The sequence below is a fragment of the Massilia norwichensis genome, from assembly GCF_024753245.1.
Lineage (GTDB): Bacteria > Pseudomonadota > Gammaproteobacteria > Burkholderiales > Burkholderiaceae_D > Telluria > Telluria norwichensis.
Genome location: NZ_JANUGX010000001.1, coordinates 1 through 56,056, shown reverse-complemented (window position 1 = coordinate 56,056; position 56,056 = coordinate 1). Strand labels below are relative to the sequence as shown.

Here is a 56,056-nt window from a genome sequence, read left to right as displayed (position 1 = left end):
AACAGCGCAGCAGCCTCAGGCACAACCAGCACAGATACTGCTCAGTTAACGAACATTTTCCCGGTTTCCCGACCGCCTCTGCCCTTCATGCACGCTGGGTACGCTTATTGCCTCTGTCAGGGATGCGTCGGCCATGTGTCGATCCCCACAACGACAAGAGGAGATGAGCGATGAAGAAAATACTCGTGCTGAGTCTGCTTACCGCCGGCGCCACCGCCACCGTGCCCGCCCACGCCGTCGAGATCAGGGCGGGCGACTGGACCGTCGACGTCGGCGGCAATATCAACGCCTACTACACGGTGGTCAAATGCAATGGCGCCTACGACGGCGGCCTGGCGCTGGCCGGCCGCACGCTCGGCTGCGGCGGCCGGGATCGCCGCACCACGATCGGCAATGGCCTGCTGCCGAGCGCGCTGGTCACGACCGCCACCATCAACCAGGGCGGCTGGGACGTCAAGGCGCTGATCGGCATCTACGTCCACACCGCCACCGACAGCGCGATCGCGCAGAACAACGATGTCGACGTGCGCCAGGCCTTCTTCAGCTTCGGCCGGCCGGACCTGGGCACGCTCAAGCTCGGGCGCGACTATGGCATCTTCGGCTCGCACGCGATCCTCGGCGACATGACGATCCAGGGCGTGGGCGCGCCGGTGCAGGCCACCCAGCGCGGCCGGGTGGCGCTCGGCCACATCGGCGCCGGCTACGCCTACCTGAACCACTACGGCCAGGTGGTGTACTCGGCGCCTGCCGTGCTCCCTTACGGGATCGGGGTCGACGTCGGCCTGATGAGCCCGGTGGCGGACACGCCCATCGTCGCGCCTTCGCGCTTTTCGGCGCGCTCGACGCCGCAGATCCAGGTACAGTTCACCGGCGCCTACGGACCGGTCAAGGGTTGGCTGGGCCTGAAGACCCAGGACTTCGAGGAAGCCGTGCCGGCCACCACCGGCAATCTGCGCATGAATGCCATCGAACTCGGCGCGACCATGGACTACGAGCAGTTTTCCTTCCTGGCCAACCTGCAGCGCGGCAAGGGCCTTGGCCTGCTGTCGGACGCCGATTCCGGCGACGTGAAGCAGACCCATTACTTCGTGCAGGCGATGGTCAAGAGCAACGAGCAGCTCAAGCTGGGCGTCAACTACGGGCAGAGCCGCAATAGCCGCAACGGTCCCGCCACCCTCGGCCTGAAGTCGAACGCCAACCTGACGCTCGGCGCCTACTACGCGCTGAACAAGGCGGTCACCCTGGTGGGCGAGCTCGGCCACACGCGCTCGGAATCCTTCGGCGGACCCTCTGCGCGCATGAACGGCGTTTCCGTGGGAGGCATCCTCAACTTCTGATGCCGATGCCTTAGAAGTCGACCGTCGCCGACACGGTGAACGTGCGCGGCGCACCCAGCACCAGGTAGCCGGCGCCCGGATAGCCGCCCGCCGAGGCCCAGTAATTGCGGTCGAAGGCGTTGTCGACGCGGGCGCGCAGGGTCACGTCACGCTCCATGATGCGCGTGAGGTAGTTCGCGCCCAGGTCGAAGCGGGCCCAGGACGGCAGACGCTGGGTGTTGGCGGCGTCCGCGTACTGCTTGGCGGTGTAGACGGCGCGTGCGTTCAGCGACAGGCCCGGCACCGCGGCGATGTCCCATTCGCCGCCGAGGTTCAGCTGGGTCTTCGGCACGCCGATGGCGTCCTTGCCCTGGTTGAGGCCGCCGGCGGTGCGGCGCTGTTCGGCGTCGAGCAGGGTCAAGCCGCCCAGCACGCGCAGGCCCTTGGCCGGCATGCCGAACACCGAGAGTTCCAGGCCGCGGTTGCGCTGCTCGCCGAAGATGCCGAACACGTTGTCCTGCACGTAGCCGAGCGGCTGGGACACCGTGAACAGGGCCGCGCTCATGCCCAGCTTGCCGCTGTCGTATTTGACGCCGACTTCCTTCTGGCGCGAGGTGTAGGGGGCGAACACCTGGCCCTGGTTGTCCAGCACCACGCCGAAGGCGGAGGCGGTCGGGCCCTGCTGCAGGGCCTCGGCATAGTTGGCGTACAGCGACAGGTTCTTCATCGGCTTGTAGACGATGCCGGCCAGCGGGGTGTTGGCGCTCTGGTCGTAGCCGGCGTTCTGTGCGCCGCTGGTGTAGTCGTAGCTGTAGTCCTTGATGCGCTGGCGGCGGATGCCGACGGTCAGCAGCAGGCGGTCGTCCAGCATCGACATCGCATCGGCCACGGCATAGCTGCCGAGGATGGATTTGTGGGTCAGCAGCGGGTTCGCCATCGAACCGCCGAGCAGGGCGGTGGGCGCGGGCGCAAGCACGTCGACTGGACGGTACAGATTGCTCGACCAGCCGGCGAAGTCGCTCATGGCGTAGGCGTTGAAGGACTTCAGCTCGAAGGCCGAGGCAGTGGCGCTGATCGTGTGCTTGACCGGTCCGGTCACCAGATCGCCGCGCACGCCGATCTCGCCGGTGCGGTTGCGGTCGTTGCGCTGGTTGTCGAAGCGGGTCATGTTGAGGCCGCCGGCGTTGTCGGTGGTGCTGGTGTTGGTCAGCGCGTTGAATTCGCTGCCGTTGCGGGCACCGAAAGCGGCCCAGGCGACGGCGTTCGGCGCGAGGTCGACTTCGCCGCGAAGGGTGCCGAAGGTGTCGCGCTCGAGCGAGCGGGTCCAGGGCTGGGCGAAGTTGTGGCTGGCGTCCGGCGCGCTCGGTACGCGCAGGCCGGCGCCGACCGTCACGCTGGGGCGGGCGTTGTCCAGCATGTGTTCCTGGAAGCCGACGTCGGCCGACAGGCGGTAGTTGCGGCCACGGTAGTCGAGGCCGACCGACAGCACGTTCAGTTCGCGCGATTCGCGGTCGACCGCGGTGTCGCCCTCGCGGTGCACGGCGTTCACGCGGATGCCGGCGCGGTCCTGTTCGCCGAAGCGGCGCGCGACGTCGAAGGCGCCGACCGCCTGGCCGCCGGACTCCACGCCCAGCGTCACCTGGTTCAGCGCATGGTTGGGGGCGCGTTTCGGCACCAGGTTGACGGCGCCGCCGATGCCGCCGCCGCCCGGCGCGGCACCGTTGACGAAGCTGTTCGCGCCGCGCAGGATCTCGACGCGCTCGAGCAGTTCGGAGGCCACGAACTGGCGCGGCAGCAGGCCGTACAGTCCGTTGTAGGCCATGTCGTCGGAGTTCACGGCGAAGCCGCGGATCACGTACAGCTCCTGGAAGTTGCCGAAGCCGCGCGCCACGCGCACCGAAGGATCGTTCTGGACCACGTCGGCCACGCTGCGCGCCTGCTGGTCCTGGATCAGCGCCTGGGTGTAGTTGGTGGCGTTGAAGGGCGTGTCCATGATGTCGGCGTTGCCGAGCAGGCCGAGACGGCCGCCGCGCGCGACCTGGCCGCCCGCATAGGCCGAGGACAGGCCCTGGGCCGAAGCGTCGGCCGAGGCGCTCACCACGACGGTGGCGATGCCGGGCTGGGTGGCGCCGTCCTGGGCATTCTGGGTATTCTGGGCGTTCTGGGCTTGGGCGGAGCTGGCAGCGAGGAGCAGGGCGCCGAGGGCGAGCGGGGTCAGTTTGCAGTGCGTCATGTTGTTCTTTTTGCGTGTGGTGATGAGAATGGTTCTCATTATATCGGGCAAACTTGATTCCGTAAATGAGAACCATTATTATCTAGCCCATGTCTCCCGTCTCCCTACGCCGCTGGTCCTGGATCCACAAATGGAGCAGCCTGGTCTGCACCGTCTTCATGCTGCTGCTCTGCCTGACCGGGCTGCCGCTCATCTACAGCCACCAGATCGGCGAGCTGCTGGGCAACGAAGTCGAGCCGCCGGCGCTGTCCGCCGCCCAGGCCGCCCAGGTCGCGGTGGCGCCGCGGGCCGACCTGGACCGCGTGATCGCCGCCGGCAAGGCGCGCTATCCGGACAAGGTCATGATGTACATGTCGCAGGACGCGGACCAGCCGGCCCTGTGGTTCCTGACCATGGGCGCGCATCCAAACGACGAGAAGTTCGTGTCGATCGCCGTCGACGCCCGCACCGCGCAATATGTGGCCGAACCGCCGATCGAGGGCGGGGCGGTGATGGCCTTCCTGTTCCACCTGCACGTCGACCTGTTCGCCGACGTGCCGGGCAAGCTCTTCCTCGGCTTCATGGGGCTGCTGCTGATCGTGGCGGTGGTCTCCGGGGTGGTGCTGTACGCGCCCTTCATGCGCAAGCTGGAATTCGGCGCCGTCCGCCACGGCCGCACGGCGCGCCTGAAATGGCTGGACCTGCACAACCTGCTCGGCATCGTGACCCTGGTGTGGACCCTGGTGGTCGGCGCGACCGGCGTGGTCAACACCCTGGCCGACGTGCTGCTGGAGTACTGGCAACGCACCGAGATCGCGGCCATGGTCAAGCCCTACGCCGGGCAAGCGGCGCCGGCAAAGCTGGCCTCGATAGAAGCGTCGGTGCAACAGGCGCGCGCGGTGCAGCCGGGCATGGCGGTGGCCTTCATCGCCTTCCCGGGCACGCCCTTCGCGAGCCCGCACCACTACGGCATCTACATGCGCGGCGACCAGGCGCTCACCGCGCGCCTGTACAAGCCGGTGCTGGTCGATGCCGGTACCGGGCAGGTGACCGACCAGCGCACGCTGCCCTGGTATCTGTCGGCGCTGCTGCTGTCGCAGCCGCTGCACTTCGGCGACTACGGCGGGGCCGGCATGCAGTTCCTGTGGGCGCTGCTCGACCTGGCGACCATCGTCGTGCTGGGCAGCGGTTTGTACCTGTGGTTCAAGCGCGGGCGGGCCGCGGCCAGGGCCAAGGCCGACAAGACGGCGGCGTCGAAACCGGTACCGCAGCCGCAGCCGGCCCTGGCGCGCGAAGGGGAGCCGCAGTGAGCCCTTTTCGCAGGCTGTGGGGCATGCCGATCCTGCTAGGCGTGCTGACCGCCGTCGGCCTGGTGGCGGGGCTGCTGGGCGATGGCTGGTGGGATGTGGTGGCGGTGATCGGGCTCGGCGCACCGGTCGCGATCGGCGCCTGGCACATGTTCAGACCCCGGTAAGGCAGGCGTCCGTGCGCGGACCGGACGTAAATCGCTAATAGTTGACGACAGCCAAGCCGTTACCCGCTTGCCGTCCCATGATTCCTCCTTTCAGACGAAGGAGGGATCATGGCAATTGACGTGTATTTGCAGATCGATGGCATCAAAGGTGAGTCGCAGGACGACGCGCACAAAGGGGGGATCGAATGTATCTCGGTTAACTGGGGACTGACGCAGCCGAAGAGTGCTACCAGTTCGACGGCGGGTGGCCATACGGCAGAGCGGGTGGAGTTCAGTGAAATCGGCATCAACAAAACAGCAGACCTCGCATCTCCGATACTGGCCCAATACTGCGCAATGGGCAAAACAATGCCCAAGGCCAGGTTCGAGTTCATGCGAGCAGATGGTGACGGCCAACCGGTCAAGTATTACGAGGTCGAGCTGGAGAACGTGCTGATCGCGAAGTGTCAGCAAGGTGTGACCGGCGGCGACGTCATGCAGGAACACATCGGCCTGAAGTTCAGCAAGGTCAAGTGGAAATACTGCCAGCAGCGAATCGCAGGCGGATCGGGAGGCAATACTGCCGGCGGTTGGGATCTGGCGGCAAACCGGGTGGCGGCATGAAGGCCCTGACACTGGCTTTGCTGCTGCTGGCACCGGAGGCCGGCGCGCAGGCAGCCTATCGCGCGCATATGACCGGTACACAGCTGGTCGGCGACATGCTGGCCGAGCCCGGCGAAGGGCTTAATTCGATCCGACGCGAGCGTGCGATGGGGTACATCGATGGCGTCGCGGACGCCTCGGCGGGTGTACGTTGGTGCCCGGCCGGCAAGCCGATCCCGCACGAGCTGCACTATGTCGTGGTCGAAGAAGTCGGGAAGATGGCGCAGCAGCTTGAAGGAGACGCATCCTCCCTCGTACTGGCGGCGCTGGCCAGGCTCTTTCCTTGCCGGCCGGGAGGCGCACGATGAAGCCCACCTTTCAGGGGCTGCGCCAGTTCTACCCGCGCAAGGACAGTCGTGAAGTCCTGTTCGCCGACATCGGGTGGGACGACTTGATCGGGAATCCGGCGTACTGGGACACTTGTGCAATCCGTATGAGCATTGGACTGCTGCGTGCCGGGGTGACTTTGCCGGGCGCACGCATGCGGGCGAAGGCGGGCACGATCGAGGGGAAGTGGATCGAGCCCGGTCAGGCCAAACTGTCGTCCATCCTTGATCGCTTATGGGGAGAGCCCGAAGTCTACACGAGTGAGCAAGCCGCGCGCGCCGGCATCGGCCAGCGGAACGGCGTCGTGTCGTTTTTCAAAATCGAGGGGGGCAACCAGGGGCACATTGATCTGATTGCGATGGGAGACCACGGCTTTCTGGATTGCGCACGCAGCTGTTTTTTCTCTGCACTTACCATCTGGTTCTGGCCATTGGCCTAGCCGACCTGTGGTGGACCTGGCGCGCTCATCGTGGCGCGCTTCAGTATGCATACGCCAGCTTTAATTTTCTATTAAGCATCAGCCCATCAATACAGCGTATAACTCCGGGTGACAACCAACAGCGGGAGGCGCCATGAAGAACTTCGTACGCAACAACAAAGGCTTTCTGGCCTTCCTGGTCCTGTTCGGCGTGTTCCGCACGGCGGTGGCGGACTGGAACCCGATCCCCTCGGCCTCGATGCACCCAAACCTGTTAGAGGGGGACGTGGTGCTGGTGAACCGCATGGCCTTCGATTTGAAGGTGCCGCTGACCGACATGGTGCTGGCGCGCATGGGCGAGCCGGCGCGCGGCGACATTGTCACCTTCCGCTCGCCGAAGGACGGCACGCTGCTGATCAAGCGCCTGGTGGCGCTGCCAGGCGACACCGTCGAGATGCGCAACGAGCGCCTCTACATCAACGGCCGCGGCGCCGATTACGCCGTGGTGGCGGATTCGCTGGACTCGATCCAGGGCGAGACCCTGCGCGCGCTGCAGCTGTCCGAATCGATCGACGGCGGCAAGGGCTGGCGCCGCCACATCCAGGTGCTGCCGGACGTGGCTGCGCCGCGCACCTTCGGCCCGCTGACGGTGCCGCAGGGCGAGTACCTGATGCTGGGCGATAACCGCGACAACAGCGCCGACTCGCGCGTGATCGGCCTGGTGCCGCGCAAGCTCCTGGTCGGCCGTGCCGAGCGGGTGCTGGTGTCGGCCGACTACCAGGGCAACTGGATGCCGCGCACCGAGCGTTTCGGCATGTCGTTGTATCGACACAACTGAAACCCCGTACAATCCCGCCTTTCGAATCATTCAAGCAAACGGAAGGCGATGTAGATGCAAAGACTGTTGACGGTGATCCTGGCCTGCCTGGGTATGGTGGGTGCGCTGGCGATCGATACCTATCTTCCTTCCATTCCCGCGATCGGGCGCGCCTTCGAGGTCGGTCCGGTCGCGGTGCAGCAGACCCTGAGCGTGTTCCTGTTCACGTTCGCCTTCATGATGCTGTTCCATGGGACCCTGTCCGATTCCTTCGGCCGCCGGCCCGTGATCCTGGTGGCGCTGGCGGTCTACACCCTCGGCTCGCTCGGCGCGGCGCTGGCGCCCAGCCTCGGCTGGCTGCTGGCCTTCCGCGCGATGCAGGGCCTGGCGGCGGGCGCCGGTTCCGTGATCGGCCAGGCCATCGTGCAGGACCGCTTCAGCGGCGCCCAGGCGCAGAAGATGATGTCCCACATCATGATGGTGTTCGGGCTGGCGCCGGCCATCGCGCCGGTGCTGGGCGGCTGGCTGCACGTCACCTTCGGCTGGCGCTCCACCTTCGTGTTCCTGGCCCTGTTCGGCGTGCTGATGCTGCTGGTCTGCTGGCGCCTGCTGCCGGAGAGCCTGCCGCCTGAGAAGCGCCACGCCTTCCACTTCGGCACCATCGCCGGCAATTACCTGAAGGTGCTGGGCCATCCGCAGTTCCTGTTGATGTCGCTGTCGGTGGGCCTGGCCTTCGGCGGCCTGTCGCTGTACATCGGCTCGGCCGCCAACTTCGTGATGGAGATCCTGCACCTGCCGGAGACCGCCTTCGGCTGGATGTTCATCCCCCTGATCAGCGGCATGGTGATCGGCTCGAACTGGGGCGGCAAGCGCGCCGCCACCCACACGCCGGGCCGCATGCGCGCGATCGGCTTCGGCACGATGTTCGTGGCCTGCGTGCTGAACGTGGGCTACACCGCTTGGGCCGGCGATGCGGTCGCGGTACCGTGGGCGGTGCTGCCGCTGATGGTCTACACCTTCGGCCTGGCGGTGGCGATGCCGGCGATCCAGGTGGCGGCCCTTGGCCTGTTCCCGCACAACCGCGGCCTGGCAGCCTCGATGCTGGCCTTCATCCAGATGATGTCCTTCGCGCTGGTGTCGGGCCTGGTCGCGCCGATGCTGTTCGGCAGCGCCTTCCGGCTGGCCTGCGGCGTCGGCGTGGGCCTGGCCGCCAGCTTCGCGGCGCTGCAGCTGGCCGGACTGGTGGCGAAGCCGGTGGCGGACGTGCATATCCAAAAGTGATTTGCAGGCGCGGGCGGCGGGGCTAGACTGGGGCATCGACATTCGGAGGCCGCCATGTCCAGGCTCGCCCGTCGCCTTGTTCTGATCGCAGCCCTGGCCGCCGCCGCTGCTGCCCACGCCCAGACCCCGGTCGGCGACTATCACCAGCACGTGTTCAGCCCTGAAGACATCCAGCTGGCCGGCCCGGATGCCGGGCTGGTGCCGCTGGATGCGAAGGACGTGATCGGGTTGCTGGACGCGGCCGGCATCCGCAAGGGGACCCTGCTGTCGATCGCCTACATGTTCGGCAAGCCTGGTCGCCAGGTCGAGGACGAGATCGGCCAGGTGCGCCGCGAAAACGACTGGACGATGCGCGAGGCCGCGCGCTATCCCGACCGCCTGGTGGCCTTCTGCAGCTTCAATCCGCTGAAGGACTACGCGCTGCGGGAACTCGAGCGCTGCGCCGGGACGGGCAGGGCACGCGGAATCAAGCTCCACTTCGGCAATTCCGGCATCCAGCTCGACGACCCGGAGCACGTGGCGCGCCTGCGCGAGGTGTTCGCCGCCGCCAACGCGGCGAACATGGCGATCGTGGTCCACCTGCGCGCCAGCATCGGCAAGCGCCGGCCCTACGGCGCGCGCCAGGCCCGCATCTTCCTCGGACGGCTGCTGCCGGCGGCGCCGGACGTGCCGGTGCAGGTCGCGCACCTGGCCGGCACCGGTCCGGGTTACGAGGATCCGCCGGCGCATGCCGCGATGGCAGTGCTGGCGCACGCCGCGGAAAAGGGCGATCCGCGCACGCGCAACTTGTGGGTCGACGTCGCGTCCATCGTCGACCCCGCCATCGGTGCGGACGACGCGCGGCTGGTGGTCGAGACCATCCGCCAGGTCGGCGTGCAGCGGGTGCTGTACGGGACCGACGCGGCCCAGGGCGCCAACCTGCGGCCGCGCGCAGCCTGGGCCGCGTTCCGGCTGCTGCCGCTGACGGACGCGGAATTCGCACAGATCGCTGCGAACGTGCCGCCTTACTTTACGGCGCCGGCGTCTGCTGCTGGGCGGAGCGCCGCAGCAGCCCCGGAATGATGTCCAGCAGGCGCTCGACCGACAGCGGCTTGCCGAGGTGGGCCGAGAAGCCGGCTTCGCGCGCCTTCGCGATGTCCTGCTCGCGCGCCAGGCCGGTCACCGCCACCGCCGGCAGCGCCGCATAACGCGGCATCCGGCGCACCTCGCGGAGCAGCGCGTAGCCGTCCATCTCGGGCATCGAGATATCCGAGATCAGCAGGTCGATGTTCTCGTGGCCGAGGATCTCCAGGGCTTGCCAGGCGCTGGTCGCCACCAGGGCGTCGGCGCCGTAGGTGTCGAGCAGGCTCTTCATCACCAGCACCGCATCCTCGACGTCGTCGACCAGCAGGATGCGCAGGCCGGCGATGTCGAACGGCTCTTCGGAAACCGCGCCATCGTCGGTCCGGCCTTGCTGCAGCAGCGGCAGCCAGACCGAGAAGCAGGCGCCCTTGCCGATGCCGTCGGAGTGCACGGCGATGCGCCCGCCGTGCAGATGCACCAGCTCGCGCACCAGCGCCAGGCCGATGCCGAGGCCGCCCTTGGCGCGCGTGGTGACCGAGTTCGGCTGGCCGAACATCTCGAACACCTTGCCCAGCGCGCTCGGGGCGATGCCCTGGCCGTTGTCGATCACGTCCAGGCGCAGGGCGCCGTCTTCCTGTCCGAGCCTGAGCTCGATCGTGCCGCCCTGGGGCGTGAACTTGATCGCATTGCTGAGCAGGTTCATGACGATCTGCTCGAAGCGCACCGCGTCGGCCATCACCGTCAGGCCTTCTTCGAGGCCATGGGCTTCGACCAGCAGGCCGCGGGTAGTCGGGTCGGCGCGGGCGACGTCGATGATGGCCCCGACCACCTTGCCGGCATCGACCGGCGCCACCGTCAGCGCCAGCTTCCCGGTGCGGATGCGCGACAGGTCGAGCAGGTCTTCGATGATCTTGGCCTGGCTGCCGACCGAGGCGCGGATCGCTTCGGCACAGCGCTGCGCGGTGCCGGACGTGCGCACCTCGGGAATGCGCGACAACAGCTCCGCGTTAATGCTGATCATGTTGAGCGGCTGGCGCAGTTCGTGCGACATGATGGCCAGGAACTGGTCCTTCATGGCCGAGGCATGCTCGGCGCCGGTACGTTCCTGATGCTCGTGGTGGAGCGCCTCGTCGCGTTCGCTGCTCTGGCGCAGGCGTTCGGTCTCGTCGCGCGCGATCTTGGCGTAGCCGTACTGTGCACCGGGGCCCAGCGGGGTGGTCACGCCGCTGGCGTAGAAGCGGCTGCCGTCCTTGCGCACATGCCAGCGTTCGTCCTCGAAGCGTCCTTCTTCGCGGGCGCGCCGCATTTCCTCCTCGCGCGCGCCGCCTTCGCGGTCTTCGGGGATGTACAGGCTCTCCAGCGTGTGGCCGAGCATCTCGGTTTCCGCGTAGCCGAAGATCCGCTCGGCGCCCTTGTTCCAGCTGGTGGTACGGCCCTCGGCATCCAGCGTGATGATGGCGTAGTCGTCGGTGCTCACGGCCACCATCCGCACCTCGTTGACGCGCGCCAGCTCCTCGGCCTGGCGGCGCGCCGTGATGTCGAAGAAGGTCATGATCGCGCCTTCGATCCTGTCCTCGGTGGTGCGGTAAGGCAGCAGGCGCACGATGTACCAGCGGCGGCCGTCGCTGCGCACTTCGCGCTCGACCGGGCGCAGGGTCGCGAAGGTGGTGCCGACGTCGTCGGCCAGCTGGTGGTAGTCCAGCCGGTGGGTCAGGTCCAGCAGCGAGCGGCCGACGTCGGAGGCGATGATGCTGAAGATGTCGGTGGCGCGCGGCGTGAAGCGCTTGATGCGCAGCGCGCTATCGACGAAGACGGTGGCGATGTCGGTCGAGGCGATCAGGTTGTTCAGGTCGTCGTTGGCCTTGCCGGTCTCCTCGACCTTGACCTTCAGCTCGTAGTTGACGGTGATGAGCTCCTCGTTCACCGACTGCAGCTCTTCCTTGCTGGTCTCGAGTTCCTCGGTGGCCGAGCGCAGCTCTTCGTTGATCGCCTGCAGTTCCTCGTTGGAGGCGCGCAGTTCTTCGGTCGAGATCTCGGAGTGCTCGATGGTCTCCTGCAGGTGCTCCTTGGTGCGCTGCAGTTCGGCCTCGAGCTGGGTCAGCACCATGTCGTCGCGCGTGGCGCCGCTCGGCACCAGCACGGTCTCGGGCGGGGATTCGTCGAACAGCACCAGGATGAAGTTTTCGGTGCTGTCCTCGTCGCGGAAGGGCCGCACCTTGACGCCGATGCTGGCGCTGCGCTCGTGCAGCTGGACCGTGATCGGACGGCAGTCGGCGCTGACGCCGCGGTGCTGGACCTGGTACAGCGCGCTGCGCAGCTCCAGGCGCAGCTCCGGCAGCACCAGCGCCAGGATGTTGCGCGAAGGCTCGCCGCCGCCCATGCGCAGGAACTGGCCCGCCGCCTGCGACATATGGACGATGTTGCCCTCCATGTCCAGCACGACCGAAGGCGGCACCGTCAGCGCCAGCGCGCGCTGGTGGACCTCGGCGTAGGAGAACTGGCGGCGCACCGGCGGCCGCTGGATCGATTCCGGCAGGCGGCTGGTCTGGCTCGGCAGCTGCGCTCCCGAACCCATCGTGCGCGCGGTGGCGCGGGCGCGATAGATGCGGTTCTTCTTGTCGACCGGGATGAAGAAATCCGCCAGCGATTCCGCCGATTCCGAGCCGCCCAGGAACAGGTAGCCGCCCGGCTTGAGCGCGAAGTAGAACATCTCCAGCACGCGCGCCTGCACATCGCGGTTCAGGTAGATCAGCAGGTTGCGGCAGGAGACCAGGTCGAGGCGCGAGAAGGGCGGGTCGCGCAGCACGTTGTGCGAAGCGAACAGGATGCGGTCGCGGATGCTCTTGCGGATGCGGTAGCGGTCGTCTTCCTTGCTGAAGTGATGGCGCAGGCGCGCCGGCGGGACGTCGGTGACGATCGAGGCCGGGTAGTCGCCGGTGCGGGCCTGGGCGATGGCGCCGTTGTCGATGTCGGAGGCGAACACCTGGTAGGGCGGCGGCTGCGCCATGTCGGCGGCGTGGTCGGCCAGCAGCATCGCCAGCGAGTAGGCTTCCTCGCCGGTGGAGCAGGCCGCGACCCAGACCCTGACTTCCTCGAGCGGGCCCTTGTCCTTGAACAGCTCGGGAATGATCTCGCGCTCCAGGGCTTCGAAGGCTTCGCGGTCGCGGAAAAAGTTGGTAACGCCGATCAGCATGTCGTCGAGCAGCGCATTGCATTCGCGCGGATCGGCTTCCAGCACGCTGCGGTAGGCCGGCAAGGTGTGCACGCCGCGCACCTGCATGCGGCGCTCGATGCGGCGCAGGACGGTGGCGCGCTTGTACTGCTTGAAGTCGTGGCCGGTGCGGTTGAGCAGCAGGGTGATCACGCGCTGCAGGGCTTCCTCGGCCAGTTCGACGGTTTCGGCCACGTGCGCCACCTGGGCCTCGCCGTCGCCGCTCGGCGGCATTTCGATGGTGCGCGCGTTCTCCCACAGCTCGATCAGCTTCTGCGGCATGTCGACCACCGGCAGCACGAAGTCGATGGTGCCGGTGCGGATCGCCGCGTCCGGCATGCCTTCGTGTTCGGCATCGGCCGGCAGCTGCGCCAGCGTGAGGCCGCCTTCTTCCTTGATCCGCGTGATGCCGACCGAACCGTCGCTGCCGGTGCCCGACAGGACGATCGCGACCGCGCGTTCGCGGTGCACCTCGGCCAGCGTGCGGAAGAAGATGTCGATCGCGACGTGGCTGCCGCGCGGCCGCTCGAGATCCATCAGGCCGAGGTAGCTGTCGACCATCTTCAGGTGGCGGTTGGGCGGGATCACGTACACGTGGTCCGGCAGGATCTCGACCGGGCCGGAGACCTGGACCACCGGCATGCGCGTGACGCGCTGCAGCACGTGGTCCGCCGAGCTCTTGTGTTTGGGCGAGAGGTGCAGGATCACCACGAAGGCCATGCCGGTGTGCGAGGCCATGTTCTCGAACAGACGCAGCAGGGCCGGCAGACCCCCGGCGGAAGCACCGATCCCGACCACCGGGAAGTCGATCGTGCTCGGCAGGATGCCGGGTTCGGTTGGGGGCGTGCTGGGCGAGTTGGCGGAATCGTGCATACGCGGCGTCGTCTAATGTGTTGGACCGCCAGTGTATTGCATGGACCCCGTCAGAGGCCAGGGATATTTGTCACAAATGCATTGCCGAGCCCGAATCAGCGCCGGTTGGTCTTCATCGCCTTTTCGACTTCGCGTTTGGCGTCGCGGTCGCGCTCGGTGTCGCGCTTGTCGTGCTGCTTCTTGCCCTTGGCCAGGCCGACTTCGCATTTCACGCGGCCGCCCTTGAAGTGCAGGTTGAGCGGCACCAGCGTGTAGCCGGAACGCTCGACCTTGCCGATCAGCTTGTCGATCTCGTTCTTGTGCAGCAGCAGCTTGCGGGTGCGCAGGGCTTCCGGATGGCTCCAGGCCGAAGTGGCGGTGAGGGCGCTGATGTGGGCGCCGAACAGGAACAGCTCGCCGTTGCGCACGACCACATAGGCTTCCTTGATCTGCACCCGTCCTTCGCGGATCGCCTTGATTTCCCAGCCCTGCAGGACCAGGCCGGCTTCGTAGCGGTCCTCGATGAAGTAGTCGAAGAAGGCTTTCTTATTATCAATAATACTCATGAAATAGCTAAAATGCGCGCGTCGGTTAAACTACTGTTAATCCAACATCATAACAAACGGCTGACAAATGGCAGTAGTGCACAAATCAGTTTTCCTAGGCTATAGCGCCGAGCAAATGTTCGACCTCGTTGCAAAGGTCGAGGATTATCCCAAATTCCTTCCGTGGTGCAGCGGTGTGAAGGTGATCGAGCGGACCGAAGACAATCTCACGGCTTCGCTGCAGATCAACTTCCACGGCGTGAAGCAGAGCTTCACCACCGCCAACCACAACCAGCGGCCGACGCAGATGAAAATGCATCTGGTCGACGGTCCCTTCAAGATGCTGGAAGCGGTGTGGAGCTTCAAATCCCTGCGCGCCGATGCCTGCAAGATCGACTTCGACATGCAGTACGAGTTCTCCAGCGTGATCCTGGAGCAGATCGTCGGGCCGGTGTTCGGCATGATCGCCAACACCATGGTCGACTCCTTCTGCAAGCGCGCCGAGCAGGTGTACGGTGTCTGAGCTGGTCGTCACTGAAGAGCTGCAGGTCTACGTGGTGTATGCCACGCCGCAGGACGAGTTCATCCTGCCGATGCGGGTGGCGCCCGGCACCACGATCGGCCAGGCGATCGAAGGCAGCGGCGTGCTGGCGCGCTATCCGGACATCAACCTGGTGACCCAGCCGGTCGGCATCTATGGCAAGAAGAAGACGCTCGACACCGTGCTGCGCGAGCGCGACCGGGTCGAGATCTACCGGTCGCTGGTGGCGGATCCGAAGGATTCGCGGCGCAGGCGGGCGGCCAAGAAAGGGTAGGCTGGGCACAGCGTGCCCACGTGCGACGGTCAGCCGCAGTTGGCCAGGATCTTCTGCACCCGCAACTGCTCGCCCGCACGCGCCTCGTCCGACATGTCTTCCTGCTGACCCTTCTTGTTCGTCCACGACAGCCGGCGCGCGGTCTCCAGTTTTTTCTGCGCGCCGCGCGCCCAGGTGCATTGCGCATCGCGTTCCTGCCTGCGCTTCGCTTCCGTCTCGCGCTCTTCCTTGTCGCGCTGCGCACTGCGCTCGCGGTATTCGGCTTCGCGCTTTTTCCAGTCCGGCGTGAGCGCTGCCGGGGCGCCCTGCGCGGCTGGTGCGGGCGCAGGCGCCAGTCCGCGTGGCGTCCTGAGAATGCGCGCGGCCGGCGTGCCGGGCGGTGGCGGCTGATCGGAAAAGACCCGCGTTCCCTTGTCGTCGATCCAGCTGTACTGGGCATGGGCGAGCAGGGAGCTCAGGGCCAGGGCGCCGGCGCAGAGTGCGCGCAGCCATCGCGTGTTCATGGTGTTTCCTCGTGTTATCACTATGCGGATTTCGCCATGTTTCCATGGCGCTGTCAACGAAGGTGGTTTTTCGCCAAATGGATGGGTTTCGAGCCAGTTTTGGCCTTTTTTTGGCCTCTTGAAGAAGTTTTATTGGAGTTTCTGTATAATTCGCTTTTGCGCCTATAGGAAATAAACTATGCGTCTTCTTCAGAAAGCACTCACCTTCGATGACGTGCTGCTCGTCCCGGCCTACTCCAACATCCTCCCGGCCAACACGTCCCTGCGCACCAAACTGACCCGGAATATCTCGCTGAACATTCCGCTGCTGTCGGCCGCCATGGACACCGTAACCGAAGCCCGCCTCGCGATCGCGATGGCACAGGAGGGTGGCATCGGCATCATCCACAAGAACCTGCGTCCCGCCGACCAGGCTCGCGAAGTGGCGCGCGTCAAGCGCTTCGAAGCCGGCGTGCTGCGCGACCCGATCACGGTGCCGCCGACGATGAAGATCCGCGACGTGATCGCCCTGCAGCACCAGCATGGCTTCAGCGGCTTCCCGGTGGTCGAGGGCACCCAGGTGGTCGGCATCATTACCAACCGCGACCTGCGCTTCGAGGAAGACCTGGAAGCCGAAGTGCGCACCAAGATGACCCCGCGCGAGAAGCTCGTGTACGTCACTGAAGAAGCGGACACCGACGAAGCCAAGCGCCTGATGAACAAGCACCGCCTGGAGCGCGTGCTGGTCGTGAACAGCGCCTTCGAGCTGCGCGGCCTGATCACCGTGAAGGACATCCTGAAGTCGCACGAACACCCGAACGCATCCAAGGATGCGCAGGGCAAGCTGATCGTGGGCGCGGCAGTGGGCGTGGGCGACAAGGACAAGGAACGCGTGGAACTGCTGGTGAAAGCCGGCGTGGACGTGCTGGTGGTCGACACCGCCCACGGCCACTCGCAGGGCATCCTCGACCGCGTGAAGTGGATCAAGGACACCTACCCGCAGGTTGACGTCATCGGCGGCAACATCGCCACCGCCGCCGCCGCGCGCGCGCTGGTCGAAGCAGGCGCCGATGCGGTCAAGGTCGGCATCGGCCCGGGCTCGATCTGCACCACCCGTATCGTCGCCGGTGTCGGCGTGCCGCAGATCACCGCGATCTCGAACGTCGCCGAAGCACTCGAAGGCACGGGCGTGCCCTGCATCGCCGACGGCGGCATCCGCTACTCGGGCGACATCTCCAAGGCGCTGGCCGCCGGTGCCCACACCGTGATGATGGGCTCGATGTTCGCCGGTACCGAAGAAGCGCCGGGCGAAGTCATCCTGTACCAGGGCCGCAGCTACAAGGGCTACCGCGGCATGGGTTCGCTGGGCGCGATGGCCGAAGGCTCGGCCGACCGCTACTTCCAGGAAGCCTCGAGCAAGGCCGAGAAGTTCGTTCCGGAAGGCATCGAAGGCCGCGTCGCCTACAAGGGCAGCGTGCTGGCCATCATCTACCAGCTGGTCGGCGGCGTGCGCCAGTCGATGGGCTACTGCGGCTGCGCGAGCATCGAGGAACTGCGCTCGAAAGCCGAGTTCGTCGAGATCACCTCGGCCGGCATGCGCGAATCGCACGTGCACGACGTGCAGATCACCAAAGAAGCGCCGAACTACCGTTCCGAATAAAGAAAAACTACATGCATTCCAAAATCCTCATTCTCGACTTCGGTTCCCAGGTCACCCAGCTGATCGCCCGCCGCGTGCGCGATTCCGGTGTGTTTTCGGAGGTTTATCCCTACGATATCGGAGACGACTTCGTCCGCAACTACGGCGCCTCCGGCGTGATCCTGTCCGGCAGCCATAACTCGACCCTCGAAGGCGATTCGCCGCGCGCACCGCAAGCCGTGTTCGAACTCGGCGTGCCGGTACTGGGCATCTGCTACGGCATGCAGACCATGGCGGCCCAGCTGGGCGGCAAGGTCGAAAACGGCAAGGTCCGCGAATTCGGCTACGCCGAGGTGCGCGCCCGCGGCCACACCAAACTCCTGAACGGCATCAACGACTTCGTCACCGATGAAGGCCACGGCATGCTGAAGGTCTGGATGAGCCACGGCGACAAGGTCCTGGACATGCCGGAAGGCTTCAAGCTGATGGGCTCGACCGACAGCTGCGCGATCGCCGCCATGGCCGACGAAGAACGCCGCTTCTACGCGCTGCAATTCCATCCGGAAGTCACGCACACCACCCAGGGCGAAGCCATCATCGGCCGCTTCGTGCACGAGATCTGCGGCTGCAAGAGCGACTGGAACATGCCGGACTACATCGGCGAAGCAGTCGAGAAGATCCGCGCCCAGGTCGGTACCGATGAAGTCATCCTCGGCCTGTCCGGCGGCGTGGATTCGTCCGTGGCCGCCGCCCTGATCCACCGCGCCATCGGCGACCAGCTGACCTGCGTCTTCGTCGACCACGGCCTGCTGCGCAAGGACGAGGGCAAGATGGTGATGGACATGTTCTCGAAGAACCTCGGCGTGAAGGTGCTGCGCATCGACGCTTCCGAGCAGTTCATGGGCCACCTGGCCGGCGTCACCGATCCTGAGCAGAAGCGCAAGATCATCGGCCGCGAGTTCGTCGAGGTGTTCCAGGTCGAAGCCGGCAAGCTGACCAACGCCAAGTGGCTGGCACAAGGCACGATCTATCCGGACGTGATCGAGTCGGCAGGCAAGGGCAAGAAGGGCCAGACCATCAAGAGCCACCACAACGTGGGCGGCCTGCCGGAAACCCTGAACCTGCAACTGCTGGAGCCGCTGCGCGAGCTGTTCAAGGACGAGGTCCGTAAACTCGGCGTCGCTCTGGGCCTGCCGCACGACATGGTCTACCGTCACCCGTTCCCGGGTCCGGGCCTGGGCGTGCGTATCCTGGGCGAAGTGAAGCGCGAGTACGCCGACATGCTGCGCGAAGCGGATGCGGTCTTCATCGAAGAGCTGCGCAATACGCCGTTCGTGGCGCCGATGGTGCCAGGCATCGATGCGGGCAAGGCGCCGGTGAACTGGTACGAGGCGACGTCGCAGGCGTTTGCGGTGTTCCTGCCGGTGAAATCGGTGGGCGTGATGGGCGATGGGCGCACCTACGAATACGTGGTGGCGCTGCGCGCGGTGCAGACGCTGGACTTCATGACGGCGCAGTGGGCGCATTTGCCGCACGATCTGCTGGGTCGGGTTTCTAACCGGATCATCAATGAGGTTCGTGGGTTGAACCGGGTTGTTTATGATATTTCGGGGAAGCCGCCGGCGACGATTGAGTGGGAGTGATTCATAGCTCGGCAGTGCCTGGCAAGCTCAGGCATCTGAATTAAGACAAGCCCCTGATTTCAGGGGCTTTTTTATGTGCAAGTAGTGCCAGGCCGACCGGGACGGCCTTTACGTCTACGTGCTCAAATCCGGCACGATCTCGTTCCGCTACAACTACGCGATCAACGGCAGGCAGGGGACGCTTGTGCTGGGCCGCTACCGACCCGACGGCATCAAGCTGAGCGAAGCGCGGAAACTGCTGGTGGAAGCCAAGAAGACGCTTGCGGCACGGCGTTCGCCGGCCCGCCAGAAGGCGGCCGCCGGAAGAAGGCCGAGAACGACTTCGGGGAGTCGACCGAGGAGTGGCTCGAGCGCTATCCGATGGCCGACTCGACGCGCGATATGCGCCCCTCGGTGTACGAGCGCAACCTGCAGCGCCCTTCGGAAAGCTGAAGCTGGAAGAGGCGACCAGCTACGGCGGTCCACGCGCGTGACATCGTGATGCTGGTTGCAAGCGTGGGCTGCCATGATCGACGGCTGGACTAGGCAGTCGGAACCCGAGAACAGCCTTTAACGATTGTTCAGCCGCGTGATCAACCTTTGATAGAAGGCGTCGTTACCTGGGGTGTAGGATGGTTGCTGCCCCATGATATTCTCGTTTCTGGCTATGCGCTTCAGGATGAAGTGCTCGCCGACCAGGCGGTCCAGTTTTCGCATGTTGCGCGCTCGATGCGCGAGCACGAGGTTCCAAATCCCGTCGTGCTGAAGTACTTGGCGTGGCAGGACGCGCGGCTCCTTGGCTGGGTCGGCGCAGTGCTGCTTGTGAAAGACGTTGTCGATCTCGCATCGCCTGGCTTGCGCGTAACGGTCCCTGCTTATCCCTGGTTGCCGCGCTGAAGCAGGTCGAATCCTCAAGCGGGACAAAGCCGAACAGTCGGCGGAAAAGCCGGAGCGAACTCAAGGTGGTGTCATCCAACCCTGCGCTGAGAACAGCGGGTTCGAAAGGACCGCGTCGGTGGCTGCGGCATTCCTGTGCGACGGCGCTTCCTGCCTGGCCGTCGGTCCCGATCATGGACAAACAGGGTCTCCAGGTCGATAGCCCAGCGTTTCGGCTGTCGCTAGCGTGGTCGAGACCGGGAGTTTTACTCCCCAGTCGAATAGCGGAATCAACATCTTATAGCTCACTGCCTCACAATCAGTGTCAGGGTTGCATATCCGTGCACGAACGATTCGAATACATACGGTGGATGCGCTCGCGCCGCTTCCGTAAGGATTCGTCAGGCAGTTGTGCTGGTTTCTTCCCGGGCAGCTGGGCATGGAGTTCGCCGGTTCGTATGTAGTCGTACTGCCCTGTTGCTTCAAATACATGTAGTCAATCCGGACGTGCTTGTCTGTCACTGGAAACCCGAACGCTAGTTCTCCAGGCGAATCGCGCAGAATGGCGTGCTGCTTTGCCTTATCGAGTTCAGCAGTGTTGCGCCAGTCAATATTTGCCGCAGCTCGTGCCGCAGTACGTGTCGCGTCCGCGAGCGTATTGTACATGTACATAACGCGAACGAATTCGATTATCGCGAACACGAGCATAAAGAACAGAAGCGAAACGAGCGAAAATTCGACCGCTGCAATCCCGCTCTGCGCGGACCGCCTTGGGGACCGGATCGACGGTGCTCTCACTTTAGTTGCCGACCCAGTCCGTCGCCATGACTGCCTCGATTTGAATTGGATTGCCATCGGTGAACTCCGCAGTGTAAGCATCGAGGAAAGGGTCGGTCACCTGGAGTTTTACGCGCGCCAGTATTTTTTGAGGAACCTTATCGCCGTAACACTTGCTGTCCCAGTAGGGAGGGGTGCCGACAAAGCACTGTATCGAGGGGACGAACACCAGGCCCCCGGGGTTCAGTTCCGCTATTTCATCCGATGCGATTTTGCTGGCCACGAGGGCGAGTGGGACGTCCGCGCCGTTGGCCGCCATCATGTCTCTGAGGGGGGCGGTCGCCAGAAATCTTGCCGCGTCATGTGCTGCTTTTTGTATAACAGTGTAGTGCCAGAACAATCGCCCAAAAAACAGCATGCCGCTCAGCATGAACAGGAAGATGGGGATGACGATTGCGCACTCGACGGCGACACTGCCCCGTTCGCGTGCCGGCAGCTTTCTGCGCAGTCTCTTCATTTGTATATCTCCACGGGACCGCCGAGCTGGGCATCACTTGTGATTCCGCCAAACTCCGCGTGAAGGGAAGCGGAGTCGGCCGGTACGGTCATGAAGAACTTCGCGACCGCAAGTACCTCTGCAGTCGAGCCGCTTACCGGACACGAAAGCAATGGCACGTTCAGCACGCGCCGGAATTTGACGCCGGGCTTGCGCGTAGCCGTTGTAGGCCCCTGTACATACGAACTTCCGCTTGCGGTCAAATAGGGGGTCGTCGCTGGATAGGTGCCGATATCCGAGTCGGGGGCGTACAATTTTTGCCAAACGGTATCCGTTGCAGCGAACGGGGTATAACCGGTTGGCGGTTCCGGTACGCCCTGTGTTTCGTAGGATGACCAGGGAATCGCGCGCGCGAAGGCCCATAGTGTTCCGTATTCCGCTGCGGTCGGATGATTCGGTGGTCCCTTATCGGCCACTGTTTGCAGCTTTTTATCGTCGGGTGCCGGTGGGGTATACGGCTTCGCGCTCTGCACCAGAGACTTCATGGTCATCCAGCTGACGGATGCGGCGGGGTACTGCTTCACGTTACTGTCGGGCGGCGACATGTTGACGTTGCATGTGCCCGCATATGGGTCGAAGCGGGAGTTGAGATGCGTATAATATGTTCCGATCGGAAAGGAGCGCTGTACGACAACGGTCGCGCCCGTGACTCTCGGCACGGCCATCGTTCCGCTGCAGATATACGGCTCATATATCCATGACTGGAAGTTGTTTACCGAGCTGCCGCTGCCAGCCAAAGAAACCGGATCGACCTGAAAACTGACGGGTAGTTTGTCATCCGGATTCAGCTGCATCAGGTCATAGCTGACACCGCGTCGAAAACCATATTCGACCAGTTCGTCATAGTCTGTTCCGGCCGGATTGACACGCTTTTCGTGTGCTGTCTTCGACATCGCGCAGATCGCCAGCGGGGTGACATACAGCCGGCCCTTCCCCGCGACCGTAACGTGGCTAGTATTCACGGAGCCGAAGGCAGGCGACATCATTGGCGCGAGAAACATCTCTACTTTGCCATAAGCCGGGTCAAGGGCTCCGGTGTCGACTCTTACAAACACAAGTCCAGCGGGGGAATTGAGCGCCTCCCCATCGGTTCTCCACCCCGTTCCGTCTGCTGAAGAGCCGAAGGTCATCGCCGCATCATCCCACTGGACTTTGGAGACATATTGGTATTTGGGGCCGTTCCCCGGGTCCTCCACGACAGCGCGTGCTGCCGCCAACGCTGCGCTGATTCCCTCTTTTGTTCCGTCCAGCTTTTTCGCCGCCGCGATTGCAGCTGCGTCTGCCAGAGTCTGCATTTCTGCCCTTCGGTTATACACGCGGGGAAGATCGATCGCGAGGGCGAACAATGCAAGGATCACGGGCAGCAAAATGGCTGCCATGATGGCGATGGCACCGCTTTCACGTCTTATACGACGCCGGAAGGGAAAGACCTGAGTGCGGAGAAAGCGGTTGTCCAGGCGAGAAGAATCTGCTGTTTTTCTCATCAAACTCTCCGTCATGTCACAGCTGTTTGCGATCAAACAATTGAACAACGTCAAGCCAAATTGTAGTTTGGCGCATTACCGCGACGTTGATTTTTAGCAAGCCGTGATTGCCACATGTTCGCTGAGTAAGCTGATCGGCATTAGACGAATCTATGAGGGAGGTTCAGAAGCTAACGGCCTGTGGTGACAGCAAGGATTCACAATGACCGGACTCTGAGTCGGATCAAGTATGAGCATGGGTTTTCTTGATGTAAATTTTTTACGCAAGCAAACTTGGTTTCTCGTGAAAAATACCTTCTCGACCGCTTCTTTCCAAAACTGGCCCGGAAATCATCATGACCATGTACATCAGGAGAATAGATCGCTTTACTGCCAACCAGGCATTTAACGCATTCGTCTTTATGGTGATTGGTTGGGTAATGCTTGAGGGACAACTTTTCAAAGTAGGCGCTGGAATCCGGCCGCAACTTATTGCCATGGGCATCGGTGGCATAATTTGTACGATTGCGCTACGTAGGTGCCGGGTATGGTGGCCGGATAGTGTCGGGGATCGATCCAGCGCTCCTCTTTTGCGGAATATTTTCAATAAGCGAAATTTATTCTCATGCGCGATGCTTGCCGGCATTGGTGTGCTTCTGGGATTGAATGCAAAGTCCGATTCCTGCTTCCTCTTTGCACTTCTGATTATGGCGCTGACGTTCGCACCATGGTCCAGAATTGAGTTTTGCAGAAAGCACGTGTTCATCTCGATCACGTCGCTTTTACTGGGTGCGGTCGCGAGCTACGTGTCTATGAAGGGAAGCTCCAATGTCTTGACCACGCTTTTTAATGCTTGGGTGCTTTGGACTAGTGGTATTGCGGCGGTGCTGAGCACTTATCGGAAACCGCATGAGATGCCGAAGGAAGTGACTGGAACGCCCGAGCTCGATCAACGGGCAGCGAAAGACGCCGCCGCGCACCGTTAGGGCTTTCGAACGAGCCCGTTCGAGTATTTCCATGAGTACTTCGACCTCATCAGACGCGCTTGATATCAGCCGAGTTTTTAGGCGCCTGACTGTCTCGCTATCGGAACTGCCGTCTTACTGCCACCACGGGTCGGTCCGGCATGGTATCGCTCGTGGTATCGCTGAGGTGGCTCAGGAGAATTCCCGAATATTCAATGGACTAGCCAAGTCATTGATAATCGAGTCCAAGTGAGTTCCCCTTGGAAGCTTAACTGGATGACTTTATAAACCCGCTTCGGCGGGTTTATTTTTTTCGCAAGTCGACATTCCCCTGCCGTCACCGGATTCCACAAGCGCACGCCGCGCAGAACGAAGGGCGCTGTGTTGCGCGGAAAATCTATTCACGCGCCCCAGCCGGCAGCACCTGCCCCAGCGCCAGCCCGGCAAGCCGGGCGCTGGAAAGCAGGCTGGCCTGACTCTGCCCCATCCTCGCCTTCGCGGACAAGCCATTCATCACGGTGCTCACGTAAGTCGCCAGCTCCCGCGCCTGCTCCGGGTGGCGCCTCGCGATGTAGTCATGGATCAGCTCTTCGGCCGCCAGGTGCGCGGCACGCGCCGCCGTGCGGGCTTCCGCATCGGTGCTGCGGCATCCTTCGAGAACGATGCATCCGGTCGCTTCCGGATCGGCCGAGTAGAGACGGGCGGCTGCCTCGAGCACGTCCTTGAGGCATTCGGCAACCGGACGGTCGTCGCGCAGGAGGGCGCCGAGCGGGACGGCGCCGTTCGTGCCGTAACGTTCGATGACGCGCTTGTACAAACCTGCCTTGCTGCCGAAGGCCGAATAGAAGCTGGGGGTGTTGATCCCCAGCGCCGCGGTCACCTCCGCGACGCTCACATCATCGTAGCCACGCGCGTGGAAGAGCTGCTGTGCGACGTCGGTCGCATGCTCGGGATCGAATTGCCGCGGGCGGCCGCGGGATCGGGTATCTTTTGTAGTGGTCACTATAAAACTCGCTTGACACGGTCCGTGGATGCTTTATTGTAGCGACTCCTAAATTAATTGCCTAGAGGTGTTCAATGTCTGCATTCAATGGAAAATCGGTATTGGTGCTGGGTGGAAGCCGCGGCATCGGGGCGGCGATCGTACGGCGCTTTGTAGCGGACGGCGCCCGCGTCACCTTTACCTACGCCGGATCGGAGGCGGCGGCCCTCGCGCTGGCGGCCGAGACGTGTAGCACTGCCGTCTACGCCGACAGCGCCGAGCGCGACGCGGTCATCGAGGTGGTGCGCAACAGCGGGCCTCTCGACGTGCTCGTCGTGAACGCCGGGATCGCCATTTTCGGCAACGCGCTCGATCTCGATCCGGACGCGGTCGACCGCCTGTTGCGGATCAATGTGCACGCACCGTACCACGCCTCGGTCGAGGCGGCGCGCAGCATGCCGCAGGGTGGACGCATCATCGTGATCGGTTCGGTCAACGGCGACCGCATGCCGGTACCGGGAATGGCGGCTTACGCAATGAGCAAATCCGCGCTCCAGGGCATGGCGCGTGGCCTGGCGCGCGATTTCGGGCCGCGCGAGATCACGGTGAATGTCGTGCAGCCAGGACCGATCGACACCGACGCCAATCCTGCCGATGGGCCGATGAAAGATATGTTGCATGGCTTCATGGCCCTCAAGCGCCATGGCCGGCCGGAAGACGTGGCTGCCATGGTCGCCTGGCTGGCGGGACCGGAAGCGGGCTTCGTCACCGGTGCGATGCACACGATCGACGGTGCGTTCGGCGCCTGACCCGAAGCCGCAATCAAACGCGCGGCAGCCCGGCCGCGCCGCATGCCGGAAACCCGACCCGCACCCGCAAGCCGCGCGTGCCATCCGGCTTGTCCAGCAGCGACATCCTCGCCCCGATCTGGTCCGCGATCGACGAGGTGATCGCCAGCCCAAGCCCGGAGCCGATCTCGCCGCTGCCCAGCACGCGGTAGAAGGGATCGAACACCCGCTCCCGTTCCGCGACGGGAATCCCGGGACCCGTATCGTCGATGTCGAGAATCACGCGCCCGCCGTCGACTGCCACGCTGATGTCGACGCGTCCGCCCTGCGGGGTGTAGCGGATCGCGTTGTCGATCAGGTTCTTGACCAGGATCCGGATCTCCACCGGGCGTCCAAGCACGGCCGGATCGGCGTCGCCGACCACGCCCAGGTCGATCGCCTTCGCTTCCGCCAGCGGCACCAGGTCCTCGAGGCATTCCTGGATCGCCTTTTTCAGCCCGACCCGGGTCAGCTGGTCGGCCCGCGATTCCTGCGTGCGCGCCAGGGTCAGCAACTGGTCGAGCAGCACGCGGGTGCGGGCCAGTCCATTGGAGAGCACTCCCAGCCGCTCGCGCGCCTCGTCCGGCATCTCGCTGCCGGCTAGCCTTTCGGCCTGCAGCGACATGGCCGTCATCGGCGAGCGCAGCTCGTGCGCGGCGTCGGCGATGAAGCGCCGCTGCTGGGTCAGGGCGCGCGCGGTACGGGCGATCAGCTTGTTGATCTCGCTGACGAAAGGCCAGACCTCGGAGGGCAGGGCGGCGCGCTCGAGTTGTCCGAGGTCGTGCTCGCGGCGCTCGCGCAGTTGCGCGGCAAGCCGCTGCAGGGGCTGGAACATGGCGCGTACCAGCAGCACCACCAGCAGCACCAGCACCGGGCCGAGCAGCAGGATCGGCATCACCGTCCACAGCGCGCTGGAACGCGCCGCGGCATCGCGCACCGCCGTCTGCTGGGCGACCGCCACCCGCACGCCGCGCTGGTTGGTGCGGACGAACACGCGCCAGGTCTCGCTGCCCAGGGTGACCGTTTGCAGGCCGTCGGGCAGGGAGGCGGAAAAGTAGGGCGGGCGCCGCGGCACGGGCACGCCGGCGCCGGGCGCATCGAGGAAGCGCACCACCAGCCGCGCATCGAAGTCGACGTCGCCGACCCGTTCGCGCGCCATCGGCGAGGTCGGCACCGCATCCAGCCTGCTGATCAGGTAACCGACCTGCCGCAATTGCGTGTCCTGGCCGCGGTGCGCGTCCTCGGTCGCGGCATGGTAGGCGTACACGCCGGTGATGGCGGCGCCGAGCAGGATGGCGGTCGAGATCCACAACGACAGCCTGAAACGCAGCGAGGCCGTCAGCGGCCCTTCGCGACCATCCATCCGACGCCCCGTACGTTCTTGATGATGTCGCTGCCCAGCTTCTTGCGCAGCGAGTGGATCAGGAATTCGATCGCATTGCTTTCGACTTCCTCGTTCCAGCCATAGACCCGGTGCTCCAGCTCCGCGCGCGAGAGGATGGCGCCGGGGCGCACCAGCAGCGCCTGCAGGACCGGGAATTCGCGCGCCGTCAGGCGCACCGCGGCCGGGCCGACGCGCGCTTCATGGGTGGCCGGGTCGAGTTCGACGATGCCGTTGCCCAGCACCGTGCTGGCCGTGCCGTCCTTGCGCCGGGTGAGCGCGCGCATCCGCGCCAGCAGCTCGCTCATCGCGAATGGCTTGACCAGGTAATCGTCGGCCCCGCCATCGAGGCCGGCCACGCGGTCTTCGGTGGCTTCGCGCGCGGTCAGCACCAGCACCGGCACGTCGTTGCGCGCGGCGCGGATCGTGCGCAGCACGGTCATGCCTTCGATCCGCGGCAGGTTCAGGTCGAGCAGCACCAGGCTGTATTCCAGGGTCTGGAGCGAGGTCAGTGCCGCCTCGCCGTCGCGAACCCAGTCCGCGGCGTAGCTGGCGTCGCGCAGCGCGTGCTGGACGACGCTGCCGATCATGGGATCGTCTTCTACCAGCAGGACTCTCATCGTTAAATCAATTTGTACAAATGAAAAATGCGCCCATATTAACAAGGGATGGGCGGGGAGGCCGCCATCCTAGGCATCCACACTTAGCAAAAACTTAGCGCTCACCGCCGTGCGGCAGGGCAAATGTATTGCCTGGCGCTAAGGGTTTGCTAAGTCGGCCTGCCTACCATGGTCGAGTTCGCATGCTGCCGATTCGACTCCATGAAACTATTTGCTTCGCTCCTCCTGGCACTGGGACTGCTGGCCGGCCCCGCCGCCGCGGCCCCGGCAAAGGGTGACCGCGCCAAGCCGGCGCCCACTGTGCGGCTGGCGGCGCTGAAGTCGAGCGCGGTCCTGATTCTCGATGCCAGGACGCGCAAGGTGCTGTACCAGAAAAATGCCGATGCCGTGATGCCGATCGCATCGATCACCAAGCTGATGACGGCGCTGGTCGTGCTGGAAGCGCGCCAGGACATGGCGGAAATGCTCACCGTGACCGGGGCCGACGTCGACCGCCTGAAGTTTTCCTCGTCCCGGTTGCGGGTCGGCACCCGCCTGTCGCGCGGCGCGATGCTGCACATTGCCCTGATGAGTTCGGAGAACCGCGCGGCCTCGGCGCTGGGCCGCAACTACCCCGGCGGGACCCGGCGCTTCGTCGCGGCGATGAATGCGAAGGCGCGCGCACTGGGCATGCGCAGCACCCGTTACGTGGAGCCGACCGGCCTGTCGAGCGCCAACGTCTCGACCCCGCAGGACCTGGCGAAACTGGTGATCGCCACCGAAAAGCATGCGCTGATCCGGCGCTATTCGACCGACCGCGAGTTCACGATCCGGCAGGGACGCGAGCGCACCGTCTACCACAGCACCAACCGGCTGACGGCCAACCGCAGCTGGAAGATCCGCCTGCAGAAGACCGGCTACATCTCGGAAGCAGGGCGCTGCATGGTCCTGCATGCGAGCGTGCGCGGCCGTCCGACGGTCATGGTGTTCCTGGATGCGCAAGGGACCTTGTCGCGGGCGGCGGACGCCAACCGCGTACGCAGCTGGCTGGCGACCTACAAGCCGGCACGACCAGGCTGAACGCGCCCTGATCGTGTCACAAATGAAACTACATTTGTGCACATGTAGAAAACTTGCTATCATGTAGGCCCTTCAGGGGAATCGTGCATTCCCCGCACGACGCGGCGAATCCGCTTGACCGCGTCCCATTCCTGGCAATCGACTATGCATGCGCAGCCGCGCTGTCCCGCTCCCGATTGTGTTCGCCCTCCGTATCGCTTTGAAAGGACGAAACGATGACCATTGCTTTTCCCCGACATCTGGCCGAGCGCCTGTCTCCCGATCATTTTGTACTGGCCACCGACCTCGACGGCACCCTGCTGGCCGGCGGCGTCGACGCCCGGCGCCGCGTGCGCGAACTGTTTGCCTCCGCCCGGCCGGGCGTGCGCCTGGTGTTCGTGACCGGGCGCGGGCTGGAATCGATCCTGCCGCTGCTGAGCGACCCCACGGTGCCGACGCCGGATTACATCATTGCCGATGTCGGCGCCACCATCGTGCACGGCGACCTGCGCCCGGTCGACGAACTGCAGCAGGAAATCGCCGCACGCTGGCCGGGCTCGCAGGCGGTGCTGAAGGCGCTCGCCGGCTTTCCCGGCCTGCAGCGCCAGAGCGTGCCGCAGGAACGGCGCTGCTCCTTCCTGGCCAGCGAGAGCGACATCACCCCCGAGCTGCGCGCGGCCGTCGATGCGCTCGGCTGCGACCTGCTGCTGTCGGCCGGCTGCTACCTCGACGTGCTGCCGCGCGGCGTGAGCAAGGGCGCGGCGGTGCTGGGCCTGGCCGCGGCGGTGGGCATCGATCCGACCACCATCGTGGTCGCCGGGGACACGCTCAACGACCTGTCCATGTTCGATACCGGCCTGCGCGGTATCGTGGTCGGCGGTGCCGAGCCGGCGCTGGTGGAAAGCGTGCGCAAACGCCCGCAGGTGCACGTCGCCGCCGGCGAGGGCTGCGACGGCATCCTGGAGGGGCTGGCGCACCATGGCGCGGACCGGCCGGCGCCGGAGCCGGCGGCGCAGGCCGCGTCCGGCGGGGCCGAGCTGGTGATGGTGTATCACCGCCTGCCTTACGACGAGGTGGTCGAGGACGGCGTGCTGCGCCATCGCCGCCCGCGCAGTCCGAACGGCATCATCCCGACCCTGCTGCGCTTCTTCGCCGGCGAGCGCGCCGGTTCCTGGGTCGCCTGGTCGCAGCAGGCCAGCCGCGAACCCGAAGGCTTCGTCACCCACGTCGACGTCGACCGCGAGCGCTATCCCAAGCTGCAGGCGGCGCGCATCGCCCTGACTGCGGACGACATCGACGTGTTCTACAAGAAGTTTTCGAAAGAAGCCTTCTGGCCCATCATCTTTTCCTTCCCCGACAAGGCCGAGTTCAATCAGGCCCACTGGGAGCGCTTCCTGGAGGTGAACCGCCTGTTCGCCGAGCAGACCGCGCGCGAGGCGGGAGAAGGGGCGGTGGTCTGGGTCCACGATTACAACCTGTGGATGGTACCGGCCTTCCTGCGCCCGCTGCGCCCGGATCTGAAGATCGCGTTCTTCCACCATACGGCCTTCCCGTCCAGCGACGTCTTCAACATCCTGCCGTGGCGGCGCGACATCATCGGCAGCCTGCTGCAGTGCGATTACGTCGGCTTCCATATCCCGCGCTATGTCGAGAACTTCGTCGATGCGGTGCGCTCCTTCGCGCCGGTCGACATCTGCGGCACGGTGCCGTGCGCGCCGCGCTTCCTGACCTATGGCTGCGCGCTCGGGGTCGATACCATGACGACCGCGATCGAAGCGGGCGGGCGCCGCGTGCACCTGGGCGCCCATCCGGTCGGCACCGACGTCGGCATGATCGAACGCGTGGTCCGGTCCGCCGAGGTGGCGCAGCAGACCGCCGCCATCCGCGATTACCTGGGCGGGGCTACCGGCATCGTGTCGATCGAGCGGCTGGACTACGTCAAGGGCACGCTCGAGAAGCTGCAAGCCTTCGAGCGCCTGCTGGAACGGCACCCGGAACACATCGGCAAGGTGACGCTGCTGAACGTCATCACGCCGGCCGCGCCGGGCATGGAGATCTACGAGAGCCTGCGCGTCGAGGTCGACCGCACCGTGGGGCGGATCAACGGCCGCTTCTCGACGCTGGACTGGGTGCCGGTGCGCTACTTCTACCGCTCGCTGCCCTTCGACGAGGTGGTCGCCCATTACGCGGCCTGCGACATCGCATGGATCACGCCGCTGCGCGACGGCCTGAACCTGGTGGCGAAGGAATTCATCGCCGCCAAAAAGGCGGCCGGCCGCTCCGGGGTCCTGATTCTGTCGGAATTCGCCGGCGCGGCGGTCGAGCTGCACGGGGCCTTGCTGACCAACCCCTACGACGGCAACGCGATGACGAATGCGCTGCACCAGGCCCTGACCATGGGCGAGGACGAGCGCGCCTATCGCACCGGGCGCATGGCGATGATCGCCGCCGAGCACGACGTGACGCGCTGGGGCGACGGCTTCCTCGCCGCGGTGCAGGCCGCCGGAGAGGCGGAATGAACTACGTGGTCCTGCATAGCGACCTGGGCGCGTGGGCGGTCGCGATCTGCATCGGCATTGCCGTGTGCGTGCTGCTGCATGCCGCGAACCGGATGCTGATCCGGCGCCTCGGCATGTTCGCGCAGTCGACCGCGACTTACCTGGACGACCTCGCGATCAGGATCCTGGGCGCGACCCACCCGGTCTTCATCCTGCTGCTGGGCGTCTGGGCCGCCGCCCAGTGGCTGGTCCTGCCGCCGGAGGCCGCGGCCCTGCTGGCGCGCCTGGCGATCGCGGTGCTGCTGCTGCAGGTCGCGCGCTGGGGCGACGTCGGCATTCGCGACTGGCTGCACCACTACCGCAGCCGGCGCAGCGCCGAGGACGCGGCCAGCACCACCTCCACCGCGGCGCTGGGCTTCGTCGCGCGCACCGTGCTGTGGCTGATCATCGTCCTGATGATCCTCGATAACTTCGGGGTCAACATCACGACCCTGGTCGCCAGCCTCGGCATCGGCGGCATCGCCGTCGCCCTGGCGCTGCAGAACATCCTGGGCGACCTGTTTTCCTCGCTGTCGATCGTGCTGGACAAGCCTTTCGTGGTCGGCGACTTCATCATCGTCGACGACATCGCGGGGACGGTGGCCTACGTGGGCCTGAAGACGACCCGCATCCGCAGCCTGGGCGGGGAGCAGGTGGTGTTCTCGAACAGCGACCTGCTCAAGAGCCGGATCCGCAACTACAAGCACATGGAAACGCGCCGCATCGTGTTCGGCATCCGCGTCGCCTACCAGACCGGCAAGCGCCAGCTGCTGGCGATTCCCGGCATCCTGCGCGAGGCCGTCGAGGCCCAGCCCCAGGCCAGCTTCGACCGCGCGCACTTCAAGGCCTACGGCGTGTCCGCGCTTGAGTTCGAGACGGTGTACTACGTAAAGACTGCCGACTACGGCGTGTACATGGACGTCCAGCAGGCGATCAACGTCGCCCTGTTCGAACGCTTTGCCGAGCAAGACATCGCATTTGCGTACCCGACCCAGACGGTGTATTTTGCGAATGCCGAAACCGATGCGAAGGTGCATGAGGAGGCCCATGCATAAACCGAAACACGCCTGCCTTGCCATTTTGGCACTGGCGGCGGCCGCCATATGCGGCCTTGCCCGTGCGGACAGCGAGGCGACGTCGCCGCTGACCGTGGGTGGGGCGATCCGCTTCAATTATGTCTACAAGAGCTGGCAGACCGATTACCCGAACGGTTTCGTGGGGCTGGACACCGCGCGCATCGACGTGAACTACGACGACGGCAGGCTGATCGGGTCGGCCCAGTACCGCTACAACCGCTTCCCGAAGGGGCAGGGCGGCTATTGGCAGCATTTCCTGCACCATGGCTGGGTCGGCATGCGCTTTGCCGACAAGAGCACCCTGCATGTCGGCCTGGACCAGAATCCGTTCGGCCTGTTTCCCCTGGCGTCGAACAATTTTTACGAATCGATCGCGTTCTACGCCGGCTTCGAGGACAAGTACGACCTCGGCCTCACCTATGCAAGCCGGCCCGGCCCGTTCGAGTGGCAGCTCGGCTTCTATCCGCGCGACGGCGGTTCCTATGGCGGCGGTAGCAATACCGCCGGCGCATCGAACCGCTATTCGTACAACATCGTTCCGGATGATGACGCGCAGGGCTTCGGCACCGGGCAAAATGACCGGGAACGCAACACCCTGATCGGACGCATGGCCTGGCACATCGGTTCCGCGCGGCAGCATGAGGTCGGCATCTCCGGACTCACGGGAACGATCCGCAACGGCGCCGGCGCCGATAGCAGGCGCAATGCGCTGGCCATCCACTACAGCGGCAGCTTCGGCCCGCTCAAGGCCATGCTCGAAGCCCTGCGTTACGACTACCGCACGCGTCATGGCGCGGCGCAGACTTATGATGGGCTGGACCCCAACAGCTTCGTCATGCTTGGCGCCTTCGGTTACCCGTTTCCGCTGGCTTCGAAAGGCGACATCGTCATTGCCAACCTCAGCTACGACCTGCCGGGCAAGCTCGGGCCGTTCGGCGGCTTCAAGGTCTACAACGACTACAGCGTGCTGCACAAGCGCGTCGGCAATTACAAGGACTCCGTGCAGAACGTGACCGGGCTGACTTTCTCCTCCGGAAAGTGGACCTTCTACATGGACTTCATGCTGGGCAAGCACCACCCTTATATTTCGCCGGACTTCGGCGGGCTGGCATCGACGTCCGCGGCGCATGACGGATTCAGCCGTCGAATCAATCTGCAAGCCGGGTACTATTTTTAAGCCGCATGACAATCGACCTGATGGTGGCGGCAGCCAGAAGCTTCCTGTTCGTGCTGGCAGCGATGCTGCCGATCCTGAATCCGGCCGCCACGGCACCGATTTTCTTGAGCCTGACCGAAGGCGCCGCGCCTTCGACCCGCACGCTGCTGGCACGCCGCATCGCGCGCAACATGTTCTGGCTGATGACGGGCTCGATGCTGATCGGCTCCTACGTGCTCGATTTTTTCGGCATCTCGCTGCCCATCGTGCGCGTGGGTGGGGGCCTGATCCTTGCTTCGGTCGCGTGGCGTCTGCTTGGCGCGACGCCCGCCACACCGGACAGCCGCGCAGCGCTCGCCGACACCTTCACGCCGGAGCACGCGCAGCGCCAGGCTTTTTATCCGCTCACCTTTCCGATCAGCTGCGGACCGGCCTCGATCTCGGTCGCCATCACGGTGGGGGTGGCGCTGCACGATGCAGAGCTGGTGATCTCGCTGGCGCGCATGGGCGGCGCATTGCTGGCGCTGGCGCTCATCGGCGTGCTGCTGTATCTCGCCTTTCGTTACGGCGAGCACCTGTTGCGCCTGATCGGCGAAGCGGGGACGGCGGTGTTCCTGCGTCTGACCGCCTTCATCCTGCTGTGCCTTGGCGTGCAGATCGTCTGGGATGGCTTGCGCGAACTGCTGCTCGAGGTGACGGCTGTGTCTTCGCGCCTGGCCGGCATCTAGGGCCTTTTCGGGCCATCCCGGCGATATCCCTGCGCGCGCTGGCGCCGATACCGTCGGCAAGCTTGCGCACCCGCACTTTCAAGACGCAGGCTGGCGCACCGGCGCCGGCGTTGGCGCCGGCGACGGTCTGGGGCCCGGCTGGGCGGCGTTCTGCCGCAGCACCTGGCCCACCGGCCGCGAAATCGTCGAGCGCCGCGCCCCGAGCGCGAAATCGCTGGGACGGTTCAGGCCCGTCGCCACCACCGTCACGCGCATGGCGTCGCCCAGCGTCTCGTCGAACACCGCGCCGAATTTGATGATCGCATCCTCGCTGGTCTGCGCGCAGATGGTGTTCATCACCTGCTTGGTTTCACGCAGTTTCAGGCTCTCTTCGGAAGCGGCGATGTTGACCAGCACCCCGCGCGCGGCGCGCAGGTTCGAGCCGTCCAGCAGCGGACACGAGATCGCCTCTTCGGCGGCCTTGATGGCGCGCTCCTCGCCGCTGTGCTGGGCCGAGCCCATCATCGCCATGCCGGTCTGGCGCATCACCGTGCGCACGTCCTCGAAATCGACGTTGATCATGCCCGGCACGGTGATGATTTCGGCGATGCCGGTGACCGCTTTACAGAGCACCTCGTCGGCGGCGGCAAAGGCCTGCTTCTGGGTGATGTCCTCGCCCAGGACTTCCTCCAGGCGGCTGTTGAGGACGATGACCAGCGAGTCGACACAGCGCGCCAGCGTCGCGATGCCTTCTTCGGCCACGCGCATGCGGCGCGGGCCTTCGAAGTCGAAGGGTTTGGACACCACGCCGACGGTCAGGATACCCATCTCGCGCGCCACTTCGGCGACCACCGGCGCGGCGCCGGTGCCGGTGCCGCCGCCCATGCCGGCGGTGAGGAACACCATGTCGGCGCCCTTGAGCGCGTCGGCGATGGCGCTGCGTTCGTGCATGGCGCTTTCGCGGCCGACGATCGGATCGCTGCCGGCACCGAGGCCGCTCTCGCCAAGCTGGATGCGCTTTTCAGTCTGGGTGCTGGCCAGCGCCTGCGCGTCCGTGTTCGCGCAAATGAATTCGAAGGCGGACAATCCCGAGGACGCCATGTGGCTGACGGCGTTGCCGCCGGCGCCGCCGACGCCGATGATTTTGATGACCGTTTGCGGTTGGGGGACTTTTGGTTCGGACAAGGAAGACTCCGTTGATTAGTGCGACCGGCCGGCCGTGACCATGCCACGGCGGGCGCTGGCAATTGCTGAGCCCACTAGACTACTTGCTGCGGCGCGCACGCGAAAGTTTGAAAACGTTTCAATCGAAAGCATTTGTAATAGCAGGTGCAATCGCGTGCGGAAATTGGCAGGGCTAAAGATTTTTCCTGGTCTTTTGCGCATATACCATTTCTCTGAAGAGGTCGGCGCACGCTTGAAGTCCGCATCTGAACAAAAAGCGCAAACGTCCTAAAATGGATCGCCTGTCACTGCCCACTGCGGCATGGAGAAGGCGCATGAACCTGCTCGATGCAATCGACGAACCGGCCGACCTGCGCAGGCTGCCGCGCGCGCAGCTGACTGTTCTGGCGCGGCAGCTGCGCCGCTTCCTGCTCGATGCCGTGTGCCGCACCGGCGGCCACCTGTCCTCGAATCTCGGCACCGTCGAACTGGCTATCGCACTGCACTATGTGTTCGACACGCCGCGCGACCGCATCGTGTGGGACGTCGGCCACCAGAGCTATGCCCACAAGGTGCTGACCGGACGGCGCACGCGCATGCACACGCTGCGCCAGCTCGGGGGCATTTCCGGCTTCCCGCGGCGCAGCGAAAGCATCCACGACTGCTTCGGCACCGCCCATTCCTCGACCTCGATCTCGGCGGCCCTGGGCATGGCCGAGGCCGCGAAGCTGCGCGGCGAGGACAGCCATGCGGTGGCGGTGTGCGGCGACGGCGCGATGAGTGCCGGCCTTGCCTACGAGGCCTTGAACAATGCCGGCGTTGCGCAGGACCTGCGGCTGCTGGTGGTCCTGAACGACAACGACATGTCGATCTCGCCCGCGGTCGGGGCCTTGACGCGGGCCTTGCAGCGTTATCGGGAACAGCCCTCGGCCACCCTGTTCGGCGAGCTCGGCCTGCAGTATGCCGGGCCGGTGGACGGTCACGATCTCGACGCCCTCATTCCGGCACTGGCAAGCCTGCGCCAGCGCAGGGGGCCGCAGCTGCTGCACGTGGTCACGCGCAAGGGCAAAGGCTACGAACGGGCGGAAGCCGAGCCGACCCGCTACCACGGCACCGGCAAGTTCGACCCGGCGCAGGGGCTGCCCGCTGCATCGAAGCTGGCCAGGCCGGCCTACACCGACATCTTCGGCGACTGGCTGTGCGACATGGCGGCGCAGGACCAGCGCCTGGTCGCCATCACCCCGGCGATGCGCGAAGGCTCGGGCATGGTGCGCTTTGCGCAGATGTTCCCGTCACGCTTCTTCGACGTCGGCATCGCCGAGCAGCATGCGGTCACCTTCGCCGGCGGCCTGGCGGCGGCGGGGATGAAGCCGGTGGTGGCGATCTATTCCACCTTCCTGCAGCGCGCCTACGACCAGCTGATCCATGACGTGGCGTTGCAGAACCTCGACGTGACCTTCGCGATCGACCGCGCCGGGCTGGTGGGGGCGGACGGCGCGACCCATGCCGGCAATTACGACATCGCCTTCCTGCGCTGCATCCCCAATATGCTGCTGATGGCGGCCGCCGACGAAAACGAGTGCCGGCGCATGCTCACCACCGCCTACCGGCATGCCGGTCCGGCGGCGGTGCGCTACCCACGCGGCAGCGGCAGCGGCAGCGGCGTGGCGGTGGAGCGGGCGCTGGAGCCGATTCCGCTCGGTCGCGGCGAGATCCTGCGGCGCGGGAGCGGGACCGCGATCCTGGCCTTCGGCTCGATGCTGGCGCCGAGCCTGGCGGCGGGCCTGGAGCTGGGCGCGACCGTCGCCAACATGCGCTTCATCAAGCCGCTCGACCTCGAACTCATTACCCTGCTGGCCCGCGAACACCGGCAGCTGGTGACGGTGGAAGAGGGCGCGGCGATGGGCGGCGCCGGGTCGGCGGTGGCGGAGGCGCTGCTGGCGGCAGGGATCGTCAAGCCGCTTTTGACCCTGGGCCTGCCCGACCTGTTCATCGAACATGGCGATCCCGCAGCCCTGCTCGGCGCCGTCGGACTCGACGCGGCCGGCATCGCCGCCGCCATCCGGCAGCGCTTCGGCATGAGCGAGGCGCGGCTCGCCGTGCACGCCGGCTGAACAGGCCCGAACCACGGCGAGGTGCCACATGCTCACGCAGCCGCAGACCCCGGGCTTGCCCCAGCAGCCATCCGGCAGTTCCTTCAGGATGGCGATGCAGATCCTGCCGGCCCGCCAGCGCGACGCGATGTTCGCGATCTACGCGTTCTGCCGCGCGGTCGACGATGTCGCCGACGGCACGGGCTCGGCGCCGGACAGGCGCGCCGCCCTCGAAGGCTGGCGCGACGCGGTCGACGCCTGTTACGTCGGCGCGGCGCCACCACAGCTTGATCCGCTGGCGCGGCATATCGCCGCCTTCGACCTGGCGCGCGCCGACTTCCACGCCGTCATCGACGGCATGCTGATGGATGCCCAGGACCGCCCGATCTGCGCCCCGCCGGCGGACACGCTCGACCTGTACTGCGACCGCGTGGCCGGCGCCGTCGGGCGGCTGTCGGTGCGGGTGTTCGGCATGCCGCCCGACGATGGCGTACTGCTGGCGCACCACCTGGGGCGCGCGCTGCAGCTGACCAACATCCTGCGCGACATCGACGAAGACGCCGCCATCGGCCGCGCCTACCTGCCGCGCGAGCTGCTGGACGCCGCCGGGCTCGAGCCGCAGGCCTGCGGGGAGGCCGGCGCGATCGCCGCGCATCCGGCCTTGCCGCTGGCCTGCACGCGTCTGGCGGACCAGGCGCAGCGTCACTATGCGAAAGCCGGCATCGTCCTGCGCCGCAACAGCCGACCCTGCACACGTGCGCCGCGCTTGATGGGCGCGGTGTACCAGGCGCTGCTGGCGCGACTGGCGGCGCGCGGCTGGCGCAGTCCGCGCGCGGCCGTCAAGCTGGGCCGCGCCGAACGCATCGGCATCCTGCTGCGGCATGTCGTCCTCTAGCCTTGAAAGGAGCTGGCAATGCGATATCGCGCGGAATGGCCGAGGATGGACCGGATGCGCCTGCCGCTCGGCGCCGGGCGGGATGTGGCCGTCGAGCCGCCGCTCGGGCAGGCGATCGAGGCGGCGCTGGACGCCGTGCTGTCCGAGCAGCGCGCGGACGGCCACTGGGTCTACGAACTGGAGGCCGACGCCACCATCCCGGCCGAGTACGTGCTGTTGCTGCATTACCTGGGCGAGCCCGCCGACGCCGAACTCGAAAGCAAGATCGCGCGCTACCTGCGCCGCACCCAGGGCGCGCATGGCGGCTGGCCGCTGTTCCACGACGGCGGCTACGACCCGAGCGCCAGCGTGAAAGCGTATTTTGCGCTGAAGATGATCGGCGACCCGCCGGATGCGCCGCACATGGCCAGGGCGCGCGCGGCGATCCTGGCGCATGGCGGGGCCGAACGCAGCAATGTGTTCACGCGCATGCTGCTGGCGCTGTACGGCGAGGTGCCGTGGGACGCGGTGCCGGCGATGCCGGTCGAAATCGCGCTGCTGCCCGGCTGGTTCCCCTTCCACATCGCCAAGGTCTCGTACTGGACGCGCACGGTGATGGTGCCGCTGCTGGTGCTGGGCAGCCTGCGCCCGCGCGCGCGCAACCCGCGTGCGGTCGGCGTGGCCGAGCTGTTCGTGGCGCCGCCCAGCCGGATGGGCCTGGCCCCGCGCGCGCCGCACCAGGGGCGCCTGTGGTTTGCTTTCTTCCGCGCGGTCGAGGCGCAACTGCGCCGGCTGGAGCCGCGGGTGCCGGCGCGGCTGCGCCGCCGCGCGATCGAGGAGGCCGCCGCCTTCGTGCGGGCGCGCCTGAACGGCGAGCATGGCCTGGGCGCGATCTTCCCGGCCATGGTCAACGCGGTGCAGATGCTCGACGTGCTGGGCGTGCCGCGCGACCATCCCGAGAACATCGCCGCCCGCCGCGCCATCGACAGGCTGCTGGTGGACCGCGGCGACGAAGCCTATTGCCAGCCGTGTTTTTCTCCGGTGTGGGACACGGCCCTGATGTGCCACGCGCTGATCGAGACCGGCCTGCCGGCGGCGCGCGACGCGGCGATGCGCGGCCTCGACTGGCTGCTGCCGCTGCAGATCCTCGAGCGCGACGGCGACTGGGGCCTGCGCCGTCCCGGCCTGCGCCCCGGCGGCTGGGCCTTCCAGTACGAGAACGCGTATTACCCGGACGTCGACGATACCGCCGTGGTGGCGATGGCCATGCACCGCGCCGACCCCGTCCGCTATGCCGCCGCGGTCGCCCGCGCGCAGGAGTGGGTGGTGGGGATGCAGTCGCGCGGCGGCGGCTGGGGCGCCTTCGAGGCCGACAACACCCAGCGCTACCTGAACAACATTCCCTTCGCCGATCACGGCGCGCTGCTCGACCCGCCCACCGCGGACGTGTCGGCGCGCTGCCTGTCCATGCTGGCGCAGCTGGCACCCGGCGCGCCGGCTGGCCGCGGCGCGCCGGCCGGGCGGGCGCTGAGCTGGCTGCTGCGCAACCAGGAAAAGGATGGCAGCTGGTATGGGCGCTGGGGCGTCAACTATATCTACGGCACCTGGAGCGCGCTGTGCGCGCTGGGCGTCTGCGGGCTCGAAACGCAGGCCAGGCCGGTGGCGCGCGCCGTCGCCTGGCTGACGGCGATCCAGAATCCGGATGGCGGCTGGGGCGAAGACGGCGACAGCTACCGGCTCGACTACGACGGCTGGCGACCGGCGCCCTCGACCCCTTCGCAGACCGCCTGGGCGCTGCTGGGCCTGATGGCGGTCGGCGCGGCGGACACGCCCGCGGTCCGGCGCGGCATCGCCTGGCTGATCGACGGCCAGCGCGGCGACGGCCTGTGGGACGAGCCGCAGCACACCGCCACCGGTTTCGAGCGTGTCTTCTATCTGCGCTACCACGGCTACGCGCGCTACTTTCCCTTGTGGGCGCTGGCGCGTTACCGCAATCTGCGTGGCGGCGGCGCTCACCGCCTGGCCGGGCTGGGGATGTGATGGGTGCGCCCGGCGCGCAGGCGGTGGTGGCGGCCGTGTGCGGCTTGCCCTTCGAAGCCGCGATCGCGGCGGGGCCGGGCGTTGCGCCCGTTTGCGGACCCGGCCCGGCGCGGGTCGCGGCCGGCCTGCAAGCGCTGCTGGCCGGCCAGCGCCCCGGCATCATCAGTGTAGGCATCGTCAGCTTCGGCTGCGCCGGCGGCCTGGACCCCGGACTGGCGCCGGGCAGCTGCGTGGTGGCGACCGCCGTACTGACCCGAACCGGCATTGTCGCCGCCGACCCGGCATGGGTGCAAGCCTTGCTGGCGCGCCTGCCGGATGCGCGGGCAGGGTTGCTGGCCGGGATGGATCTGCCGCTCGCCGCGGCGGCCGGCAAGGCGCAGCTCTGGCGCGACAGCGGCGCCTGCGCGGTGGACATGGAGTCGCATGTGGCCGCGCGCGAGGCCCAGCGCCTTGGTTTGCCCTTCGCCGCCTGCCGGGTCGTGCTCGATCCGGCTTGGCGCAGCCTCCCATCCTGCGCGCTGGCGGCGCTGCGCGATGACGGCGGCACCGTCTGGCTGCCGCTGCTGGGCGCGCTGGCGCGCTTGCCGCGCGAGCTGGCGCCGCTGTGCGGGTTGGCGCGCGAAGCCTGGCTGGCGCGGCGCGCACTGCGCCGCGTACGGGCACGGCTCGGGCCTCATTTCTCCTTGCCGTAGTCCGGCAGCGGCGCTTCCTTGCCTTCGTCCAGCTGGCTGCGGCGGCGCCCCAGGTAGGCGTCGCGCACGAACAGGTAGCGGTCCAGCGCCGCCTGCTCCAGCAGGTTGGTCGCGTTCAGGTAGCGTGCGCGGGTACTGACGAAGTTCAGGCCCCACAGGCTGTTGCGCCAGGCCGGATCGGTATAGCTGACCGGCTCGGCAAACTGGTCGACGCCGAAGCCGGCCGCATCGCGGAAGGTGCTGGGCCCGAACAGCGGCAGCACCAGGTAGGGCCCGCTCGGCACGCCGTAATGGCCCAGGGTCAGGCCGAAGTCCTGGTCGCGCTTCGGAATGCCGGCCGGCGTGGCGATGTCGAGTACCCCGAGCAAGCCGAAGCTGGTATTGACGGCGATCCGCATCAGGTCGTTCATGCCGTCCATGATGCGCAGTTGGGCGAAATCGTTGAACATGACCGGGAAGTCGCCGAGGTTCGAGAAGAAATTCTCGACCCCGGTACGGATCGGACGCGGTACCACGCGGGTGTAGCCCCGCGCGACCGGCCGTGCGAAGTTGCGGTCGATCGCTTCGTTGAAGCGCCAGGTGCTGCGGTTGAGCGGCTCCAGCGGGTCCGCCGTATTGCGGTTCGGACCGCTGGCGCAGCCGCCCAGCGTGACGAGTAAAGGCGCGAGCAGCGCGGGGAGCAAGACGCGGACGCCGGGCTTGCGGCCGATGGCCCGCGGCGGGGTCGATGGGTTGCGTGCTTTCATGGCGTTTTTTCTTCGGATCGGGGAGAGGGCGGCGACACGCGCGGCTTGCCCAGCAGGATGGGCTGGAAGAACACGGCGCCGATGAGGGTACAGACCAGCGACAGCGCCAGCAGCTTGCCCATGCTGGCGGTGCCGGCGTGATTCGACAGCCACAGGCTGCCGAAAGCGGTGCCGGTGGCGGCCGCGCTGAGGATGATGGCCTGGGTCAGCGGATGTTCGAGCTGGGCCGGATGGCCGGCGCGCCAGGCCATGATGTAATAAATCTTGAAAGCCACCCCGACCCCCAGCAGCAGCGGCAGCGCGATGATGTTGGCGAAATTGAGTTCGATGCCGAGCAGGACGCAGGCTTCCAGCGTCACCAGGCTGGAGACCAGCAGCGGGAGCATGGTCAGCATGACGTCGCCGAAGCGCCGGAAGCTGAGCCACAGCAGCAGCGTGATGGTGAGCACCGCCAGCAGCGCCGCCTGCACGAAAGCCTCGACGATCAGGTCGGCGGCGTGGCGCACCGAGATCGGACCGCCGCTGGCCTCGGGCGCGACCCGCAGCACGGCGTCGGTGAACCGCTGTAGCCGCTGGTCGCCATGGTCCTCGCTGTCTGCCTTACGCTGGCCGGTAGGGCCGGTGCCGGGCGCGCGCTTCGGACTCACGTCCACCAGCGCCCGGCCGTCGGCGGCGATCCAGCTGCCTTTCATCTCCGCCGGCAGGGTGGCCAGCGTGACCGGGCCGGGTTGCAGCGCCAGGCGCAGCGTGTCCAGGGCCAGCCTGAGCGGCCCGGCGAGCGCCCGTTCGGCACGCTCGCGCGCGGCGGCGTCCGCATTGGCCAGCGCAGTCAGCGCCCGCGACAGCCGCCTGGCCGGTGCCGCGCCGGGTCCCGGATGGTCGAGCGCCGCATTGCGCAGCGCTTGCGCCGCCGTGCGCAGTGCCGCCACGCGCTGCGGGTCGGTGGCCGGCGCCGCCGGTTGCTGCGCCAGCACCGGCAGCAGGCGCGCGGCGACGGCGGCGACGGCTTGCAGTTTCTCGGGCTGCGCTTCGGGGATCAAGCTGGCGGCGGTCATCGCGCCGCCCACCTCGGGCAGGCGTTCGAGGCGCGCCGCCATCGCCTGGGCATCCGCCAGCGATGCCGCCAGCACCTGCACGTTGTCGATGCCGATGTCGGTGCCGCGCGACAGCGAGGCCAGCGTCGCCATCGATTCGCTGCGCGGGTTCTTGAGGTGCAGCGGATTGAAGTCGAACTCGAGCCGCCATAGCAGCGGGATGCCTGCGATCACCAGCGCCAGGGTCGCCGCCAGCAAGGTGCGGCGATGCGTCTGCAGCGCGCGGTCGACCGGGGCCAGCCAGGGGTAGCCGGGCGCGGCGCGGCTGGGCGGCGGGTCGATCAGCTGGATCAGGGCCGGCAGCACCGTCAGGCAGGCCGGCAGCGCGACGAACAGGATGCCGACGCCCGCGATCTGCCCCAGTTCCGCCACGCCGCGGTAGGCCGTCGGCAGGAAGGCCAGGAAGCCCAGCGCAGTGGCCGCGGCGGCCAGCGCCAGCGGCAGCGCGATCGCGCGCGCGGCGGCCAGCAGCGCGGCGTGGGTGGACGGAATTTCGCGCCGCAGCTCCCTGAAGCGCATGCCGAACTGGATGCCGAAGTCGATCCCGAGGCCGACGAACAGGATCGCGAAGGCCACCGAGATCAGGTTCAGCGCGCCCACCATCAGCAGGCCCAGCGCCGCGGTAAGCACCAGCCCGCCCAGCATGACCAGGCACAGGGCCAGCACCAGTTTCGTCGCACGCAGCGCCCGCCACAGCAGCACCAGCACGACGACCACGGGCAGCGCGCCGGTGAGCGGCGAGCCTTCCTGCAGCGAGGCGAATTCGTCGTCCGAGAGCGGAATCGGCCCGGTCAGGGCGACGCCGGCGCCGTAGCGCTCGTGCAGGCGCAAGTCGCGCGCCGCGGCGCGGATCGCCTCGCTGGAAGGTGCCCCGGGCAGCAGCTCGCTGTAGTCGAGCGCCGGCCGCACTTCGACCAGACCCGGCTCCACCGCAGCCGGGTCGGCGTCGACCAGGTTCTGCCAGGACAGCGCTGCAGGCCGCCCAACGAGCACGCCCTCGACCGTGTCCGCGCTGCGCCACAGCAGCGGCGCCATGCCGGGGAGCGTGAGCTGGCCGGTCTGCAGCGGCGTGAGCAGGGACACCGACAGCAGGTTGGCCAGGCCGCGCAGCGAAGGGTCGCGCGCCAGGGCATTCAGCAGCGGACGCGCATCGAGCAGTTGCCCGCTCAGCGTCTGCAATTGCGGCAGGTCGAGGTAGAGCAGACCGTTGTGCCGGAAGAACTCGCTGCCGGCACCCAGGCTGACCGAATGGAAGCGCTGCGGCTGCGCATGCAGGCGTTCGGCCAGCTCGCGGGCCGCCTGGGCTGCGAATTCCGGCGCCGGCGCGCGTACCACGGCCAGGGTCGTGTCGCTGCGGTTCGGGAAGGCGGCGGCGATGGCGGCGTCGCGCCGGGTCCAGGGCGTGTCGGCCTCGATCAGCTTCGCGACATCGGTGTTGATGGCGAAATGGCGCGCGGTATACAAACCGGCAAGCAGGACCAGCAGCGCGAAGGCGCCAAGCACCACCCACGGATGGCGCGAGGACAGGTGGACGACCCGGCAGATCAGCTTGGTCAGCATCGCGCGGCCCTGGGAGAAAAATGTTTAGACCTACGATGCGCGCCGGCGACTGCAACGGAACGCCTGGGCCGGCTGCCGGTCTTACCAGGGTCTGGCCCTGGAGGAAAATAGATGAAGCCGACGATTTTGCTGCCGCTGATCTTGTTGAGCACGCCGGCCGTGCTCGCCCAGCAGGCGGACAACCGTAGTCCGGAGCAAATGCTGAAAGCCACCATCGGCGGCGTCATGGATGCCATTCGCAGCGATCCGGCGGCGCGCGCCGGCGACCTGGCGCGTACTTACCAGCTGGTCCAGCAGCGCTTCCTGCCGTCCACCGACTTCATGTTGACCACGCAATATGCGGTGGGCGGCGCCTGGGCGAAGGCCACCCCGGCCCAGCGCGAGGCCTTGTTCCAGCAGTTCCAGACCCTGCTCGCACGCACCTATGCGATTCAATTGACCCAGATCCAGGGGCAGGATACGCGCTTCCAATATGCGTCACCGGCGCGGCTGGCGCCGGACGCCACGGACGCCGTCGTGAAAACGACCGTCATCACGGCCGGCGACAGCATGCCGATCGACTACCGCATGCGCAAGACGAGCGCCGGCTGGAAGATCTACGACATCAACATGATGGGCGCGTGGATGATCCAGGTCTATCGCCAGCAGTTCGCGCCGCAGCTGGCGTCCGGCGGTATCGATGGCCTGATCAAATACCTGGCTGCCCACAACGAAGGGGCCTGAAGCCCAGGCCTGCGCACTACTCGAGCCGGCGCGCTTCTACCCATTGCCAGGACAGCAGGGCCGGAATGCCGAGCACGATCTCGCGCATGCGCTTGACCAGCGCCAGCGCCAGCGCTACCTCGCCGCCGACCCCGGCAAGCTGGCCGAACAGCAGCACCGCCGCCTCCTGCACGCCCAGGCCGGCCGGCACCAGGAAGCTGGCGTGGCGCGTCGCCTGGCTCAGGGCTTCGATGGCGACCGCGGTGCCGACCCCCACCGGATGGCCGAGCAGGCGCAGGGCATACCAGGTTTCGAAGCTGCCCAGCAGGTAGGACGCCAGCATCAGCGCGGTCGCCCGCAGCAGGCGCCGGCGCTGCCCGAACAGGCGCTGCACGTCCGCGTCGAGGCGCACGCCGTCCAGGTGCAGGGCGATTCCCTTGCCGGGACCCAGCAGGCGCAGCGCCCACGCCTCCAGCCTTGCGAACGGCGCGCCATGGCGCAGCAGCCACCAGGCCAGCACCGGCAGCGGCAAGGACAACAGCAGGCTGGCGCCGACGATCCAGACCTGGCCCAGCCCGGCCGCCAGCCGCGCCATCAGCACCACGCCGAGTCCGCAGAACAGGTAGAGCACGCCGATCGTCAGCAGCACTTCCACGATCACGCTCGCGGTAACGGCCGTGGCATCGGCAATGCGCAGGCGCGCCAGGCGCACGCCGACCACTTCGCCGCCGACCCCGGCCACCGGCAGCAGCCGGTTGACCGCGTCGCGCACGCTGGCGACCCAGAGCAGGAACAGCGGCCCGGCGGCGCGCGCCGGATCGCAGGCATCGAGCAGTACCCGCCAGGCTCGGGCGTCCAGTGCCAGCGTCAGCAGGCGTGCCGGCACCACCAGCAGCAAACCCCAGCCGGCGTGCCGGAAGGCGGACAGGATATCGGTCCAGCCTTCGAGCACCACCAGCGCGGTCAGCAGCGCGAGGCCGGCGATGATGCCCAGGTAGGCCAGCTTCTTCATGCGCACTCATGCCTGCACGGCCAGGTCGGCAAACCCGCCGAAGCGCACACCGCCGTCGCGCAGGCGGGAACAGGCCTGCCTGGTCCGCGGCGACACCAGGGCCGCGAACTCGTCGGCGTGGCGGTAGCCCGGCATCGAGGGGGAGATCGCTGCGCCCGATACCAGCGCCGGGTGCAGGTAGAGTTCGCCGATGCCGGCCGGGGGCAGATCTGCCAGCGCCGCCAGCAGGTTTGACTCATCGAAACGGCCGGACTGGCGCAAGCCGACGATATAGTCGTTGTGGGCGATGCCGGCCGTGTCCAGCCTGGCAGCGAGCAGCGCCAGCCAGGGCCGCAGCCACAGCGGCAGGCCGGCTTCGCGCGGCAGGCGCACTGCGCGCAGGCCGAACTCGCGGCCGATCTGCAGGATCAGGCCGAGGACGGTCGGATGCAGGTGGAAGTGCTTGTGCGCATTGACGTGGTCGAGCGCCAGGCCGCTCGCGGCAAAGGCTTCGAACTGGGCGCGGATTTCGCGCGCCAGCTGGCCGCGTACGCGCGGCAGGCCAAAGAAGCGGCATCCATCGCGCACCATGCGGCTGCCGAAGCGGCCGCCGGCGTCGACCAGGTCCGGAATCGCGCGCGGCGGCAGCACCGGCGCGCCGTCGGCCAGCACCAGGTGCAGGCCGACGCGCAGGCGCGGGCAGGCGCGTGCGCGGGCGATGGCGTCGCCGGCGGCCGGCGCACCCACCATCAGGCTGGCGGCGGACAGCACGCCTTCGCGGTGGGCGCGTTCGACGGCCTGGTTGACGCTCGGGTGCAGGCCGAAATCGTCGGCGGTGATGATCAAGCCCCGTGCGCCTGCGCGTGTCCGGCGTGCCGCGCCGCTCACGAGTGGGTGGCGCCGTGGGCGCGCAGGAAGTGGAAGAACTCGACGCCTTCGCGCAGCCGGCGCCGGGTCATCTCCCAACTGCCGGCCATTTCGCTGACGATCTCCCAGATCTTGGACGGCCGGAAGTAAAAGCTGCGGTAGAACTGTTCGAGGCCATGGTAGATCTCCTCGCTGGAGAGGTGCGGGTAGCTGAGCGCCGCCAGTTGCACTCCGCTCTCGTTGACCAGGTGGATGGTCTTGTTGGGCGGTATCCACTCGTTCTCCACGGCCTGTTCGTACAGACGGGTGCCGGGATAGGGCGCGGCCAGCGACACCTGTATGGTATGCGGATTGATCTCCTTGGCAAAGGCGATCGATTTGGCGATGGTTTCGCGGGTCTCGCCGGGCAGGCCGAGGATGAAGGTGCCGTGCACCGTGATGCCCAGCTGACGGCAGTCGGCGGCAAAACGGCGCGCGATGTCGGTGCGCAGGCCCTTCTTGATGTTCAGGAGGATCTGGTCGTCGCCGGACTCGTAACCGACCAGCAGCAGGCGCAGGCCGTTCTCCTTCATGATCTTCAGGGTCGAATACGGCACATTGGCCTTGGCGTTGCACGACCAGGTCACGCCCAGTTCGCCCAGGCCGCGGGCGATCTCTTCGGCGCGCGGGCGGAAGTCGGTGAAGGTGTCGTCGTCGAACATGATTTCCTTCACCTCGGGCATGTTCTCCTTGATCCAGCGGACCTCGGCCAATACGTTCTCGCTGGAGCGGGTGCGGTAGCGGTGCCCGCCGACGGTCTGGGGCCACAGGCAGAAGGTGCAGCGCGAACGGCAGCCGCGCCCGGTGTACAGCGAAACATACGGGTAGTTCAGGTAGCCGATGAAGTAATTGCGGATGTTCAGGTCGCGTCGATAGACCGGCGCCACGAAGGGCAGCGCATCCATGTCCTCGAGCATGGCGCGCGGCGGGTTGTGGCGGATGGCGTCGCCGCCCGCACCGGCCTCGCGCCAGCTGATGCCATCGATGTCCGCCAGCGGCCGGCCCTCGGCGAGCTCGCGGCAGGTGTAGTCGAATTCTTCGCGGGCGACGAAATCGATGGCGCGGCTGGCGCGCAGCGAGCCGCCCGGATCGACCGCGACCTTGGCGCCGACCATGCCGGCCAGGAGCGTCGGATTGCGCGCCTTGAGCAGTTCGGTGAAGCGCGCGTCGCTGGGAAAGGAGGGCGTGCTGGTGTGGATGATCACGAGTTCGTAGGCGCTGGCGATGTCGAGCGCCTGCTCGACCGTGAGGCCGTCCGCCGGCGCATCCAGCAGGCGGCTGCCGGGCACCAGCGCGGCGGGCTGGGCCAGCCAGGTGGGGTACCAGAACGAGCGGATCTCGCGTTTGGCCTGGTAGCGCGAGCCGGCGCCGCCATCGAAACCGTCGAAGGAGGGCGCCTGCAGGAACAGGGTTTTCAGGTGGCTCATGATCAAGGCTTCCATCGTCGGGTGAGGGTGTCGATCGGCACCAGCTGACTGCGCCAGCGCGCGGTGGCGCCGGCAAAACCGCTCAGCCACTCGAGCAGCAACAGGCAGTCGCGCAGCGGCGCCAGCATCGCATGTCCGGGTGCCGGGACGCCGGGTGCGGGCCGCTTCCAGTGCAGGCCCAGGCGGGCTGCGGCGCCCGGGAGCGCAATTGCCAGGTTGAGCGCGGTCGGCGCCAGCCACAGGCCCAGCGCCAGCATCGGCAGGGTGAAGGTGATGAAGGAGAACGCATAGCCGGCCGGATTGAGCGAGCGGATGGTCTGCATCCAGCGCCGCTCGCGCGACCACAAGGCGCGCAGGCTGGTTTCGGTGACGTCGGTGCTGACCCAGGCATCGGAGAGGACGGTCGCCAGCCCCCTGCGCCGGGTCAGCCCGCCGAGATGGTAGTCGTCGGCCAGGCGGTCCTTCAGCGCGGCGAAGCCGCCGATGGCGCGCAGCACCTCGGCCCGCAGCGCGATCGTTGCACCGAAGGCGAAGGCGCTGCTGCCGCCGCCGCTGGCGACCCGCACGGAGGGTGCGAACCAGGTGTCGATGAAGAGCGCCCCCAGGCGCGGCCAGAAGCCGCCCTCGGCCTGGCCGTGGTAGAGGCAGGTGACGATGCCGACGCCGGGGTCGCGCAGCGGCAGCGTCACGCGTTCCAGGTAACCGGGCGCGACCGCGACGTCGCTGTCGGCCAGCACCAGCCACGGGTGGCGGGCGGCTTGCATCATGTTGATCAGGTTGCTCACCTTGAGATTGCTGCCGTGGACGCGCGGATCGACCACCAGCTGCATGTCGAGCGCGGGAAAGCGCCGCGCCAGCCGCTGTACGACCGCGATGGCCGGGTCGTTTGGGTCGCGCACGCCGAATACCAGCTGGTAGTGCGGGTGGGTTTGCTGGCAGAAGGTGGCGAGGTTGTGTTCGAGCCGCGGCTCCAGGCCGCACAGGGGCTTGAGCACGCTGACGGGCACCGGCGCCGCGGTGCCGTTGCCGCCGAGGTCGCGGACGTCGCCGGGGCGCGGGCCGCGCGTGCGCGGGCGGACCAGCAGCGCCGCCAGCGCGTACAGCGTGGCCAGCAGCGTGAGGACGGTCGCGGCGACGGTGAATATGGCTGGCATCGGCGCTCTCCGTGGCCCGGCTCAGTCGGACCCGGCCTGGCGCCGCAATACCGGCCCAGGCGCCGGCGTCTTGCGGCCGCGGATCTCCTCCAGCTTGATCGCCACGTGCCGGGCGTGCACGTATTGCGCCGGTCGCTGGCCGTGCAGGGGGATTTCCGGCGCCATCGGCCCGCTGGTCCTGACACCCCTCAGCGCGACTTTCGCCGCCACCAGCGGACGGGCCAGCGTGTCGCGCACGGCGGTCGCTTCATAGCCGCTGTGCACCATGCAGTTCGCGCATTTTTCGTAGTTGCCGGTGCCGTAGGCGTCCCAGTCGGTGTCTTCCATCAGTTCCCGAAAGCTGGCGGCATAGCCCTCACCCAGCAGGTAGCAGGGCCGCTGCCAGCCGAACACCGTGCGTGTGGGATTGCCCCACGGCGTGCAGCGGTAGCTCTGGTTCCCGGCCAGGAAGTCGAGGAAGAGGCTGGACTGGCTGAACGCCCAGCGGCGCCCGCCGTCGCCGCGCGCGAGGATATCGCGGAACAGCTGCTTGGTCCTGCCGCGCGCCAGGAAGTGCTGCTGCTCGGGCGCGCGCTCGTAGGCATAGCCCGGCGAAACGGTGATGCCGTCCACCCCCATCTCGCGCACGGTGTCGAAGAAGCCGGCGACCTGCGCCGCGACCGCGCCGTCGAACAGGGTGCAGTTGATGTTGACCCGGAAGCCGGCGGCCTTGGCGCGCCGGATCGCCGCCACCGCCCGCTGATAGACGCCGTCCTGGCATACCGAGCGGTCGTGCATGGCCTGGTCGCCGTCGAGGTGCACCGACCAGATGAAGAAGGGACTCGGGCGGTACTGGTCGAGCTTCTTTTCCATCAGCAGCGCATTGGTGCACAGGTAGACGAACTTGCGCCGCGCGACGATGCCCTCGACGATGGCTGGCATGTCCTTGTGCAGCAGCGGTTCGCCGCCCGCGATCGACACCACCGGCGCGCCGCACTCGTCGACCGCACCCAGGCAATCGGCGACGGACAGGCGCTGGTTCAGGATCTCGTCCGGATAATCGATCTTGCCGCAGCCGGCGCAGGCCAGGTTGCAGCGGAACAGCGGCTCCAGCATCAGCGCCAGGGGGTAGCGCTGTTTGCCGGCTAGCTGCTGGCGCAGCACATAGGCGCCGACCAGCGCTTTTTGCAGGAAGGGGATCGCCATCTTCGTCTCCGTCGCTCGGTCGCTCCGTCGTCCGGCTCAGGCCGCGCGGTCGGCCAGCTCGCGCGGCAGGCGGAATTCGACGTGTTCGGCGATCCCGTCCATGGTCGTGACCTCGACCGGGGCCAAAGCACGCAGCGCGTCGATCACATGTTCGACCATCGATTCCGGCGCCGACGCGCCTGCCGTGATCCCGACCACGTTCGCGCCCGCCACCCAACCTGGCTCGAGCTCGCCGCCGTCGGCCAGCAGGTAGGTCGGGATGCCGCTCTCGGTGCCGATCTCGCGCAGCCGGTTCGAATTCGAGCTGTTGGTGGCGCCCACCACCAGCAGCACCTCGACCTGCCGGCAGAGCTCGCGCACCGCGCGCTGCCGGTTCTGGGTGGCATAGCAGATGTCGCGCACGTCCGGTCCGACGAGGTCGGAAAAGCGCCGCTGCAGCGCCGCGATGACGCCGCGGGTATCGTCGACGCTGAGCGTGGTCTGGGTGACATAGGCGACCGGCGTGTCGGCGGGCAGGTCGAGGGCGTCGACGTCGCGCTCGTCCTGCACCAGCAGCACGCGGCCGTCGATCTGGCCCATGGTGCCCTCGACTTCGGGGTGGCCGGCATGGCCGATCAGGATCAGCACGCGGCCGCTGGCGGCATATTGCCGTCCCTGGATGTGGACCTTGGCCACCAGCGGGCAGGTCGCGTCGAACACGCGCAGCGTGCGCGCCCGCGCATCGGCTTCGACCTGGCGCGCCACGCCGTGGGCGCTGAAGATCGTTACCGCTTGCGGCGGCACCTCGTCGAGCTCGTCGACGAAGACGGCGCCCTTGGCGCGCAGGCCGTCGACCACGGCTTTGTTGTGGACAATTTCGTGTCGCACATACACGGGCGCACCGTGCCGCTCGAGGGAGCGCTCGACGATCTCGATGGCGCGGACGACGCCGGCGCAAAAGCCGCGTGGCTGGGCTAGGATGACGCGCATGACGATTCTCCCGTGGCGAAGCAGGTTAGAGTCGGCGCACGCGCGCTGGTTCGGCCATCGGTCTACAATAAAGCGTCACTGTGCTGCAAGGGGGCGCGATGCCAGGCATGGACAGGGTGCTGGTCACGGGCGCGGCCGGGTTTGTCGGTTCCGCGGTGGCACGCGCCGCGCTGCGGCAGGGCTACGCGGTGCGCGTGCTGGTGCGGGCCAGCAGTCCGCGCCGCAACCTGGACGGGCTGGACGCGGAAGTCGCTGAAGGCGACATGCGCGACCAGCCGGCCGTCGAACGCGCGCTGGACGGCGTGCGCTACCTGCTGCACGTGGCGGCCGACTACCGCTTGTGGGCGCCCGAGCCGGCGCAGATCGCGCGCAACAATCTCGACGGCACGCAGGCGGTGATGCGGGCGGCGCTGGCGCGGCGGGTCGAGCGCGTGGTCGTCACCAGCAGCGTGGCGACACTGCGCGTGGAACCGTCGACCCTGGCCGCCACCGAGGACCAGCCGCTGCAGCCCGAGGAAGCCATCGGCGCCTACAAGCGCAGCAAGGTGCTGTCCGAGCGCCTGGTCGAGCGCATGGTTGCCGAGGAAGGATTGCCTGCGGTGATCGTCAACCCGTCGACGCCGGTCGGTGCGCGCGATGTGCGGCCGACGCCGACTGGCCGCATCATCGTCGAGGCGGCCAGCGGCAGGATGCCGGCCTTCGTCCAGACCGGCCTGAACGTGGTCGACGTCGAGGATGTGGCGCAGGGGCATTTGCTGGCGCTGGTGCGCGGCAGGACAGGCGAGCGCTATATCCTGGGCGGCGACAACCTGATGCTGCGCGATCTGCTGGGCGAGATCGCCGGGTTCGCCGGGCGCTCTGCGCCGCGGCTCAGGTTGCCGGTCGCGCCGCTGGTGCCGCTGGCGCATGCGGCCGAAGCCCTGGCCCGCTGGCGCGGCAGGGAGCCTTTCCTGACCGTGGATGGGCTGAAGATGTCGCGCAACAGGATGTTCTTCAGTTCGGACAAGGCGCGTACGGAATTGGGATACCGACCCGGACCGCACACGGCGGGCGTGCAGGCCGCGCTCGAGTGGTTCGGGCGCGAAGGCTACCTCCGCTGAATCGAGTTCAGCGCCGGCCGCGGAGGGGCCGGGCGATGCGCAGCAGCAGGCTGGCCAGGCGCGGCACCGTCGTCGGGCGCAGCAGGCGTTCGTCGTAGCCGGCAAAGCGCCGCGCGTTCTCTTCCAGGCAGAGCGCCATCAGGTCTGCCATCCCGACCTCGGTGCTGGCGACCGATTGCGCGCCGTGCAGCGTGAAGTTGTTGTCCTGCTCCTGTTCCGGCGCCATGCGCTCGGCGCCGACCGTGTGCGCCAGTCCGATCCGCTCCCACGCAAGATAGAGCCAGACCGCGGCGACCCGGGCCTCGAAGCGCAGGCGCCGCCAGAACGGGAGCCGCGCGCGGTGCCAGCCGGCCCAGTTGGCAAACAGCAGGATGTGGCGGCACTCTTCCTGCATCACCGGCTCGAAGGTGTCGACCAAAGCCTGCGGAAACAGGCCCGAACGCCGCGCCAGTTCGAACAGGCCGAACGCGAAGAAGCTGTCGATGCACTCGCTGTAGCCGGTGACGAGATAGGCCCATTCGGGATCGGCGGGCAGGGCGGGTGTCGGCTCCGGCGCCAGTGCGATGCCGTAGGCCGCCACCATGCGCGACAGCACATCCTTGTGGCGCTGCTCCTCCCATGCGTTCAGGGCCAGCGCGCCGCGCATGTCGGGCTCGCACAGGGTGCGGGCATAGGCCGCCATGCGCAGCCTGGCCTTGCCCTCGGTTTGCACCGCGATGTCCCAGATCGGCAGGGCGACGATGCGCGCACGTTCCGCCGGCGCCAGGCTTGGCCAGTCGAGCACGGCCGGGCGGTAGGGATTGAAGGTCTCGCGGAACATGCGGCAGGTTTCAGCCCGGTGCCGGTCGGTGCCCGGGATCAGCGGGCCGGGAAAGGAACTGCGCCAATGCCGTGTGCGGGTCTGCGCCGCGGCGAGCGCCGCCGGGTCGATCTCCGCCGGGGCGCCTTGCGGCGGCGGCCGGAAGCCGGGCACCAGTTGTCCCACGTCGAACGTGTCCATGCGGCCCTCCCGTCGGGTGCTTGCGTCCACGCGGCGATCATACGCCTGCGGATTCGAGGCCGCCGGACGCTTGCCGGGCAGCGCAAATGTTAGGATGCCGCCTTTACATCCGAAACACAGAGGAAGCAATGAGCATATTCGCCATGCCCGTATTCGACGCCACCGTCATCTACGAAGGCAAGGAACTCTTCAAGGGACGCGGTGCCGCGAGCGTGTGGGCCGAGAAGCTGGCACGCGAAATCGAAAGCCCGGTCACGGTGGAAAAGATCGGCACCGGCTGGGCCCTGTGCGGACGCGTCGACGACGTCGATTGCCAGTGGGGCATCCATGGCCAGCGCCTGAAGCGTCTCGATTGAGCCCGGCACCAGCTGACATGTCGACCGACGCCATCACCATCTCGCGTATCCTGCACGCCGGCTACGCGTTCGAATGCGCCGGCACGCGCATCGCCTTCGACACCATCTTCGAAAACCCGTTCAGCCGCAACTGCCACGCGTTTCCCGACGTTCGCTTCGACCACGAGCAGATCCGGCGCCTGCGTTTCGACGCCGTGTTCATCTCGCATTTTCACGACGATCATTGCTCGCTGGAGAGCCTGGACCTGCTGGACCGTGCCACGCCGCTCTATATCTACTGCATGTTCGGAGAATTGTTCGACATGGTGCGCCAACTGGGCTTCAGCCGCGTGCATGCGCTGGCGCTCGACGAGGCGGTCGAGGTCGGGCCGTTCCAGGTGGTGCCGCGCGAAGCCATGGATGCCGACGTCGACAGCATGTTCCAGGTGAGGGCCGCTGGACTGAATGTCCTGAACGTGGTCGACTCCTGGATCGACGAGGGCACGCTCGCCAAGCTGGCCGGGGAAGGGCCCTGGGACATGGTGTTGTGGCCCTTCCAGACCATGCGCGAGCTCGAAGTGCTGGCGCCGTCCCGCGCCGTCGCCGCGCCGCCCGAACTGCCGGCCGAATGGCTGGCGCAGCTCGGTACGCTGGCGCCGCGCTACATCGTGCCGAGTTCCTGCCAGTTCCAGCAGGAGCCGTGGTCGTGGTACAACCGCGCCTTTTTCCCGATCTCGTATGCGCAGTTCGCGCGCGAGGTGGGCGCGGCGCTGCCCGCTGCGCAGGTCGTGCGGCTCGACCCGTCGGTGTCGGCGCGGCTCGACGCCACTTCGCTGCGGCCGGCGCCGCCCCTGAGCTGGGTGATACCGGTTGGCGCGCAGGACGTCGACTACGTCTACGAAGGCAATGCCGCGCCGCCGCCGACCGCCGATATCGCGACGCATTTTGCGCCGCTGACGGCATCGCAGCAGGCGCGCGTCATGGATTACTGCCGGGCCGGGCTGCTCGAGAAGTATGGCGATGTCGAGGCTGCCTCCGACTATTTCGACGAGACCCGCATCTGGCAGCTCTCGGTTTACGACCATGAGGGGCGGGCGACACGTTTCCGCTACCGGCTCGCGCCCAATGGCGTAGCCTTCCTGGATGAGGGCGAGGCGCCACTGGGCTGGACGACCGAGATCCCGGCCGCCAAGCTATACGCGGCGCTCGAACTGGGCGAGTCGCTGACGTCGATGTACATGCGCATCAACGATACGGTGTTCGATGCGGAGACCGAGCGCGCGCTGCTGGACGCCGACGTGGTCGACGATCCCTTGATCCGCTGCCTGTTCAGCGACACCTTCGGGGGCTATCAGGCGGCCCAGTTGCGGCGCCTGCTGGAAGAAGCAGGCTCCGGAAAACAAGGCTAAAGGAATGGCATGGCAGACAGTATCGATGCGATAACGCAGTTCACGCTGACCGATATCGAGGTCGGATCCCGGCTGGTGGAGGCCTTGGTGCGACACGCGCAAACCGCGGCCGGGCAGCCGATCGCTCACGCAGACCTGCTGACGCTGGCGCGCAGCATGTACCCGAAAGATGCGACGCTCGGCCGCGCGGTCGTGGTCGGGATCGGCATGAAACTGGCTTTCGTCGCGGCCTTCTGCAAGGCCAATGGCTATCCGAACCTCGCTTGTCTGGCAGTGCACAAGGCGACTATGCGGCCCGTGCCTGATTACCAGGGCGATTGGGAAGCCGAGCGCCGCGCAGTTGCAGGCTTCGATTGGTCAGCCGCGCCTACCCGACTGGCCGCATATGCCGGCGAAGCGCGGACGGCGGTGCCGAAAAGGTATAAACCGCGCCAGGAGCGCCCGGCCGATGTCGCCTGGTACGCCTATTTCTGTTCGCACCGCCAGGCATGTGCCGGCATCACGAACGAGGATAAACAGGAGATTATTAATCTTCTGATGGCGGGACTCGATCCGGAAACGGCTCTGCGTCGGGTAACGGCTGCAAAAGCAGAGCTTGCGGAAATATCCTGAATGGAACGGTCAGCGATGACTGTTCAATTTTCTGTCTCTTGCGCGCTGCGGTGCGGTTTGCTATAGTTCGCGTCCTGCTTCTGCAGCACACGAAAAGCTCAACGGAATCAAATAGTTAAGCTTGCCAAAACGACCAAGTCGAGTGTGTTGTAGAAAAACGAGGGGTTGACGAGTTAAGCGAATTACTGCATAATCTCACTTCTCTGCTGCTGACGAACAAAACGATTCGCAGAACGCAGCAAGGCAGTACCGCCCTCGGCGGGAGCCAACGATCTTTAACAATCAACAGTCGATAAGTGTGGGCGTTTGATGAAAGTGCCAGTAGTT

General features: G+C 66.6%; 51 protein-coding genes. 31 read left to right on the top strand and 20 right to left on the bottom strand.

Annotated elements, in window-relative coordinates; all coding sequences use genetic code 11:
* The first annotated feature begins 170 nt into the window (after positions 1–170).
* On the top strand, positions 171–1,337 hold the full coding sequence (locus NX782_RS00245; RefSeq protein WP_258843467.1) for a porin: 1,167 nt from the start codon (positions 171–173) through the stop codon (positions 1,335–1,337).
* A 10-nt stretch (positions 1,338–1,347) separates the two neighbouring features.
* Here NX782_RS00245 and NX782_RS00240 read toward each other — a convergent pair whose 3' ends face one another.
* The gene (locus tag NX782_RS00240) at positions 1,348–3,549 is read right to left on the bottom strand and encodes a TonB-dependent receptor (RefSeq protein ID WP_258843466.1); all 2,202 of its coding nucleotides are present in this window, start codon (positions 3,547–3,549) and stop codon (positions 1,348–1,350) included.
* An 89-nt stretch (positions 3,550–3,638) separates the two neighbouring features.
* Here NX782_RS00240 and NX782_RS00235 point away from each other — a divergent pair, with 89 nt between their 5' ends.
* The 8 genes from NX782_RS00235 (at position 3,639) to NX782_RS00200 (ending at position 9,549) form a co-directional block, all read left to right on the top strand.
* Positions 3,639–4,838: a PepSY-associated TM helix domain-containing protein gene (locus tag NX782_RS00235; protein WP_258843465.1), complete on the top strand. Its 1,200-nt coding sequence runs from the start codon at positions 3,639–3,641 to the stop codon at positions 4,836–4,838.
* Positions 4,835–5,002, top strand: a complete 168-nt coding sequence (locus tag NX782_RS00230; RefSeq protein WP_258843464.1) for a hypothetical protein — start codon at positions 4,835–4,837, stop codon at positions 5,000–5,002. The genes NX782_RS00235 and NX782_RS00230 overlap by 4 nt, the downstream gene beginning before the upstream one ends.
* Before the next feature lie 108 nt (positions 5,003–5,110).
* Positions 5,111–5,605 (top strand): Hcp family type VI secretion system effector, encoded by a 495-nt coding sequence (locus tag NX782_RS00225; RefSeq protein ID WP_258843463.1) that lies wholly within the window; start codon positions 5,111–5,113, stop codon positions 5,603–5,605.
* Complete coding sequence (locus NX782_RS00220) at positions 5,602–5,952, top strand: Rap1a/Tai family immunity protein (RefSeq protein WP_258843462.1); 351 nt, start codon at positions 5,602–5,604, stop codon at positions 5,950–5,952. Before NX782_RS00225 ends, NX782_RS00220 begins: the two co-directional genes overlap by 4 nt.
* A complete protein-coding gene (locus NX782_RS00215; RefSeq protein WP_258843461.1) occupies positions 5,949–6,410 on the top strand; it encodes a T6SS effector amidase Tae4 family protein in 462 nt (153 codons plus the stop codon). Before NX782_RS00220 ends, NX782_RS00215 begins: the two co-directional genes overlap by 4 nt.
* Before the next feature lie 133 nt (positions 6,411–6,543).
* Positions 6,544–7,227: a signal peptidase I gene (gene lepB, locus NX782_RS00210; protein ID WP_258843460.1), complete on the top strand. Its 684-nt coding sequence runs from the start codon at positions 6,544–6,546 to the stop codon at positions 7,225–7,227.
* Positions 7,228–7,281: 54 nt separating this feature from the next.
* Positions 7,282–8,487 (top strand): multidrug effflux MFS transporter, encoded by a 1,206-nt coding sequence (locus NX782_RS00205; RefSeq protein WP_258843459.1) that lies wholly within the window; start codon positions 7,282–7,284, stop codon positions 8,485–8,487.
* Between the two features lie 54 nt (positions 8,488–8,541).
* Positions 8,542–9,549: an amidohydrolase family protein gene (locus NX782_RS00200; protein WP_258843458.1), complete on the top strand. Its 1,008-nt coding sequence runs from the start codon at positions 8,542–8,544 to the stop codon at positions 9,547–9,549.
* Here NX782_RS00200 and NX782_RS00195 read toward each other — a convergent pair.
* Both NX782_RS00195 and smpB read right to left on the bottom strand, forming a co-directional pair.
* The gene (locus NX782_RS00195) at positions 9,497–13,633 is read right to left on the bottom strand and encodes a CheR family methyltransferase (protein WP_258843457.1); all 4,137 of its coding nucleotides are present in this window, start codon (positions 13,631–13,633) and stop codon (positions 9,497–9,499) included. The genes NX782_RS00200 and NX782_RS00195 overlap by 53 nt on opposite strands.
* Before the next feature lie 95 nt (positions 13,634–13,728).
* Complete coding sequence (smpB, locus tag NX782_RS00190; protein WP_258843456.1) at positions 13,729–14,178, bottom strand: SsrA-binding protein SmpB; 450 nt, start codon at positions 14,176–14,178, stop codon at positions 13,729–13,731.
* A 67-nt stretch (positions 14,179–14,245) separates the two neighbouring features.
* On the opposite strand from smpB, the gene NX782_RS00185 reads away from it, so the two are divergent.
* Both NX782_RS00185 and NX782_RS00180 read left to right on the top strand, forming a co-directional pair.
* Positions 14,246–14,680: a type II toxin-antitoxin system RatA family toxin gene (locus NX782_RS00185; protein WP_258843455.1), complete on the top strand. Its 435-nt coding sequence runs from the start codon at positions 14,246–14,248 to the stop codon at positions 14,678–14,680.
* 1 nt (position 14,681) lies between these two features.
* Positions 14,682–14,972, top strand: coding sequence for an RnfH family protein (locus NX782_RS00180; protein ID WP_258843764.1), 291 nt, complete (start codon positions 14,682–14,684; stop codon positions 14,970–14,972).
* 29 nt (positions 14,973–15,001) lie between these two features.
* Here NX782_RS00180 and NX782_RS00175 read toward each other — a convergent pair whose 3' ends face one another.
* On the bottom strand, positions 15,002–15,475 hold the full coding sequence (locus NX782_RS00175; protein ID WP_258843454.1) for a DUF4124 domain-containing protein: 474 nt from the start codon (positions 15,473–15,475) through the stop codon (positions 15,002–15,004).
* A gap of 178 nt (positions 15,476–15,653) precedes the next feature.
* Between NX782_RS00175 and guaB the strand changes: the two genes are divergently transcribed.
* The 4 genes from guaB (at position 15,654) to NX782_RS00160 (ending at position 19,612) form a co-directional block, all read left to right on the top strand.
* Positions 15,654–17,114, top strand: a complete 1,461-nt coding sequence (guaB, locus tag NX782_RS00170; protein WP_258843453.1) for an IMP dehydrogenase — start codon at positions 15,654–15,656, stop codon at positions 17,112–17,114.
* An 11-nt stretch (positions 17,115–17,125) separates the two neighbouring features.
* Complete coding sequence (guaA, locus tag NX782_RS00165) at positions 17,126–18,736, top strand: glutamine-hydrolyzing GMP synthase (RefSeq protein ID WP_258843452.1); 1,611 nt, start codon at positions 17,126–17,128, stop codon at positions 18,734–18,736.
* A 118-nt stretch (positions 18,737–18,854) separates the two neighbouring features.
* Positions 18,855–19,217: an integrase arm-type DNA-binding domain-containing protein gene (locus tag NX782_RS26470; protein ID WP_370661748.1), complete on the top strand. Its 363-nt coding sequence runs from the start codon at positions 18,855–18,857 to the stop codon at positions 19,215–19,217.
* A gap of 134 nt (positions 19,218–19,351) precedes the next feature.
* A complete protein-coding gene (locus tag NX782_RS00160) occupies positions 19,352–19,612 on the top strand; it encodes a hypothetical protein (RefSeq protein ID WP_258843451.1) in 261 nt (86 codons plus the stop codon).
* Positions 19,613–19,783: 171 nt separating this feature from the next.
* Here NX782_RS00160 and NX782_RS26465 read toward each other — a convergent pair whose 3' ends face one another.
* Genes NX782_RS26465 through NX782_RS00150 form a run of 3 tightly spaced genes read right to left on the bottom strand, consistent with a single transcriptional unit; the run spans position 19,784 to position 22,423 of the window.
* Positions 19,784–20,446 carry a TadE family protein gene (locus NX782_RS26465; RefSeq protein ID WP_370661747.1) on the bottom strand — a complete coding sequence of 221 codons (663 nt, stop codon included), beginning with the start codon at positions 20,444–20,446 and terminating at the stop codon, positions 19,784–19,786.
* A complete protein-coding gene (locus tag NX782_RS00155) occupies positions 20,391–20,885 on the bottom strand; it encodes a TadE/TadG family type IV pilus assembly protein (RefSeq protein WP_258843450.1) in 495 nt (164 codons plus the stop codon). The genes NX782_RS26465 and NX782_RS00155 overlap by 56 nt, the downstream gene beginning before the upstream one ends.
* Positions 20,882–22,423, bottom strand: a complete 1,542-nt coding sequence (locus NX782_RS00150; RefSeq protein ID WP_258843449.1) for a TadE/TadG family type IV pilus assembly protein — start codon at positions 22,421–22,423, stop codon at positions 20,882–20,884. The genes NX782_RS00155 and NX782_RS00150 overlap by 4 nt, the downstream gene beginning before the upstream one ends.
* Before the next feature lie 320 nt (positions 22,424–22,743).
* Between NX782_RS00150 and NX782_RS00145 the strand changes: the two genes are divergently transcribed.
* Positions 22,744–23,373, top strand: a complete 630-nt coding sequence (locus tag NX782_RS00145; protein WP_258843448.1) for a hypothetical protein — start codon at positions 22,744–22,746, stop codon at positions 23,371–23,373.
* A gap of 376 nt (positions 23,374–23,749) precedes the next feature.
* Here NX782_RS00145 and NX782_RS00140 read toward each other — a convergent pair whose 3' ends face one another.
* Positions 23,750–24,355, bottom strand: coding sequence for a TetR/AcrR family transcriptional regulator (locus tag NX782_RS00140; protein WP_258843447.1), 606 nt, complete (start codon positions 24,353–24,355; stop codon positions 23,750–23,752).
* A 74-nt stretch (positions 24,356–24,429) separates the two neighbouring features.
* Here NX782_RS00140 and bdcA point away from each other — a divergent pair, with 74 nt between their 5' ends.
* Complete coding sequence (gene bdcA / locus NX782_RS00135) at positions 24,430–25,143, top strand: SDR family oxidoreductase (protein WP_258843446.1); 714 nt, start codon at positions 24,430–24,432, stop codon at positions 25,141–25,143.
* Positions 25,144–25,156: 13 nt separating this feature from the next.
* Here the strand turns inward: bdcA and NX782_RS00130 are convergent, their stop codons facing one another.
* Both NX782_RS00130 and NX782_RS00125 read right to left on the bottom strand, forming a co-directional pair.
* Positions 25,157–26,524 carry a sensor histidine kinase gene (locus NX782_RS00130; RefSeq protein WP_258843445.1) on the bottom strand — a complete coding sequence of 456 codons (1,368 nt, stop codon included), beginning with the start codon at positions 26,522–26,524 and terminating at the stop codon, positions 25,157–25,159.
* Complete coding sequence (locus NX782_RS00125) at positions 26,500–27,162, bottom strand: response regulator (protein WP_258843444.1); 663 nt, start codon at positions 27,160–27,162, stop codon at positions 26,500–26,502. Before NX782_RS00125 ends, NX782_RS00130 begins: the two co-directional genes overlap by 25 nt.
* 201 nt (positions 27,163–27,363) lie before the next feature.
* On the opposite strand from NX782_RS00125, the gene pbpG reads away from it, so the two are divergent.
* From pbpG to NX782_RS00100, 5 genes are all read left to right on the top strand, one after another.
* Positions 27,364–28,221: a D-alanyl-D-alanine endopeptidase gene (pbpG, locus tag NX782_RS00120; protein WP_258843442.1), complete on the top strand. Its 858-nt coding sequence runs from the start codon at positions 27,364–27,366 to the stop codon at positions 28,219–28,221.
* Between the two features lie 215 nt (positions 28,222–28,436).
* Positions 28,437–30,719 (top strand): glucosylglycerol-phosphate synthase, encoded by a 2,283-nt coding sequence (ggpS, locus tag NX782_RS00115; protein WP_258843440.1) that lies wholly within the window; start codon positions 28,437–28,439, stop codon positions 30,717–30,719.
* A complete protein-coding gene (locus NX782_RS00110) occupies positions 30,716–31,792 on the top strand; it encodes a mechanosensitive ion channel family protein (protein WP_258843439.1) in 1,077 nt (358 codons plus the stop codon). Before ggpS ends, NX782_RS00110 begins: the two co-directional genes overlap by 4 nt.
* Positions 31,785–32,990, top strand: a complete 1,206-nt coding sequence (locus tag NX782_RS00105; protein ID WP_258843438.1) for a hypothetical protein — start codon at positions 31,785–31,787, stop codon at positions 32,988–32,990. The genes NX782_RS00110 and NX782_RS00105 overlap by 8 nt, the downstream gene beginning before the upstream one ends.
* Before the next feature lie 5 nt (positions 32,991–32,995).
* A complete protein-coding gene (locus tag NX782_RS00100) occupies positions 32,996–33,697 on the top strand; it encodes a MarC family protein (RefSeq protein WP_258843437.1) in 702 nt (233 codons plus the stop codon).
* Positions 33,698–33,775: 78 nt separating this feature from the next.
* Here the strand turns inward: NX782_RS00100 and ftsZ are convergent, their stop codons facing one another.
* Complete coding sequence (gene ftsZ, locus NX782_RS00095; protein ID WP_258843435.1) at positions 33,776–34,861, bottom strand: cell division protein FtsZ; 1,086 nt, start codon at positions 34,859–34,861, stop codon at positions 33,776–33,778.
* A 314-nt stretch (positions 34,862–35,175) separates the two neighbouring features.
* On the opposite strand from ftsZ, the gene dxs reads away from it, so the two are divergent.
* The 4 genes from dxs to NX782_RS00075 are packed head-to-tail and all read left to right on the top strand — an operon-like array spanning position 35,176 to position 40,539.
* Positions 35,176–36,954 (top strand): 1-deoxy-D-xylulose-5-phosphate synthase, encoded by a 1,779-nt coding sequence (gene dxs, locus NX782_RS00090; RefSeq protein WP_258843434.1) that lies wholly within the window; start codon positions 35,176–35,178, stop codon positions 36,952–36,954.
* A gap of 28 nt (positions 36,955–36,982) precedes the next feature.
* The gene (gene hpnD, locus NX782_RS00085) at positions 36,983–37,828 is read left to right on the top strand and encodes a presqualene diphosphate synthase HpnD (protein ID WP_258843433.1); all 846 of its coding nucleotides are present in this window, start codon (positions 36,983–36,985) and stop codon (positions 37,826–37,828) included.
* Between the two features lie 54 nt (positions 37,829–37,882).
* The gene (gene shc, locus NX782_RS00080) at positions 37,883–39,847 is read left to right on the top strand and encodes a squalene--hopene cyclase (protein ID WP_258843763.1); all 1,965 of its coding nucleotides are present in this window, start codon (positions 37,883–37,885) and stop codon (positions 39,845–39,847) included.
* Positions 39,847–40,539 carry a phosphorylase family protein gene (locus tag NX782_RS00075; protein ID WP_258843432.1) on the top strand — a complete coding sequence of 231 codons (693 nt, stop codon included), beginning with the start codon at positions 39,847–39,849 and terminating at the stop codon, positions 40,537–40,539. Before shc ends, NX782_RS00075 begins: the two co-directional genes overlap by 1 nt.
* On the opposite strand, the gene NX782_RS00070 is transcribed toward NX782_RS00075, so the two are convergent.
* Entirely contained in the window at positions 40,521–41,285 is a 765-nt protein-coding gene (locus tag NX782_RS00070; RefSeq protein ID WP_258843431.1) for an MlaA family lipoprotein, read from the bottom strand. The genes NX782_RS00075 and NX782_RS00070 overlap by 19 nt on opposite strands.
* Entirely contained in the window at positions 41,282–43,939 is a 2,658-nt protein-coding gene (gene hpnN / locus NX782_RS00065) for a hopanoid transporter HpnN (RefSeq protein WP_258843430.1), read from the bottom strand. Before hpnN ends, NX782_RS00070 begins: the two co-directional genes overlap by 4 nt.
* Before the next feature lie 111 nt (positions 43,940–44,050).
* Here hpnN and NX782_RS00060 point away from each other — a divergent pair, with 111 nt between their 5' ends.
* Complete coding sequence (locus NX782_RS00060) at positions 44,051–44,662, top strand: MlaC/ttg2D family ABC transporter substrate-binding protein (protein WP_258843429.1); 612 nt, start codon at positions 44,051–44,053, stop codon at positions 44,660–44,662.
* Between the two features lie 16 nt (positions 44,663–44,678).
* Here the strand turns inward: NX782_RS00060 and NX782_RS00055 are convergent, their stop codons facing one another.
* From NX782_RS00055 to ispH, 6 genes are read right to left on the bottom strand one after another with little or no spacing between them, the layout of a single operon-like run.
* A complete protein-coding gene (locus NX782_RS00055) occupies positions 44,679–45,653 on the bottom strand; it encodes a lysylphosphatidylglycerol synthase domain-containing protein (protein WP_258843428.1) in 975 nt (324 codons plus the stop codon).
* 6 nt (positions 45,654–45,659) lie between these two features.
* The gene (hpnK, locus tag NX782_RS00050) at positions 45,660–46,478 is read right to left on the bottom strand and encodes a hopanoid biosynthesis-associated protein HpnK (RefSeq protein WP_258843427.1); all 819 of its coding nucleotides are present in this window, start codon (positions 46,476–46,478) and stop codon (positions 45,660–45,662) included.
* Positions 46,479–46,516: 38 nt separating this feature from the next.
* Positions 46,517–47,965: a hopanoid biosynthesis associated radical SAM protein HpnJ gene (gene hpnJ / locus NX782_RS00045; protein ID WP_258843426.1), complete on the bottom strand. Its 1,449-nt coding sequence runs from the start codon at positions 47,963–47,965 to the stop codon at positions 46,517–46,519.
* 2 nt (positions 47,966–47,967) lie between these two features.
* Positions 47,968–49,119 carry a bacteriohopanetetrol glucosamine biosynthesis glycosyltransferase HpnI gene (gene hpnI, locus NX782_RS00040; protein WP_258843425.1) on the bottom strand — a complete coding sequence of 384 codons (1,152 nt, stop codon included), beginning with the start codon at positions 49,117–49,119 and terminating at the stop codon, positions 47,968–47,970.
* 21 nt (positions 49,120–49,140) lie between these two features.
* Positions 49,141–50,304, bottom strand: coding sequence for an adenosyl-hopene transferase HpnH (gene hpnH, locus NX782_RS00035; RefSeq protein WP_258843424.1), 1,164 nt, complete (start codon positions 50,302–50,304; stop codon positions 49,141–49,143).
* A gap of 36 nt (positions 50,305–50,340) precedes the next feature.
* Positions 50,341–51,273: a 4-hydroxy-3-methylbut-2-enyl diphosphate reductase gene (ispH, locus tag NX782_RS00030; protein ID WP_258843423.1), complete on the bottom strand. Its 933-nt coding sequence runs from the start codon at positions 51,271–51,273 to the stop codon at positions 50,341–50,343.
* Positions 51,274–51,371: 98 nt separating this feature from the next.
* Here ispH and hpnA point away from each other — a divergent pair, with 98 nt between their 5' ends.
* Complete coding sequence (hpnA, locus tag NX782_RS00025) at positions 51,372–52,373, top strand: hopanoid-associated sugar epimerase (protein WP_258843422.1); 1,002 nt, start codon at positions 51,372–51,374, stop codon at positions 52,371–52,373.
* Between the two features lie 7 nt (positions 52,374–52,380).
* On the opposite strand, the gene NX782_RS00020 is transcribed toward hpnA, so the two are convergent.
* A complete protein-coding gene (locus NX782_RS00020; protein ID WP_258843421.1) occupies positions 52,381–53,373 on the bottom strand; it encodes a ferritin-like domain-containing protein in 993 nt (330 codons plus the stop codon).
* Between the two features lie 128 nt (positions 53,374–53,501).
* Between NX782_RS00020 and NX782_RS00015 the strand changes: the two genes are divergently transcribed.
* Genes NX782_RS00015 through NX782_RS00005 form a run of 3 tightly spaced genes read left to right on the top strand, consistent with a single transcriptional unit; the run spans position 53,502 to position 55,729 of the window.
* A complete protein-coding gene (locus NX782_RS00015) occupies positions 53,502–53,729 on the top strand; it encodes a hypothetical protein (RefSeq protein WP_258843420.1) in 228 nt (75 codons plus the stop codon).
* Positions 53,730–53,746: 17 nt separating this feature from the next.
* Positions 53,747–55,117, top strand: a complete 1,371-nt coding sequence (locus tag NX782_RS00010) for an MBL fold metallo-hydrolase (protein WP_258843419.1) — start codon at positions 53,747–53,749, stop codon at positions 55,115–55,117.
* 9 nt (positions 55,118–55,126) lie between these two features.
* The gene (locus tag NX782_RS00005; protein WP_258843418.1) at positions 55,127–55,729 is read left to right on the top strand and encodes a hypothetical protein; all 603 of its coding nucleotides are present in this window, start codon (positions 55,127–55,129) and stop codon (positions 55,727–55,729) included.
* Positions 55,730–56,056 lie beyond the last annotated feature (327 nt).

What these genes read in the sequence shown, in the direction of transcription:
- NX782_RS00245 (WP_258843467.1), top strand. Translation starts at nt 171, where the DNA reads ATGAAGAAAATACTCGTGCTGAGTCTGCTTACCGCCGGCGCCACCGCC.
- NX782_RS00240 (WP_258843466.1), bottom strand. Translation starts at nt 3,549, where the DNA reads ATGACGCACTGCAAACTGACCCCGCTCGCCCTCGGCGCCCTGCTCCTC.
- NX782_RS00235 (WP_258843465.1), top strand. Translation starts at nt 3,639, where the DNA reads ATGTCTCCCGTCTCCCTACGCCGCTGGTCCTGGATCCACAAATGGAGC.
- NX782_RS00225 (WP_258843463.1), top strand. Translation starts at nt 5,111, where the DNA reads ATGGCAATTGACGTGTATTTGCAGATCGATGGCATCAAAGGTGAGTCG.
- NX782_RS00220 (WP_258843462.1), top strand. Translation starts at nt 5,602, where the DNA reads ATGAAGGCCCTGACACTGGCTTTGCTGCTGCTGGCACCGGAGGCCGGC.
- NX782_RS00215 (WP_258843461.1), top strand. Translation starts at nt 5,949, where the DNA reads ATGAAGCCCACCTTTCAGGGGCTGCGCCAGTTCTACCCGCGCAAGGAC.
- lepB (WP_258843460.1), top strand. Translation starts at nt 6,544, where the DNA reads ATGAAGAACTTCGTACGCAACAACAAAGGCTTTCTGGCCTTCCTGGTC.
- NX782_RS00205 (WP_258843459.1), top strand. Translation starts at nt 7,282, where the DNA reads ATGCAAAGACTGTTGACGGTGATCCTGGCCTGCCTGGGTATGGTGGGT.
- NX782_RS00200 (WP_258843458.1), top strand. Translation starts at nt 8,542, where the DNA reads ATGTCCAGGCTCGCCCGTCGCCTTGTTCTGATCGCAGCCCTGGCCGCC.
- NX782_RS00195 (WP_258843457.1), bottom strand. Translation starts at nt 13,633, where the DNA reads ATGCACGATTCCGCCAACTCGCCCAGCACGCCCCCAACCGAACCCGGC.
- smpB (WP_258843456.1), bottom strand. Translation starts at nt 14,178, where the DNA reads ATGAGTATTATTGATAATAAGAAAGCCTTCTTCGACTACTTCATCGAG.
- NX782_RS00185 (WP_258843455.1), top strand. Translation starts at nt 14,246, where the DNA reads ATGGCAGTAGTGCACAAATCAGTTTTCCTAGGCTATAGCGCCGAGCAA.
- NX782_RS00175 (WP_258843454.1), bottom strand. Translation starts at nt 15,475, where the DNA reads ATGAACACGCGATGGCTGCGCGCACTCTGCGCCGGCGCCCTGGCCCTG.
- guaB (WP_258843453.1), top strand. Translation starts at nt 15,654, where the DNA reads ATGCGTCTTCTTCAGAAAGCACTCACCTTCGATGACGTGCTGCTCGTC.
- guaA (WP_258843452.1), top strand. Translation starts at nt 17,126, where the DNA reads ATGCATTCCAAAATCCTCATTCTCGACTTCGGTTCCCAGGTCACCCAG.
- NX782_RS26465 (WP_370661747.1), bottom strand. Translation starts at nt 20,446, where the DNA reads ATGGCAATCCAATTCAAATCGAGGCAGTCATGGCGACGGACTGGGTCG.
- NX782_RS00155 (WP_258843450.1), bottom strand. Translation starts at nt 20,885, where the DNA reads ATGAAGAGACTGCGCAGAAAGCTGCCGGCACGCGAACGGGGCAGTGTC.
- NX782_RS00150 (WP_258843449.1), bottom strand. Translation starts at nt 22,423, where the DNA reads ATGACGGAGAGTTTGATGAGAAAAACAGCAGATTCTTCTCGCCTGGAC.
- NX782_RS00145 (WP_258843448.1), top strand. Translation starts at nt 22,744, where the DNA reads ATGACCATGTACATCAGGAGAATAGATCGCTTTACTGCCAACCAGGCA.
- bdcA (WP_258843446.1), top strand. Translation starts at nt 24,430, where the DNA reads ATGTCTGCATTCAATGGAAAATCGGTATTGGTGCTGGGTGGAAGCCGC.
- NX782_RS00130 (WP_258843445.1), bottom strand. Translation starts at nt 26,524, where the DNA reads ATGGATGGTCGCGAAGGGCCGCTGACGGCCTCGCTGCGTTTCAGGCTG.
- NX782_RS00125 (WP_258843444.1), bottom strand. Translation starts at nt 27,162, where the DNA reads ATGAGAGTCCTGCTGGTAGAAGACGATCCCATGATCGGCAGCGTCGTC.
- pbpG (WP_258843442.1), top strand. Translation starts at nt 27,364, where the DNA reads ATGAAACTATTTGCTTCGCTCCTCCTGGCACTGGGACTGCTGGCCGGC.
- ggpS (WP_258843440.1), top strand. Translation starts at nt 28,437, where the DNA reads ATGACCATTGCTTTTCCCCGACATCTGGCCGAGCGCCTGTCTCCCGAT.
- NX782_RS00110 (WP_258843439.1), top strand. Translation starts at nt 30,716, where the DNA reads ATGAACTACGTGGTCCTGCATAGCGACCTGGGCGCGTGGGCGGTCGCG.
- NX782_RS00105 (WP_258843438.1), top strand. Translation starts at nt 31,785, where the DNA reads ATGCATAAACCGAAACACGCCTGCCTTGCCATTTTGGCACTGGCGGCG.
- NX782_RS00100 (WP_258843437.1), top strand. Translation starts at nt 32,996, where the DNA reads ATGACAATCGACCTGATGGTGGCGGCAGCCAGAAGCTTCCTGTTCGTG.
- dxs (WP_258843434.1), top strand. Translation starts at nt 35,176, where the DNA reads ATGAACCTGCTCGATGCAATCGACGAACCGGCCGACCTGCGCAGGCTG.
- hpnD (WP_258843433.1), top strand. Translation starts at nt 36,983, where the DNA reads ATGCTCACGCAGCCGCAGACCCCGGGCTTGCCCCAGCAGCCATCCGGC.
- shc (WP_258843763.1), top strand. Translation starts at nt 37,883, where the DNA reads ATGCGCCTGCCGCTCGGCGCCGGGCGGGATGTGGCCGTCGAGCCGCCG.
- NX782_RS00075 (WP_258843432.1), top strand. Translation starts at nt 39,847, where the DNA reads ATGGGTGCGCCCGGCGCGCAGGCGGTGGTGGCGGCCGTGTGCGGCTTG.
- NX782_RS00070 (WP_258843431.1), bottom strand. Translation starts at nt 41,285, where the DNA reads ATGAAAGCACGCAACCCATCGACCCCGCCGCGGGCCATCGGCCGCAAG.
- hpnN (WP_258843430.1), bottom strand. Translation starts at nt 43,939, where the DNA reads ATGCTGACCAAGCTGATCTGCCGGGTCGTCCACCTGTCCTCGCGCCAT.
- NX782_RS00060 (WP_258843429.1), top strand. Translation starts at nt 44,051, where the DNA reads ATGAAGCCGACGATTTTGCTGCCGCTGATCTTGTTGAGCACGCCGGCC.
- NX782_RS00055 (WP_258843428.1), bottom strand. Translation starts at nt 45,653, where the DNA reads ATGAAGAAGCTGGCCTACCTGGGCATCATCGCCGGCCTCGCGCTGCTG.
- hpnJ (WP_258843426.1), bottom strand. Translation starts at nt 47,965, where the DNA reads ATGAGCCACCTGAAAACCCTGTTCCTGCAGGCGCCCTCCTTCGACGGT.
- hpnI (WP_258843425.1), bottom strand. Translation starts at nt 49,119, where the DNA reads ATGCCAGCCATATTCACCGTCGCCGCGACCGTCCTCACGCTGCTGGCC.
- hpnH (WP_258843424.1), bottom strand. Translation starts at nt 50,304, where the DNA reads ATGGCGATCCCCTTCCTGCAAAAAGCGCTGGTCGGCGCCTATGTGCTG.
- ispH (WP_258843423.1), bottom strand. Translation starts at nt 51,273, where the DNA reads ATGCGCGTCATCCTAGCCCAGCCACGCGGCTTTTGCGCCGGCGTCGTC.
- hpnA (WP_258843422.1), top strand. Translation starts at nt 51,372, where the DNA reads ATGCCAGGCATGGACAGGGTGCTGGTCACGGGCGCGGCCGGGTTTGTC.
- NX782_RS00020 (WP_258843421.1), bottom strand. Translation starts at nt 53,373, where the DNA reads ATGGACACGTTCGACGTGGGACAACTGGTGCCCGGCTTCCGGCCGCCG.
- NX782_RS00015 (WP_258843420.1), top strand. Translation starts at nt 53,502, where the DNA reads ATGAGCATATTCGCCATGCCCGTATTCGACGCCACCGTCATCTACGAA.
- NX782_RS00010 (WP_258843419.1), top strand. Translation starts at nt 53,747, where the DNA reads ATGTCGACCGACGCCATCACCATCTCGCGTATCCTGCACGCCGGCTAC.
- NX782_RS00005 (WP_258843418.1), top strand. Translation starts at nt 55,127, where the DNA reads ATGGCAGACAGTATCGATGCGATAACGCAGTTCACGCTGACCGATATC.